We start from the raw sequence: 56,175 nt of genomic DNA, 5'->3' as shown, positions 1-56,175 counted from the left end.
CAACACGGCTTTCGCAGCGCTGTTTCACGTGAAACGAGGGCACCCTGTGGACAACGACTGTGGATAACCCACCGGGGATCGGGGCTGGTTGTCCACCGGATGTTCACCCCACGGCCGGGCCTTCCTACCTAACGAGCGACGGGCCGTTGGGCATCGGCCTCGCTCGTTTGGTTCCAGGACCAGGCTGCCCTGGTTCGGCGCTGACCAGATGCACGGCTTGGCTTCCCGAGGCCGCCCTCCAATCCCGCCCGGCCGCGCCTCGCCCCGGAGGCGGGTCTGCCCTAGCCGCGAACCCGGCCGACGGAGCTCCGCCCCAGATACGCCCTCAGCATCGGATTGCGTTGGCTCAGTCCCGCTCAATCCGCCGGGTCGCGATGGCGCCCACGTACCGTCCCGCCCGGCCGGTTGGCGACCCCCGTGTGACGGCGACGTGGGCTACCGGGGCAGGTCGCTGTGGGGTCGGCGGCGGCGTGCGGTACGAGGGGCGGCGCCCCTGGAGTCCGTCGACGGGTGCGCCGGCAGCCCTTCGTCGTCCGTTAACGCCCGTGGTCGGCCCACCCACGATCGGGACATCAGCCGCCTCCCGACTCGCCGCCGCCGCACTCCGATGGACCGGGATGGCGCGGCTGCTGCCGCCACCACGGCCGTGGTCCGATCCCGCCCGCCGAGGCGCTCCGGGAAAGGCACGCCGGGTGCCGCAGTGGGTGCGAACCCTGGGTGCGGACGGCCGGGGTCGACCAAGCGGTGCCGCCGACGGGCGATTCGGCCCGCGGTGGCCTACATCCTTGTCAGCGGGTTCACTCCCACCCAGCCTCAGCCGCGGCCGCCGGGCGGGTCCGGCGCTCCGGTCGGGCGCCGCGCGTGGTGTTCGCGCCCCCGGAGCGGGACTTCCCTGGCCCAGCGGTACCGGGTCGGCCACCGCCGGGGCGCGATGAATCCACGGGTGCTCGCCGGCCGCCTGTCCGCGCTGTCCAACTACTCGCGGGCGAGCGATGCGCCACCGTTGGCATTGCGGCCACGATCGCGGTCCGTGCAACGCCGCGTCCACGTAGGGCGGCGCAACGCCCCGTCCCCGTGAGGTGGCGCAACGCCGCGTCCGCGCGGGGTGCAATGCCGTCTCTGCGTGGGGCCGGGTTGGCGTGGGGTGGTGCAACGGCCGAGGGAGCCAGCCGACTATCGGCCGCCGACGGCCGACCGGCGGCGGCGTCCCACGCGCGGCAGGCGCTGTCGGCAGAACTTGGCACCGCCGCCGCCGTGGCCGGCCAAAGTCAGCCCCTGGCGGGCTCTGCCCGTGCCGATGCCGGCGGCCGTGCTTTGAAGCCGTCGGTTACTCCTCCCGGCGGCTCGCCTGTTTCACGTGAAACGATCGGCCGGCCCGCGGCCCTGTTCCTCGCTCGGGCCCCTGTAGCTCGATCGGCTCCTGCTCCTGGCTCGCCGCCTTGTTCCGCGTTAGGCCGCTCAGCGCCTTCGCCTGGCCGCGCCACCTCACTCGGCTCCCTATCGCCCCATGGCTCCCTCATCGCTCGAGGTCCTCTTGCCACCCGAGTTCCTCTCGCCGCGGGTCTTCCTCATTACTCGTGTTGTCTCCTCGCCTGCCCCCAACTCCCTCGGGCCCGCACCCTGCTCTGCGGGCCGAGCGCCGCGGTCAGGGCCGCAAGGCAGGGATTGGGCCGCAGAAGGCAGCGAAGCGGCACTGACGGCGAGCCGGCCCAGCCACATCAGAGCGCCGCCGCGTCACCGGAGGCGGGCAGGAAGGCAGCCCCCATCGTCTGGTGTGCTGGCGACGGCCGGAGTCCGGTCGGCGGACGATGTGCGGACGGACGGCCAGTATGCCGCCGAGCGCCACGGGCCGGACCTCACTGGGCGTTCTCCCACTGTTCGCGGGTGACATGGCGCGCGATCGCAAGGATGGGCGGCCTCGTTTCACGTGAAACCAGCGCCCACGGTCGGGCCCTGGCGGCGAGCAGCTGCGGGGATGAACGCGAAGCGCGCCCTACGTCCGACCGGCCCGGCCGCCACCTTGAACGTACGTAGACGGCCGGTTCCGAGCCAAAGCGCCCCGCGGCGATCCCAACAGCCAACCCCGGGACCACCGGCGCTGGCATCCACGCCAAGCGCCCCGACGGCGGACGGCGCCACCCTGGCCCGCACCCTCGACGAGTTGCACGAGGCGGTCGCACCGCCCCGACGGGCACATGGTCGCGCACCCCGCTACCAGGCCCGTGCCGATCCGCTCCGCCACCCCGTGGTTTCACGTAAAACCAAACAGCCTCGGCCCCCCGTGACCCTGGCAGTCCCCTCGCCGTCGCTTCAGGTGAAACGCCGACCGCAGGAACCAGCGGTTCAACGATGGACTCGAAGCGCCTGAGCGACCGAGGCTCCTCGGCGAGGAGGCATTGGAATCAGCGCCCGGAGATGCGCCCCCCATCCGCCACGGTTGGACCGCGGGGAGCAAATCCGGGGATCACCCGGATTGACTGCTTCGCGCGGGCCCGTGGCGACGACCCTCTTCCGTCGCCGTCCGAGCCCTCCCAGAGCCCCGGGAAACGACGGCAGGACAGCGGGGCAGTAGACGGTACCTCCACGCCGGAATTGGCGGCAGGCGGGCCGCAGAGCGGGTTCGTCCGCATTCCGGCGCCAGCCAACCGGGCGGCGGCAACCGAGGCGTCCCAGCAACAGCCGGTCCGTCTTCACGTCTCCCGCCACACGCTCGCCCGCCCGGCGCCGGGCGGTGTCGGTGGTCGCCGGACGGCGGGGGCGCGGCGCAGGCCGTCGGGGCGATCGGCGTCAACGGACCACTCTCCGACGACCCCGACGAGCACTCGCAGCCCACAGACAAGTCGGCCGCGCCGTCACAGGGACGACGCGGCCGAGAATCGACGAGCCGGTGCTCACTCGCCTGGCTGTTCCTCCTGGCCCACCCCGATGATCCCGACGATCCGCTCCAGGTCGTCGACCGTGGCGAACTCGATCGTGATCTTGCCCTTGTTGCGGCCGATGTCGACCTTCACCCGGGTGTCGAACCGGTCGGAGAGCCGGTCCGCGAGGTCCGTCAGCGCCGGCGCGTGCGGCTTCGGCCGGCGCTTCGCGGTCGACGTCTTCGCCGGCCCGTCGGCGAGCGCAAGGGCCACCATCTCCTCGGTGGCGCGTACGGAGATGCCCTCGGCGACGATCCGCTTGGCGAGCTGCTCCTGGGCCTCGGCGTCGTCCAGGCTGAGGAGCGCCCGGGCGTGGCCGGCCGAGAGCACCCCGGCGGCAACCCGGCGCTGCACCTGAGCGGGCAGGTTCATCAGCCGGATGGTGTTCGAGATCTGCGGCCGACTCCGGCCGATCCGGCGGGCCAGCTCCTCGTGGGTGGCCCCGAACTCCTCAAGGAGCTGCTGGTAGGCGGCCGCTTCCTCCAGCGGGTTCAGGTTGGCCCGGTGGATGTTCTCCAGCAGCGCGTCCCTGAGCATCGCATCGTCCTTGGTGTCCCGGACGATGGCGGGGATGCTCTCCCGGCCCACCGCCTGGGCCGCCCGCCAGCGCCGCTCGCCCATGACGAGCTCGTACTTCTCGCCGTCGAGCTCGCGTACGACGATCGGCTGGAGGAATCCCACCTCCTGGATCGAGGTCTTCAGCTCCTCCAGGGCGTCCTCGTCGAAGACCTGCCGGGGCTGCTTGGGGTTTGGCACGATGGCGTCGACCGGAATCTCGGCGAAGCGTGCTCCCGGCACCGGGCTCAGCTGCGGCTCGGACTCCTCGACCGCTGCCGCCGCCCCGAGGACGGCAGCGGCGGCGCCGGCCACGGCGGGGGGCGGTACCGGCGCAGCCGCCGTACTTTCGGGCTCGGCGACCGTCGGGCTGCTGCCCGGCACCGGCCCGGTGGGGATGAGGGCACCCAGCCCTCGGCCCAGACCGCCGCGAGGACGGTTCTTCATGCGACGCCTCCCAGCGACTTCTTCGCACTACGCATTCCGGCTCACCGGCTCCTTGACGCCTCGCTCGGCGATCTCCTGGGCGGCCTCGAAGTAGCTCGTGGCCCCGCGCGAACCGGGATCGTAGGTCATCACCGACTGCCCGTAGCTGGGGGCCTCGGAGACCCGGACGTTCCGGGGGATCACGGCCTGAAGCACCTTGTCCCCGAAGTGGTTCCGGACGTCCTGCTCCACCGCATCGGCCAGCCGGGTACGCCGGTCGTACATGGTGAGCAGGATGGTGGAGACCTCGAGCCGCGGGTTGAGGTGCTGGCGGACCAGGTTGATGTTGTTGATCAGCTGGTTGAGGCCCTCCAGCGCGTAGTACTCGCACTGGATCGGAATCAGCACCTCCTGCGCGGCGACCAGCGCGTTGACGGTCAGCAGGCCGAGCGAGGGCGGGCAGTCGATGAACACGTAGTCGAAGTGTCCCGGGTACGCGGCGATGGCGCGGGCCAGCCGGGACTCCCGGGCGACGACCGAGACCAGCTCGATCTCGGCGCCGGCCAGGTCGATGGTGGCCGGTACGCACCACAGGTTCGGGATGCCCTCGACCGGCTGGGCGACGTCCGCCAGGGGCACGCCCTCGATGAGGCAGTCGTACACGTCAGGGACGCCGGTGTGATGCGGGACGTTGAGCCCGGTGGAGGCGTTGCCCTGCGGGTCGAGGTCGACCACCAGGACCCGGTTGCCGTGCAGGGCGAGCGCCACCGCCAGGTTCACCGTGGTCGTGGTCTTCCCCACGCCGCCCTTCTGGTTGGCGACGCACATCACCCGGGTCCGTTCGGGCCGAGGCATGGTCACCTCGCCACTGGGATTCAGGATCTGCACGGCGCGCATAGCCTCCATAGCCAACGGTGGATCATCCTCTTCGCGCGTCGGGGTTTCACCTGAAACGTACGTGCTGTCGGCGACTTCGGCACCGTAGGCGGCGGCCGGTGGCGTGTCGGCCGCGACATCCGTTGCGCTCTGCGGAGTGAGCTGCTGCGGCACCGCCGAGACCGGCGGCTGCGGCTCGTAGCGCCCGGGAACGGCCGCGTTGCCGCGTACCGGGGTGGGACGCGAGCTGGGGGCGTTCCCGGGGCGCCCGGTCGGCTCGTGTGGATCCCGGGTCGGCGGCACGTTCGCCGGCACCGCCGAGGTGGGCCGGGTGCCCGCTTCGGCCGGTACGTCCCGGCGTGCCTCCGGGTCGACGTCCGGCGGACGCGTGGACGGGTTGTGGGACTCGCCACTCGCCGGCCAGCCCGGGTAGTCGGTTTCACGTGAAACGGGGTCGGCGGCAGAGGGTCGTCCTCCTGGCCCGGTCACCCGTGGATCTTCGTACCTGCCGTCGTCATGCACCTGTCATCCCTGCCCGCTCCGGATGGTCGGTCCGCACCCCGTCAATCAGGCCCCCGCGCTCGCGGCGCGGCCTACGGCCCGGCGGGAACGTCGGGTTCGGTGCCACCCGGCACCGCCGTTCCACATTATCGACGCGCGGCCAGCCTACGGCCGACGGGCGCAGCCGGTCCACGTCGGGTTCGGATCGGTCGGCCATCTCGCGTCGCGGCAACGGCAAAATCGGCGTCAGCGATCCCGGCCGCGCCCACCATGGCGGCGGCCGCCGCGCGACCGCTTGGGGCCCTTCTTGCGGACCGGGCCGACCACCCGCTCCCGCACCACCTCGATCACCGTGGCCGGCGGGTCGATCACGCCCACACCGCACCTGTGCAGCTCCGGCTCGCCACCGCCGAGCCGGGCCACCGCGTCGGCGTGCTCGGCGATCTCCTCGGCGGCGGAGGCCCCCTTGAGGGCCACCAGCCGGCCGCCCGGCACCGTGAGCGGCAGGCACCACGCGGCGAGCCGGTCCAGCGCGGCCACCGCCCGCGCAGTCACGATGTCCGCGCTGAGCGCGGCGACGTCCCGGGACCCGGCCGCCGCCTCCTCCGCCCGGCCCCGGAAGACCCGGACCGACGCGGTCAGGCCGAGCTGCTGCACCGCTTCGACCAGGAAGGCGGTCCGTCGGGCGAGTGGCTCGACAAGCGTGACGGTGAGGTCGGGGCGGGCGATCGCCAGAACCAGGCCGGGCAGTCCGGCGCCGGAGCCGACGTCGATCAGGCTCGCGCCCTCCGGAATCCGCTCCGCCATCGCCGCGCAGTTGAGCAGGTGCCGCTCCCAGAGCCGCGGCGTCTCGCGGGGGCCGATCAGGCCGCGCACCACGCCGTCCGTCGCGAGCAGTTCGGCGTACGCGGCAGCCAGGTCGAGTCGGTCGCCGAAGAGGGTCCGGGCGGCCGCCGCCAGCTCGGGCGGCAGCGTCGCCGTGCCCGGGGACGGCGTCCCCTCGCCGTTACCGCCCTTTGGAAGGGAAGGCGTCGCCGGCTCGGCGAACACCGGTTCGACGGCACCCACCGGCGCCGCCGGGACCGTTTCCTCTTCCGCCACCGGTTCGGTCGAGAAGGCCGGAGTGACCGCATCCGAGGAATCGACCGGAATCGAAAGCTCGTCCGCAGGTCCGCCACCGGAGAAGGTGGGGTCCGCGGCCGACGGCGCGCCGGTGAACGACGGTCGGGCCGGGGAGGCGGCATCGTCGTCGGAGAAGATCGGGTCGACCGTCGGGTCGGGCCGGACAGGCGACGGCCCGGGCGGCGTACCACCCGGGCCGGCCACGGCACCCGCCGTCGTCTCGTCGTGGGTCACCCCGTCAGTCCGCCGCCGGCCGGACAACAATGCGGCGGTTCGGCTCGACGCCCTCGGACTCGCTCTCCACGCCGCTCATCGCGTTCACCACGTCGTGCACACACTTGCGCTCGAACGCGGACATCGGCTCCAGGCGCACCGGCTCGCCGTACTCCTTGACCTTCTCCACCGCGTTCTTCGCGACGGCGGCGAGTTCCTTGCGCCGGGCGGCCCGGTAGCCGCCGACGTCGAGCAGCAGGCGGCTGGGCGAACCGGTCTGCCGGAACACCGCCAGCCGGGCCAGCTCCTGGAGCGCCTCCAGGGTGGCGCCGCGCTGACCGATCAGGTTCTGCAGGCGGCCGCCGACCACCTCGACCACCGGACGGCCGCCGGAGACCAGCTCGTCGATGTCGCCGTCGTAGTCGAGGATGTCGAGCAGACCCTCGACGTAGTCCGCCGCGATCTCGCTCTGCCGGAACAGGTCGCTCTCGGCCGGAGCCTTCTTCTCCGCGGTCGCCGACTCGGCCCCGGTCTCCTCGGCCTCCTCGGTGGGCACGGTCTCCTCGTCCAGGGACTGCTCGGCGCTGGGGATGCTGGTGTCGGTCACGGTCTCATCTCCGTACTCGCTCGGCCGGACCGTCGGGTCCGCTGGTCTCCCGGGGCGGCGCGGGGTTCGCCGATGCCCTCGGGCACGTCTGTACGGGCCAGTTTCGCCCGTGACCGCGCTCCGCGCGGCGGTTCCGGCCCGGCGCCGACCGTACGGTGGCAGCTCGGGGGCCGGCACGGGCCGCCACCGGGATCCCGGTGGCGGCCCGGAGGCTCAGCCCTGCCGCTTGGCGGGGCGGTTCTTCTTCGGGTTGACCGGCTTGGCGCCGGGCTTCGGGCCGGCCACCTTGGGCGCGGTCGCGGGGGCCTTCACCGCCGGCTGGGCCTTGCGGCCGAGCAGGCCACCGGTCTTGGCCGGCTGGGCCCCGGCCTTCGCGGCGGTGCCGGTCTTCGCGGTGGGCGGCGGGGGGAACTTCCGCAGCACCCACTGCTGCTGGCCGAGGGTGAAGAGGTTGTTGGTGACCCAGTAGATGATCACACCGATCGGGAAGATCGCGCCGGACACCAGCAGCGACACCGGGATGCCGTAGAGCATCAGCCGCTGGACCATCCGCTGCTGCGGGTCCTCCGCCCAGCCGGTCTTGAGGATCATCTGACGGCTGGTGAGGTACGTGGTGGCGATCATGATCAGCACCAGAACGCCGGCGATCAGCTTCACCGTGTGACCGTTCGCACCAAGGCTGGCCAGCTCGGCCGGGGTGGAGCCGAACTTGCCGGAGATCGGGGCGGTGAAGAGCTTGGCGTGTGAGGCGCTCTCGAACTGGTCGACCGTCCAGCCGTAGAGCGTCTTGGCCTGCTTGTTGGGGTCGAGGCGCCGCAGCACGTGGAAGAGGCCGAGGAAGACCGGAATCTGGAGGAACATCGGAAGGCAGCCCATCAGCGGGTTGGCCTTTTCCTTCCGGTAGAGCTCCATCATCTCCTTCTGGAGCGTCTCCCGGTCACCCTTGTGCTTCTCCTGGAGCTCCTTAACCCTGGGCTGGAGCGCCTGCATCGCCCGCTGCGACTTGATCTGCTTGACGAAGACCGGGAAGAGAATCACCCGGACCGTCACCACCAGGAAAACGATGGCGAGGATCCAGGGCCAGTTCGTCCCGATCACCGCCTCGGCCGGAACGATGGCGTCCCAGGCCGAGTGCCAGGTCAGCAGGATCCACGAAATGGCGTAGTAGACCCAGTCGAGGCTAAACACTCAGGCTCCAGTCACGTCGGCACGGCGGCGGTCGCCCGGCTCCGGCACCGGGTCGTGTCCACCAGGGTGGAAGGGGTGGCAGCGCGACAGCCGCCGGACCGTCAACCAGGCTCCCCGCAGTGCGCCGTGCCGGGAGACCGCCTCGACGGCGTAGGCACTGCACGACGGGTAGAACCGGCAGCGGGCCGGCAGTGCCGGACTTATCCACCGACGGTACGCGATGATGGGCGCCAGCAGCATGCGGGCACCGCTAGTCGTCGGCCGCGGCGCGGCGTTCCCGCCGCTCACCGGGCCCGCCGACCCCGGGGGGTACGCGCGGCGGCGACGGCGGCATCCAGGTCGACCCCCAGCCGGGCGTACGACACCTCGGCGGCCTGGGGCAGGGCGCGTACCACCAGCGTGGCACCGGCGGGCAGGTCCGCCAGGCGCTCGCGGACCAGGTGCCGCAGCCGGCGTCGGACCTTGTTGCGGACCACCGCGTTACCGACCGCCTTGGACACGACGAAGCCGGCGCGGCTCGGTGCGGTGGACTCCGCACCGCTGGCCCGCGCCGGCTCCGGCGAGGTTGTCGCGGTGGGTCCGGTCTGCTCGGGGAGGGTCAGGTGCACCACGACGGCACCACGGCCGACGCGTCGGCCACCCCGGACCGCTGCGGCGAAGTCGCTACTGCGCCGCAGTCGCTGCGCGGCGGCCAGCACCTCTGCCCACGTCCCCGGACCGGACCGGTCGGCCTCAGGCCGCCAGGCGGGCGCGGCCCTTGGCGCGACGGGTCGAGATGATGGCGCGGCCGGCACGGGTGCGCATGCGCAGCCGGAAGCCGTGGGTCTTCGCGCGCCGGCGGTTGTTCGGCTGGTAGGTGCGCTTGCTCACGTCAGGCTCTCCGTTGTCGAACGCCCCGCGCGGGGGATCGCCCGGGGTCGTGTGGTGGTCCAGGCCACCTTCCCGGTGACCTCCGATCGGTGCTGCCCGGCGACGCGGGACCTCGGCGATACCGTGAAGCGACCGCGGACAGCAAGCACCCATCACCCTAGCAGAGGGCGAGAGAGCAGCCGCTCCAGCCTACGCAGGGGGGCAATAACCGTCAAACATCACACACTCCCACCCCGGCAGCCCTGGGAGCGCGACCGAAGGGGCGGTTTTCGCGGATGTTGACAAGGCTGCCACGGTGTCGACGGTTGAACGCGCGGGGTCCCCGCTGTTAGCGTGCCCGATTGCGGTCAGCGTCGGGCTCCGGGTTGTCGCTGATCGGCAAGACCGGACAAGGTAGTGAATCGTTCGGCACGGTGAACCCGCTTCAGCGCCTCCCGGGAACCAGGGGGGCAGGTCCGACCCGCGTCCGGTGGGCGGCCACAATCGGTCGGTACACACAGGCTGTGGATAACTTGTGGATGACGACCGGTCAGCCGTCCGGGTGGGCGTGGCGTGCGCCCGCGCGTACGCGGTGGCGGGCCGGGACTGCCGATGGACAGCAGCGGTGGTCGGGAGCAGAGGCGAGGGGGTGGCACGACGGTGACCGGAGCGACCGACCTTGCCGCGGTGTGGACGGCGACGACCGAGGAGCTCGCCGACGAGATCATCTCCGCGCAGCAACGGGCGTACCTCCGGCTCACCCGGCTGCGGGCGATCGTCGAGGACACCGCCCTGCTCTCGGTACCGGACGCCTTCACCCGGGACGTGATCGAGTCGCGACTGCGCCCGGCGATCACCGAGGCCCTCAGCCGGCGGCTCGGCCGGCCCATCCAGGTGGCCGTCACCGTGCGGGTCGCCGAGGAGGCGGGCAGCCGCGCGGCCGGCACCGTCTACCGCACCGGTCCCGAATCGGCGGACCGCGACGCCCCGCTGGACCTGCTCGCCGGCCTCGAGCCCGGCCCGCCGGTCGAGGCGCCCGGCTTCCCCGAGCTCGGCTACCCGGGCCGGCCGGAAGCCCCGCCGTACGCCGATGAGCCGGCCGAGCCGCCGATCGAGGAGCCGGCGCCGCGGCAGCGCACGCCCGACGGCGGCCGACCGCACCTGATCCCGGCCAGCCGGGACGGTCAGGACACCCTGTTCAGCACGGCCTTCACCGAGCCGATGCGCGCCCCCGAGCGCCGCGGCTTCGACGAGCGGTCCCGAGTCGAGCCCCCGGCTCCCGGCGCCGGCGGGTACGAGCCCCGCTACCGGGAGCACCCCGGCCCAGGCGACACGCCGCTGCGCGGACTCCCCCGGGACGGCGCCACCGACAGCGGGCCGGGTCGGAGTGGACCGGACCACCGCCCCGGCGGCCAGGCCGACCGGCGGCTGCCCGGTGGCGGGGAGACCGGCGGCAACCGACTCAACCCGAAGTACATGTTCGAGACGTTCGTCATCGGCTCCTCGAACCGCTTCGCGCACGCGGCCTCCGTCGCGGTGGCCGAGTCGCCGGCGAAGGCGTACAACCCGCTTTTCATCTACGGCAGCTCCGGGCTGGGCAAGACCCACCTGCTGCACGCCATCGGGCACTACGCCACGACGCTGGGCAACGCCCGCTCGGTCCGGTACGTCTCGACCGAGGAGTTCACCAACGACTTCATCAACTCGCTGCGCGACGACAAGACCAGCGCGTTCCAGCGCCGCTACCGGGACGTGGACATCCTCCTGATTGACGACATCCAGTTCCTGGAGAACCGGGAGCGGACCCAGGAGGAGTTCTTCCACACCTTCAACACCCTGCACAACGCCAACAAGCAGATCGTGATCACCTCCGACCGGTCGCCGAAGCAGTTGGCGACGCTGGAGGACCGGCTGCGGACCCGGTTCGAGTGGGGGCTGCTCGCCGACATCCAGCCGCCGGATCTGGAGACCCGGATCGCGATCCTGCAGAAGAAGGCAGCGCAGGAACGCCTGTACGCGCCACCGGACGTGCTGGAGTTCATCGCCTCGCGGGTGTCGAACTCGATCCGGGAACTGGAGGGCGCGCTGATCCGGGTCACCGCGTTCGCCAGCCTCACCCGCTCGTCGGTGGAGCTGTCGCTCGCCGAGGAGGTGCTGCGGGACTTCATCCCGGACGGCGCCGGCCCGGAGATCACCGCCGACCAGATCATGGTCTCCACCGCCGACTACTTCGGGGTGAGCCTGGAGGACCTGCGCGGTCACTCCCGCTCCCGGGTGCTGGTCAACGCCCGCCAGGTGGCCATGTACCTGTGCCGCGAGCTGACCGACCTGTCGCTGCCACGGATCGGCCAGGCGTTCGGCGGCCGGGACCACACGACGGTCATGCACGCCGACCGGAAGATCCGCCAGCAGATGGCGGAGCGGCGCTCGCTCTACAACCAGATCGCCGAGCTGACCAACCGGATCAAGCAGACCACCTGACTTTCTCGCCCGCCGCTAGACGGTGTCGCAGGGCCCGGCCGGACTTCCGGCCGGGCCCTTTCGTGCCGTGGACGCCGAAAGCTTGACCCTCCACCCGGTCGAGGGCCCACGATCGACGTCGTGTTCGTCCACAGCGCTGCCCCGTTGTCCACACCCCCTGTTCCACAGACCGTGGAAAACCACGCTACGCCTCGACGCGGTTACCCACAGACTGTGGACAACTCCTGGGGACGACGCTGTGGACGCCTGGGGACGACGGGCGGGTTGTCCACGGCCGACGGTCGGCCTGTGGGCGGCCTGTTGAAGGTTCTGGGGATGACGTCGATCGACGCGGGCCGGCCCGTCCACAACGCTGGGGAGAAACCCCGTGGATTAGCGGTGGACAACCGGTGGACAACCGTGGACAACCTGGGGGCCGGCGCGGGCTGTGGACCAAAACACGGCTTGTACCCCTGGTTCTCCACAGCAAAACCACCGGTGGATAACCTGTCTGACCTGCGCGGACGCCGGTTCTCCACAGTTTGCACAGGTGCGATGAAGACGATGAGTTATCTCTTCTAAACAACAAAAACCAATCATCACCGTTGGACTTCCTGTGGATCGGGCCGGAGCGCTGCCGTCGGCAGTCGCCCCGGCACCTGGATCCACGGGGTCGGGCGCACAGCCGATGCCCGCGCGACTTAAGGTGCGAGGGGTACCCGCCGGTCGGGCGGGACGGGTGGCAGCGGTCGGCATGAGAGAGTTGTCGCTGACGTCGACGCGGAGGCATTGATGAAGTTCCGAGTGGAGCGCGACGCGCTCGCCGAGGCGGTCGCGTGGACCGCCAAGAGCCTGCCCAACCGACCCTCCGTACCGGTGCTGGCCGGAGTGATGCTCCGGGTCACCGACGGCAATCTCCAGGTCTCCGGGTTCGACTACGAGGTCTCCAGCCAGGTCACCGTCGAGGTGCAGGGTGACGCCGACGGCGCCGCGCTGGTCTCCGGCCGCCTGCTTGCCGAGATCACCAAGGCCTTGCCGGCCAAGCCGGTGGACATCGCCGCCGTCGGCGCCCACCTGGAGCTGGTCTGCGGCAGCGCCCGCTTCACCCTGCCGACCATGCCGGTCGAGGACTACCCGGCCCTGCCGGAGATGCCGGAGAGCGCCGGCACGGTCGACGCCGCCGCCTTCGCCGCTGCGGTGGCCCAGGTGGCGGTCGCCGCCGGCCGGGACGAGACGCTGCCGATGATGACCGGCGTACGCATCGAGCTCTCCGGTAGCACCCTGGCGATGCTCGCCACCGACCGCTACCGCCTCGCGCTGCGCGAGATGGAGTGGAACCCGGACGACCCCGAGGTGAGCTTCAACGCGCTGGTGCCCGCCCGGACCCTGAACGACACCGCGAAGGCCCTCGGCCCGCTCGGCGGCCAGGTGACCATGGCGCTGTCCCAGGGCGGCGCGGGCGAGGGCATGATCGGCTTCTCCGGTGGCACCCGCCGGACCACCAGCCGGCTGCTCGACGGGGCCAACTACCCGCCGGTCCGCTCGCTCTTCCCGGCCAGCCACAACGCCGAGGCCCGGGTGCCGGTCAGCACGCTGATCGAGGTGGTCAAGCGGGTCGCGCTGGTCGCCGAGCGGACCACGCCGGTGCTGCTGAGCTTCAGCGCCGACGGCCTGGTCGTGGAGGCCGGCGGCACCGAGGAGGCCCGGGCCAGCGAGGCCATGGAGGCCACCTTCACCGGCGACCCGCTCACCATCGGCTTCAACCCGCAGTACCTGATCGACGGCCTGGCCAACCTCGGCGCCCAGTACGCCCTGCTTTCGTTCGTCGACGCCTTCAAGCCTGCGGTCATCTCTCCCGCAGGTGAGGATGGCGAGGTCATCCCGGGGTATCGGTACCTCATCATGCCGATCCGCGTGTCCCGCTGATCGCGCCCCAGCAAGACAGACGTACGGAGGTAGGAGCAGATGCAGCTCGGCCTGGTAGGACTCGGCCGGATGGGCGGCAACATGCGGGAGCGGTTGCGGGCCGCCGGTCATGAGGTGGTCGGTTACGACCGCAGCGCGGAACTGAGCGACGTCGCGAGCCTCGCGGAGCTGGCCGAGAAGCTGGAGTCGCCCCGTGCGGTCTGGGTGATGGTCCCGGCCGGCGTCACCGACGCCACCATCGACGAGCTCGCCGGCGTCCTCGGCGAGGGCGACATCATTATCGACGGTGGCAACTCCCGGTTCAGCGACGACGCCCCACGCGCCGAGCGCCTCAACGAGCAGGGCATCGGCTACATCGACGTCGGCGTCTCGGGTGGCGTCTGGGGCCGGCAGAACGGCTACGCCCTCATGGTCGGCGGCGCCCAGGAGCACGTCGAGCGGCTGATGCCGATCTTCGAGGCGCTCAAGCCGGCGGGTGAGTTCGGCTTCGTGCACGCCGGCCCGGTCGGCGCCGGCCACTACGCCAAGATGGTGCACAACGGCATCGAGTACGGCCTGATGCACGCGTACGCCGAGGGCTACGAGCTGTTGGCCAAGTCGGAACTGGTGACCAACGTGCCGGGCGTCTTCAAGTCCTGGCGCGAGGGCACGGTGGTCCGCTCCTGGCTGCTCGACCTGCTCGACCGGGCGCTGGACGAGGACCCGGAGCTCGCCGAGCTGAGCGGCTACACCGAGGACACCGGCGAGGGCCGCTGGACGGTGGACGAGGCGGTCCGGCTGGCCGTGCCGCTGAACGTCATCGCCGCCTCCCTGTTCGCCCGGTTCGCGTCCCGCCAGGACGACTCGCCCGCCATGAAGGCCGTCGCCGCGCTGCGCCAGCAGTTCGGCGGGCACGCCGTCGTCCGTCGCGCCAGCTGACCGGTATCCACCGCCTGTGTACGTCCGCCGGCTCGAACTGGTCGACTTCCGCTCGTACGAGCGGGTCGGCGTCGACCTGGAGCCGGGCCCGAACGTGCTGATCGGGCCCAACGGGGTCGGCAAGACCAATTTGGTCGAGGCGCTCGGCTACGTGGCGACCCTGGACTCGCACCGGGTCGCCACGGACGCCCCGTTGGTCCGGATGGGCGCCGCGTCGGCGGTGATCCGCTGCGCCGTGGTGCACGAGGGTCGGGAGCTCCTGGTCGAGCTGGAGATCGTCCCCGGCAAGGCCAACCGGGCCCGGCTGGGCCGGTCCCCCGCCCGGCGCGCCCGCGACGTGCTGGGCGCGCTCCGGCTGGTGCTGTTCGCCCCGGAGGACCTGGAGCTGGTCCGCGGCGACCCGGCCGAGCGCCGCCGCTACCTCGACGACCTGCTGGTTACCCGGCAGCCCCGGTACGCCGGGGTGCGCGCCGACTACGAGCGGGTGGTCAAGCAGCGCAACGCTCTGCTGCGGACCGCGTACCTGGCCCGCAAGACGGGCGGGTCGCGGGGTGGGGACCTCTCCACCCTCGCCGTCTGGGACACCCACCTGGCCCACCACGGGGCCGAGCTGCTCGCCGCCCGGCTGGAGCTGGTCGCCGCGCTCGCCCCGCACGTGGCCAAGGCGTACGACGCGGTGGCCGCGGGCAAGGGCGCGGCGGGGATCGCCTACCGGCCGTCGGTGGAGCTGACCGAGCCGACCACCGACCGTACGGTGCTGGCGGACGCGCTGCGCGCCGCGCTGACCGAGAACCGGTCGGCGGAGATCGAACGCGGCACCACGCTGGTCGGCCCGCACCGCGACGACCTGGCGCTCACCCTCGGCCCGCTGCCGGCCAAGGGGTACGCCAGCCACGGCGAGTCCTGGTCCTACGCGCTGGCCCTGCGCCTCGCCGGGTACGACCTGCTGCGCGCCGACGGCATCGAGCCGATGCTGGTGCTGGACGATGTCTTCGCCGAGCTGGACGCCGGCCGCCGGGAGCGGCTGGCCGAGCTGGTCGGCGGTGCCAGCCAGCTTCTGGTGACCTGCGCGGTCGACGAGGACGTGCCGGCGGCCCTGCGCGGCACCCGGTACGCGGTGGGCGAGGGGACGGTGCGCCGTGTCGGATGAGGTCCAGCTCCCGCCGGCCCGGCTGGGGCCGGGACGCGGTGGGCGTACCCCCGAGGACGGCGGCGGTGCGGACGGCGCCGGTGGTGCCGACCCGAGCGCTGCGGGCGATCCGCCGGCCGGGGCTTCCGGGCCGGAGCTGGCCCGGGCGGTGCTGGACGCGGCGAAGGCCCGCCGGCAGGCGGCCGCCACCACCCGCCGGCGCAGCGCGGTACGCGGGGACGGCGAGCGGCGGCTGCGCGGTTACTCCGGTCCCGGACCGGATCCGCGCGACCCGCAGCCGCTCGGTGCGGTGCTGGACAAGCTCGTCAAGGCGCGCGGCTGGCAGCAGCCGGCGGCCGAGGCGACGGTCTTCGGCGCCTGGGAACGCGTGGTCGGGCCGGAGGTGGCGCAGCACAGCCGCCCGGTCAAGCTCGAGGACGGTGAGTTGACCGTGGAGGCCCGCTCCACGGCGTGGGCGACCCAGCTCCGGCTGCTCGCCGGCTCACTGCTTCAGCAGATCGCCCGCGAGGTCGGCCACAACGTGGTCCGCAAACTCCACATCCACGGCCCGGCCGCGCCGTCCTGGTCGCGCGGCCCGCGCCGGGTTCGCGGCCGCGGACCCCGCGACACGTACGGCTGACCGTCCGGCTTTGCCCGGCCGGGGTCGACGGCTACCTCGTCGAGGTGCCGGCTTCCGGGTGTGGCGACCCGCCGCCTCGCCGATCTGGTGTCGATCAAGCGAGGCGGGCCGGGCCCCCGGCGGGCAGCGGCAGGGGAACAGGTGCCGGTCAGGCGTCGGCGTAGACGGCGAAGCCGCGGTCGGCGCAGCGCCGGTAGAAGGCCGCGAGCACGCCCAGCTCGGCGCAGGTGAAGTTCCACTGCGGCGGGTCGCCGTTCTCGTCGCGCAGCCGGTCGAGCCGGCTGTCCAGCCAGCGCAGCTGCTGCTCGGCCAGGCGGCCGTCGCCCAGCAGCGACCGGAGCACCTCGCTCACCGACTCGAAGGTCACCGCCTCGCCGATCGGCCGGTGCCGGGCGACGAACTTCTCCACCCCGTCGGCGATCCAGGAGCAGCCGTCCGGGTCGATCACCGGGTCCTCGTCCTCGGCCGCGTTCTCCGTGGCGTAGAGCACATTTTCCAGGCCGAGGATCAGGTCGACCAGCTCGGTGTACGCGGTCGCGCGTACCGTGCCGGTCTTGGCGATCAACTCGGCGAGCGCCGCGGTGGGGGCGGAGATCCGTGGCAGGTCCACGATCTCGCCGAAGTCGACGAACTCGGCCGGCGCGACCGGGTCGTAGAAGCGGCCGGTCCGAGGCCAGTGCACCGCGACGTTGTCCAGCCCCATCTGGCGTCACCTCTTACCAAGCGCGTTGTCGGACCGATCGGGTCGATCGTCCCGGTTCCGTCCGCCAAAGATCAAGACCGCTGCGGCGGCGCCGCAAAGGTACGGCACGGCGGGGCCCGCCGCGACCCCCGGTCGGTTACGTGCCGGTACCGATGGGATGGCACCCTGGATCGGGGCTCAGCGACGCTTCAGCTCGACTGGCGGCCATGATCCGGCCTCCGGCGTTCCCGACCGAATGAAGGCCGGCCTGAAGCCCCGCCGCGACCGGAAGCCGTCGTTGGTGTGTAGGGGGAGTCGCGGACGGCGCGGTTCGGCCGGCTACGGAGTTCTCAGCCGCCGCGCAGGGGTGCCGAGTGGCGGTTTGGTCGTGCGCGCAGAGTAAGATTGACGGCGAGACGAAAAACCCGACACGGAGCGACGGACAGGGGCCCCAGGGCCCTTGATCATTGTCCCGGATCGGGTCGAGCCGATCGCGATCCGCGGGCGACCGCGGCGCCCGGCGTACGCGATCCGTGACCTGGAGATCCGGGGACCGGTACGTGCGCCGACGTCGCGTGCTGTCCGCCGAACCCGCGCCCCGCGCCCTGGCGTGGTCGGTGCGAGAAAGTGGCCGAGGGTGGCAGCGGAGGACAACAAGAAGTACGGCGCCGAGTCGATCACCGTTCTCGAGGGGCTGGAGGCGGTCCGGAAGCGGCCCGGTATGTACATCGGGTCCACCGGTGAACGCGGTCTGCACCACCTCGTGTGGGAGGTCGTCGACAACGCGGTGGACGAGGCGCTGGCCGGCTACTGCGACACCATCGACGTGGTGCTGCTGGCCGACGGCGGCGTACGGGTCACCGACAACGGGCGTGGCTTCCCGGTCGACCTCCACCCGAAGCTGAAGAAGCCGGGTGTCGAGGTCGCGCTGACCGTGCTGCACGCGGGCGGCAAGTTCGACGGCAAGGCGTACGCGGTCTCCGGTGGTCTGCACGGCGTCGGCGTGTCCGTGGTGAACGCCCTCTCCACGAAGATGGCGGTGGAGATCCACAAGGACGGCTTCGTCTGGCGGCAGCAGTACCACCACTCCAAGCCGACCCCGCTGGAGAAGGGTGAGCCGACCGACCGCACCGGCTCGGCGGTCTCCTTCTGGCCCGACCCGGACGTCTTCGAGACCGTCGACTTCGACTTCCAGACCATCTACCGGCGCCTGCAGGAGATGGCCTTCCTCACCCGTGGCCTCACCATCCACCTGCTCGACGAGCGGGTCGAGGAGACCGAGGAGGGCAAGCCGCGCGAGGTGACCTTCCGTTACGAGGGCGGTATCGCCGACTTCGTCCGGCACCTCAACGCGTCGAAGACCCCGATCCACAAGACGGTGGTCGAGTTCGGCGCCGAGGAGGAGGGCATGTCGGTCGAGATCGCCATGCAGTGGAACGAGTCGTACGGCGAGTCGGTCTACACCTTCGCCAACAACATCAACACGCACGAGGGCGGCACCCACGAGGAGGGCTTCCGGGCCGCGTTGACCAGCGTCGTCAACCGGTACGGCACGGACAAGAAGCTGCTCAAGGGCGACGAGAGGCTCTCCGGCGAGGACATCCGTGAGGGGCTGGCCGCGATCATCTCGGTCAAGCTGACGAACCCGCAGTTCGAGGGCCAGACCAAGACCAAGCTGGGCAACACCCCGGTGAAGAGCTTCGTGCAGCGGGTCTGCAACGAGTCGCTGGTCGACTGGTTCGACCGGAACCCGGCCGAGGCGAAGATCATCATCACCAAGGCGTCCCAGGCGGCCCGGGCCCGGATCGCCGCGCAGCAGGCGCGGAAGCTGGCCCGGCGCAAGTCGCTCCTGGAGTCCGGCTCGATGCCCGGCAAGCTGGCCGACTGCCAGTCCACCGACCCGCGCGAGTCCGAGGTCTTCATCGTCGAGGGTGACTCGGCGGGCGGCTCCGCCAAGCAGGGCCGCGACCCGCGTACCCAGGCGATCCTGCCGATCCGCGGCAAGATCCTCAACGTGGAGAAGGCCCGGATCGACCGGGTGCTGAAGAACAACGAGGTCCAGGCGCTGATCACCGCGCTGGGCACCGGCATCCACGACGACTTCGACATCGAGAAGCTGCGCTACCACAAGATCGTGCTGATGGCCGACGCGGACGTGGACGGCCAGCACATCCAGACGCTGCTGCTGACGCTGCTGTTCCGGTTCATGCGGCCGCTGGTCGAGCTGGGGCACGTCTACCTGGCCGCCCCGCCGCTCTACAAGATCAAGTGGAACAAGAAGGGCGACGACGCCCAGTACGCGTACTCGGACCGGGAGCGGGACGGGCTGATCGCGCTGCGCCAGCAGAAGAAGCCCAACGCCAAGCCGGACGACATCCAGCGGTTCAAGGGTCTCGGCGAGATGAACTACCCCGAGCTGTGGGAGACCACGATGAACCCGGCCACCCGTACCTTGCGCCAGGTGACGCTCGACGACGCCGCAACCGCCGACGAGCTGTTCAGCGTTCTGATGGGTGAGGACGTCGAGGCACGCCGTTCGTTCATCCAACGCAACGCCAAGGACGTGCGGTTCCTGGACATCTGACGGACCCCGCCGGGCCGGCCGGAGATCCACCGGCCGGCCCGGCGGTCCACAGAGTTATCCACAGTCTGGCCGGTTTCCACAGCCGTTATCCACAGCACGAACACGACTCTGAGTCTGATAAGGGTTAACAGTGACCGATACTCCCGAGTCCACCCCGAACGAGCCGGAGACCCCGGAGACACCGGCCGCGGTCGTCGCGCACGACCGGATCGAGCCGGTCGGCCTCGAGGTCGAAATGCAGCGCTCGTACCTCGACTACGCGATGAGCGTCATCGTCGGGCGGGCCCTGCCGGACGTCCGGGACGGGCTCAAGCCGGTTCACCGCAAGATCCTCTACGCCATGTTCGACTCCGGCTACCGGCCGGACCGCGGCTACGTGAAGTGCTCCCGAGTCGTCGGCGACGTGATGGGTCAATTCCACCCGCACGGCGACTCGGCCATCTACGACGCGCTGGTCCGGATGGCGCAGCCCTGGTCGCTGCGCTACCCGCTGGTCGACGGCAACGGCAACTTCGGCTCGCCCGGCAACGACCCGGCCGCGGCCATGCGGTACACCGAGTGCAAGCTCGACCCGCTGGCCATGGAGATGCTGCGGGACATCGACGAGGACACCGTCGACCTGCAGGACAACTACGACGGCCGGGCCAAGGAGCCCACGATCCTGCCGTCCCGCATTCCCAACCTGCTGATCAACGGCTCCGAGGGCATCGCGGTCGGCATGGCCACCAAGATCCCGCCGCACAACCTACGGGAGATCGGCGCGGCGGTGCAGTGGTGCCTCGAGCACCCGGAGGCCGACGAGCCCACCACGCTCGAGGCGCTGCTGGAGATCGTAAAGGGCCCGGACTTCCCGACCTACGGTCTGATCGTCGGCCAGGCCGGCATCCAGGACGCGTACCGGACCGGGCGCGGCTCGATCCGGATGCGGGCCGTGGTCGAGGTCGAGGAGGACAAGCGGGGCCGCCCGGCGCTGGTGGTCAGCGAGCTGCCGTACCAGGTCAACCCGGACAACCTCGCCGAGCGGATCGCCGAGCTGATCAAGGAGGGCAAGCTCGGCGGCATCGCCGACATCCGCGACGAGTCCTCCGGGCGTACCGGTATGCGGATCGTCCTGGTGCTCAAGCGCGACGCGGTCGCCAAGGTGGTGCTGAACAACCTCTACAAGCACACCCAGCTCCAGGAGACCTTCGGCGCCAACATGCTGGCGCTCGTCGACGGCGTGCCGCGCACGCTCAACCTGGCCCAGTTCATCCGCTACTACGTCGAGCACCAGATCGAGGTCATCCGCCGGCGGACCGCGTTCCGGTTGCGCAAGGCGGAGGAGCGGGCGCACATCCTGCGCGGTCTGGCCAAGGCTCTCGACGCGCTGGACGAGGTGATCGCCCTGATCCGGCGCTCGCCCACGGTCGAGGACGCCCGCCAGGGCCTGATCCAGCTGCTGGAGATCGACGAGGTCCAGGCGACCGCGATCCTGGACATGCAGCTGCGCCGGCTGGCCGCCCTGGAGCGGCAGCGGATCCTCGACGACCTGGCCAAGCTCGAGCTGGAGATCGCCGACCTCAAGGACATCCTGGCCAAGCCGGAGCGGCAGCGGAGGATCGTCTCCGAGGAGCTGGGCGAGATCGTCGCGAAGTGGGGCGACGACCGGCGTACCAAGATCGTGCCGTTCGACGGCGAGGTCTCGATGGAGGACCTCATCGCCCGCGAGGACGTGGTCGTCACCATCACTCGCACCGGGTACGCCAAGCGCACCAAGGTCGACCTGTACCGCTCGCAGCGGCGGGGCGGGAAGGGCGTCAGTGGCGCCACCCTCCGTCAGGACGACATCGTCAGCCACTTCTTCGTATGCTCTACGCACGACTGGATCCTGTTCTTCACCAACAAGGGTCGGGTCTACCGGGCCAAGGCCTACGAGCTTCCCGAAGCCAGTAGGGTGGCCAAGGGCCAGCACGTGGCCAACCTGCTCGCGTTCCAAGCGGACGAGCAGATCGCGCAGATCATCGAAATTCCGAACTACCAGGTGGCGCCCTACCTGGTACTGGCCACGAAGAACGGCCTGGTGAAGAAGACACGGCTCGAGGAGTTCGACTCCAACCGTTCCGGCGGCATCATCGCGATCAACCTGCGCGATGAGGACGAGCTGGTCGGTGCTGCCCTGGTGAGCCCGGAGGACGATCTCCTGCTGGTGTCCAAGAACGCCCAGGCCATCCGCTTCAACGCCACGGACGAGGCGCTGCGCCCGATGGGCCGCGCCACCTCCGGTGTCATCGGCATGCGGTTCAGCGAGGACGACGAACTGCTGGCCATGGAGGTCGTCCGCGAGGGTATGGACATGGACGTGCTGGTCGCGACGAACGGCGGATACGCGAAACGTACCCCGATCGAGGAATACCCGGTCCAGGGCCGGGGAGGTAAGGGCGTGCTGACTGCGAAGATCACCGAGCGACGCGGCGGTCTGGTCGGAGCGGCGGTGATCAGCCCGGACGACGAACTCTTCGCTATCACCAGCAACGGGGGCGTCATCCGGACTCCGGTGAAGCCTGTACGCCGTACGCGTGACCGGAACACAATGGGGGTCAAGCTGATGGACCTCCCGGACGGCGTGACTATCGTGGCAATTGCTCGCAATGCCGACGAGCCTGACGAACAGGACTAGTTGATGACGGAGACACAGGCGAAGTCGGGGAACACGGGGGCCTCGGCCAACCCGGTCGACGAGGAGGCCGCGCAGGGCGGTACACCAGCGTCGGGCCGGGCGGCCGTGGGCCGGGCCACGGTCCCCGCCGACGCGCCTGCCCCGAAGTTCACCCGGGCCCCCGGCATGGCACCGCCGCCGGACAAGCCCGCGGAGGACTCGGGGACGAGCGAGAAGGCCGAGAAGGCCCCGGTCGACGCCCCGACCTCCGCCGACGGCCCGGCCGGGCCGTCGGTCACCACGGCGAAGCCCGGCACCACCCAGGCGATCAAGACACCGGGTACGGGCCGGCCGTCGCCCGGGACTCCCGGCACCCCGCCGACGGTGGGCGCCGGTCTCGGCACCGCGCCCAAGCCGTCGCCGGACGGCGCCCGCTCCAGCGCCACCGGCCGCCCCGCCAACGGTGGCGGCCTGCCGCCGGGGATCAGCGGTGCGGCTGCCGTCGGGGCCGCTCGCGTGGGTGAGGCGGTACGCGCTGCGCGTACCTCGGTAAGCTCGGCCGCTTCGCGCGGACCGCGCCGGGCCCGGCTGAACCTCAAGCGGATCGACCCCTGGTCCGTGATGAAGTTCGCGTTCGCGGTCTCGGTGGTGCTCTTCATCGTGGTGGTCGTGGCCACCTCGGTGCTCTACCTGGCCCTGGACGCGATGGGCGTGTTCAAGAGCGTCAACGACAGCCTGACGGACCTGGTCAACGCAGGTGGCGGCTCGGGCGCCTCAGGCGGCTTCCAGATCACCGCCAAGGGCGTGATCCTGAGCTCCGCGCTGATCGGCCTGGTCAACGTCGTGCTCTTCACCGCGCTCGCCACGCTGGGCGCGTTCGTCTACAACGTCTGCGCCGACCTGGTCGGCGGGATCGAGCTGACGCTCGCCGAGCGGGACTGACTCCGACGACGCCGGGGCACCGCGTAAAGCGGTCGCCCCGGTGTCGCCTATCCGGGTAGGTTCTTCATTGGCGCGGCGCACCGGCCCCGATTTGGGGCCGGAGGCGGCGATGGGTTAACCTTGCTCGTCGCTACGCGGGGCTATAGCTCAGTCGGTTAGAGCGCAGAGCTGATAACTCTGAGGTCGCTGGTTCGATTCCAGCTAGCCCCACCGCACATCGTCCGACGATAGTCGAGCGCGAGGGGTCGGCCCATGTTCAAGAAGCTCCTGATCCTGGTCGGCGTGGTCGGGGTGGCCGCCGTGGTGGCCAAGAAGGTGAAGGCTGCGAACGACGAGCGCGCTCTGTGGCACGAGGCGACCACCGCGCCTGACCTGCGCTGAGCGTCCCTCCGACTGCCAGCACCGGGCGACTCCGCCCACCTCGGGGCCCTAGCTCAACTGGCAGAGCACTGCCTTTGCAAGGCAGGGGTTAGGGGTTCAAGTCCCCTGGGCTCCACCATTCACCCTCTTACCTTCGGTTTTCAACCGGCTTGATCGACTAGTACAACCTCAGTACAGATCAGGCTTCATCTTGGATTGAGAGCGCCGCCCGTACGGCGTTCCCGACGATGCCGCGCGGTCGGTTCCGCTTCGGCCACCAGTACACGTCTCCAGGGTGATCCACAACGTCTTGTGGCGGAGCATCCGTTGGACCTCCTGCGGCTCGGCGTGATTCGTGATCAGCGTCGTGGCGAAGAAGTGCCGAAGCGCGCCCGATCGAAGCTGATCAGGGTCATCTCAAGCGCAGGCTAAGACCGATGCGCGGCCTACGAACTGACCGGACCGCGCAAGTCGTGATTGCCGGCCACGCCTTCGTCCAGAACCTGCGGTCCGGTCGGCGTCCGGGCACTGCTTCAGCACGGGCGGGGTACCGTCCGGCAGCTCGACCGGCAGGCCCGGGCCCGCCGGGATCTGGTCGGTCCACCGAAGGCTCTCAGGGATCTCCATCCGGCCATCCTCGGGCCGCGTTCCATGATCGCGTACAACCGTTTCCGGCACGGTGGCGTCTGGAACAGTGAACCCCAGGGAGGTAGCCGGATGCCGGACGCATCGGACCAGGAATACGTCGAGTACGTCACGGCCCGCCTGCCGGCGCTGCGGCGGCTCGCGTACGGACTCTGCGGCGACCGCGACCTGGCCGACGACCTGGTGCAGGAGACCGCCACGCGGCTCTACCTGCGCTGGGCGCGGATCGCTGAGGTTGAGCAGATTGACGCGTACGTCCGTACGGTGCTGGTCCGGCACTTCCTGGACACCAGGCGGCGCGGCTGGTGGCGGGTGCACCTGTTCGGCGGGCCACCCGACGTGCAGTCCACCGAGGACCGGAGCGTCGAGGAGCAGACCGTGCTGCGCGACGCCCTGGCCAAGGTGCCGCCCCGCCAGCGAGCGGTGCTGGTGCTGCGTTTCCTGCACGACCTGCCGGTGGAGGAGGTGGCCCAGACGCTGGGCTGCTCGCCCGGCACGGTGAAGAGCCAGACCTCGCACGGCCTGGCGGCGATGCGACGGCTGCTCGGGGACCGCGAGCTGGCCGGCCGGACCGGAAAGGAGCGGTGGGCATGAGGACCGATGACGAACACGTCGCCGACCGGCTGCGGTGGCTGGACGACGAGCCGGCCGGCCCGTCCCGGATCGACCTGCCGGGGGCGATTCGGGAGGCCCGCCGGCGGCGGCGCAACCGCCGGGTGGCGGCGGCCGGGGCGGCCGCGCTGGGTGTGCTGGCGATGGCCGCGCTGCCGGCGGCGCTGGGCGAGGACAGGGCGGCGCCTGCGCCGGCCGCGAGCCCCAGCCCGTCGATGCCGTTGCCGGAACCGCGGCCGACCGGCCCGTGGCAGGGGGTGTGCACGGCCACACTGCTGCCCGTGCCGGGCGATCCACGGGCCGCGGTCACCGGCGGTGACCCGGACGGCCGGTGGCTGGTGGGCCGTCGGGCCCCGCAGGGGCAGGGCCGCATGGATTTCGGCCTGCTGATCTGGGAGGGGGACCGGGTCCGGGAGGTCGAGCTGCCGGGCTCGATGCAGGAGTTGACGGATGTGAACCGGGCAGGCCTGGCTGTGGGTTCGTCGCTAGGGGCCGGCAACAAATGGCGGGCGTGGGTGGTGCGTGACGGTGAGGTCATCGATCTGCCCGTGGTGACGTCCGGGGGCGCGACGGCCGTCAACGACGCCGGCCGGATCGTCGGCTACCGCAATCTGGTTCCCGGGAAGCCCTGGATCCAACGGCCCGTGGTCTGGGACTCATACCGGAGCCGGCCGGTCGACCTGCCACTGCCCGGCCCGCAGTGGGAGGGCACGGCCATCGGCATCGACGAAGACGGCACCGTCCTGGCCGCGATGTCCGACGGGCACCCGGACAAGCCCACGCGCGCGGTTGTGTGGCGTCCGGGCGCCGCCCGGCCGGAGGTGCTGCCGTTGCCGCAGGTGCCCGGCGGGAAGGCCGACCGGTTCCTGCCCCTGTCGTTGGCCGGTGGCTGGGTGACCGGCACCGCCGAACGCGACACCAAGGTGGTTCCCCGGAACGGCATAACCAGGTACCCGGTGCGGATCGACCTGCGGACCGGGCAGGTGGACGTACTGAAGGGCACCATCTGGTCCGGGACCGGCAACGGTCGGGGCTGGATGGCCGGTTGGGTCTCCGATGACGTCCCCGGCGTGATCACCGACACGAGGTCAGTGAAACTGCCCGTGCCGGACGGCTGGCGCGGCGAGCGGCAGGGCAGGGTGACCAGTTTCAGCGACGACGGCCGGGTGCTCGGCGGGAAGCTCGAGTCCGACGACCAGGTCCGCCCGGTGCGCTGGACCTGCCGGTGACCGGTCCGGGGGCGGTCCCGCACCGCCCCCGGACCGGAGCCGGTCAGCGGGCGGCGTCGGCGAGGACCTCGGCCAGCGCGTGCGACGCCTGACGGACGATCCCCGGGTTGGTGTCCCAGTAGTACGGCAACGCATTCACCGCCTGGAGCAGGGCCCAGCCGCGGCCGCGCAGCCAGGAGGTGTCGTCCACGTCCAGTTCGGCGCGGAACCGTTCCCGGCTGCGACCGGCGAAGACGTTCCAGGCCGGTTGCAGGTCGCAGGCCGGATCGCCGACGTTGAGCCCGCCGAAGTCGATGACGGCGGAGAGGCGGCCGGCCACGACCAGCAGGTTGCCGGGCAGCAGGTCCCCGTGCACCCACACGCCTGGCCCGTCCCACGCCGGGGCGTCCAGTGACTCCTGCCAGGCGCGCAGCGTCGCGGCGCCGTCGACGCGGTCGCCGAGCTGCGCCACCGACCGGCGTACGCCGTCGTCGAACTCGGCCAGGTCGCTGCCCCGGCCGCCGGGCTTCCGGGGGTACGCGCCGGTGGTGTCGATTCCCCGCAGCGCGGTGATGAACGCGGCGAGGTCGACCGCCGCCTGGTCCAGGTCGGCGAGGGTGCCGTTGGCGTTCTCGCCGGGCAGCCACTCGTACACCGACCAGTCGAACGGGTAGCCCTCGGCGGGGCGTCCGCGCACGAGTGGCACCGGCAGGGCGAGCGGGAGCTGCGGGGCCAGCCGGGGCAGCCACTCGGCCTCCCGCGCCGCCTGCTCGATAGCCCAGCCGATCCGGGGCAGCCGGACCACCAGATCCGCGTCGAGCCGGTAGATGTCGTGGTCCGTCCCGTACGAGGGGACTAGCCGGATCGGCAGGTCGGCCCAGTGTGGGAACTGCCCGGCGAGCAGGCGACGGACGAGGGCGACGTCGGTCTCCACCTCGTCGGCGTGCATCTTCACCCGGGCCATGGCGAACATCCTGGGTGGTTCCGCCGAGCCGGGACAACCCGATTTCGGGGCCGACGGCAACAGCCCGGTCGACCCGGCGCGACCCGCCTCCGGCGGCAGGCTAGCGTCGGGGCGTGAGCACCGGATCCCCGCGCGTCCTGCCGGCCGACAGCGGCATCGCCGAGGCCGCCGCCGTCCTGCGTGCCGGTGGGCTGGTCGCCTTTCCCACCGAGACGGTCTACGGGCTGGGTGCGAACGCGCTCGACGCTCGGGCGGCCGCCCGAATCTTCGAGGCGAAGGCCCGGCCCAGCTTCGACCCGCTGATCAGCCACCTGGCCGACGCCGCCGACCTGGCCGGCCTGGTCGGTGCGGTGCCACCGGCGGTCGCCGCGCTGGTCGAGCGCTTCTGGCCCGGCCCGCTCACGCTGATCGTGGACCGGCCGGCGGCGATCCCGTCGATCGTCACCTCCGGCCTGGACACCATGGCGGTCCGGGTGCCGGACGAGCCGTCCGCCCGCGCGCTGATCGCTGCCGCCGGGGTGCCGGTGGCCGCGCCCAGCGCCAACCGGTTCGGGCAGCTCAGCCCGACCCGGGCCGAGCACGTGGTGGCCGGGTTGGGCGACGCGGTGGACGTGGTGCTGGACGGCGGGCCCACCCGGTGCGGGATCGAGTCGACGATCGTGGACGCCCGCGGCGAGCGCCCGGTGGTGCTCCGGCTGGGTGCGCTGCCGGTCGAGGCGCTGGTCGAGGCGGTCGGGCCGGTCGAGGTACGGCCGGGCAGTTCGGGGCGGCCGGTGGCACCCGGGACGCTGGCCGCGCACTACGCCCCGCGTACCCCGTTGCGGTTGGGGGCGGCGGAGTCGGCGCCGGGGGACGGCGGCCGGCGGGGTTTCCTGGCCTTCCGGGAACGCCCGACGGCCGTCGGGTGGGCGGCGGTGGAGGTGCTGTCGCCCGAGGGTGACCTGACCGCGGCGGCCGCGCGGCTCTTCGACGCCCTGCACCGGCTCGACGCGGCCGGGGTGACCGAGATCGTCGCCGAGCCGGTCCCCGAGGTCGGCGTGGGGCGGGCGATCAACGACCGGTTGCGGCGCGCCGCCGCCACCTGGCACTGACCGTCACAGGTCCAGCTCGCCGACCACCTGGTCGCCGCTCGTCTCACCGGTCAACCGGAAGCCGAGCTGCCGGTAGAAGCGCTCCGGTCCGTGGTCGCCCGGCACCCAGGTGACGGTCAGCCTGGTGCAGCCGCGGTGGCGGAGTTCCTCCGCCAGCGCCTGAACGGCGAACCGCCCGTACCCCTTGCCCTGCTCATCGGCGGCGATGTTGAGCCGCCAGAGCCCCGAGCGGACGTCGGTCGGATCGTCGTCGGGGCGCCACGGCACGTCGAGGAAGCCCATCATGAAGCCCACCGGACGGTCGCCGTCGACGATCAGCCGTGGCCAGGCGACCGCCGGCTGGGCGTACGCCTCGGCGAGCGATCGGGCGACCGGCGCGACCAGGCCTTCCTGGTCGGGCCGGATCGCGATGGCGCAGGCGGCCAGGACGTTGTCCGGCGTGATCTTCTCGAGGCGGGGCGAGGACATGCCGGCACTCTAGTGACCGTCGGCGACGACGGTCGATGGCATTACCGGGCATGGCTGCCGGCCGCCGGGGTAGAGGAACGGGGAACAACCCCCCGAAAGTGAGGTGTGATCCCGATGCCGACCGCACGCGACATCATGACCAGCGACGTGAGCTGTGTCCGGGAACAGGACGATCTTGGGACGGCCGCCCGGCGGATGGCCGAGCTGGGGGTCGGTTCGCTGCCGATCTGCGGCGACGACAACCGCCTCAAGGGCATGCTGACCGACCGGGACATCGTGGTGAAGGTGCTCGCCGAGGGCCGCGACCCGGCCAGCGTGACCGCGGGCGAACTGGCCCAGGGCGAGGCGGTGACCATCGGCGCCGACGACGACGCGGCGGAGATCCTGCGGACCATGGGCAAGCACCAGGTGCGCCGGCTGCCGGTGATCGACGGGCGGGAACTCGTCGGCATCGTTGCCGTCGCCGACGTGGCCCGGTCACTGCCGGAGCGCCCGGTGGGCGACCTCATCGAGGACATCTCCGAGCACAGCTGAACCCGGATCGCGGCCTCTCCGGTCCCCGGTCCGGGGTGGGCGCCGGCGGTTTCCGCGATAGCAGGGGCCCGTGACAACGCGAGGCGTTGAGGGCTCCCTTCCCTTCACCGCTGCGGGAGGCGGTCGACCAGCCGGGTGAGCGCGCCGTTGGCGAAGGTCGCGCCGAGCGCGGAGCCGGCGGCGATCGTCCAGCTCACCGGGCCGAGCGGGGTGCAGCCGAAGAACTGGCTGACCCCGGGCGTCTGCACCACCGCGACCAGGACGCCGATGGACGCGGCGGTGGACGCCAGCACGGTGGGGCTGGTGCCGCCGGCCAGCACGGTCTGGCCGAGCTGCGTGCCCACGAGCGAGGCCAGCGCGACCGTGCCGGCCGTGCGTTGGGTGCCGGTCCACCGGGCCAGGCTCCAGCCGGCGGTCGCGCCCAGCGTGGTGGCGCTCGCCCGCAGCCCGATCTCCCGGGTCATCGTCGCGCCGAGTGAGGTGTCCGGCCCTTCCCGCAGCAGGTGGTCGGCACCGTGGGCGGCCGGCGGGCGGACCGCGATGGCCAGCGCGGGCGCCAGGTCGGTGAGCAGGTTGACCAGCAGCAGTTGTCGTCCGGTCAGCGCGGACCGGCCGGTGGCGGCGGCGGTCAGCACGCTGAACGCGATCTCGCCGAGGTTGCCGCCGACCAGGATGCTCAGCGCGTGGCGGACCGACGACCACATCGCCCGCCCCTCCACCAGGGTGGAGATGATCGTTTCCAGCCGGTCGTCGGTGACCACCAGGTCGGCGGCGGCGCGAGCCGCCGGGGTGCCGCGCTGGCCCAGCGCGATGCCCACGTCGGCCAGCCGGATCGCCGGAGCGTCGTTGGCGCCGTCCCCGGTCATCGCCACGGTTCGGCCGCGGCGCTGAAGTGCCTGGATGATCCGGACCTTGTGTGCCGGGGTGCAGCGGGCCACCACGTCGGTCGCCATGAGCCGCTCGGCCAGCGCCTCGTCGTCGAGCCAGTCCAGGTCGGTCGCGGTGACCACTCGCTGACCGCCGTCGGCGGGGCTGATGGTCGCGGCGATCGCCTCGGCGGTCGCCGGGTGGTCGCCGGTGATCATGATGGTGTGCACGCCGGCCTGCCGGATCCGCCGGACCGCGGGCTTCGCGCTCTCCCGCACCCCGTCGGCGAGCGCCAGGAAGCCGACGAAGACCAACCCCTCGACCTGCTCGTCGGTCACCGACTCGCTGCCCACCGGGCACTCGGCGACGGCGAGGATGCGGTTTCCGGCTGCGGCCCGCTCGGCGAGCATCGCGTGCAGCGCGTTCCGGCCCGCCTCGTCCAGCGGCTGGTCACCCCCGGCGGTCCGCCGCGCCGCGCAGCGCGGCACCACCGACTCGGGTGCCCCCTTGACGCTGAGCAGCAGGCCGTCCGGGGTCCGGCCGATGGTGGCGTGGTAGCCGCGGGACGGCTCGAACGGCAACCCACCCACGGCCGTCCAGTCCGCCGCGCCGGTCTGCTCGACCACGTCGGCGGTGTTCGCGCCCCGGCGTACCGCCTGGTCGGTCTGCTGGGGCAGCTCGTCCGGGTCGGCCGCCGCCGGAGTGGCCCGCAGCGCCGTAGCCAGGGTCAGTCGCAGCGGCTCGTCCAGCCGGTCCGGTGGCGCGTACCGGTCGCCGGCACCGTCGCCCACCCCGGCGAGCAGCAGCTTCCCCTCGGTGAGGGTGCCGGTCTTGTCGAAGCAGAGCACGTCCACCCGGCCCAGCGCCTCGATGGTCCGTGGGTTGCGGACCAGCGCGCCGTGCTCGGCCAGCCGCCGGGCTGCTGCCAGCTGCGCGGCGCTGACCAGGAATGGCAGTCCCTCCGGCACCGAGGCGACGGCCAGGTTCGCGGCGGTCGCCGCCGTCTCCGCCAGGGGTACGCCCCGGAGCAGTCCCGCCCCGGCCACCGCGATCGCCGAGCCGGCCGCCAGCGGTACGGCGGCACTGGTCAGCTTCCCGAGCCGCGCCTCCACCCCGCTGGGCGGCGGGGCCTCCCGGGCCAGGGCGAGACTGCGCCCGGCCTCGGTCTCCTCGCCGGTCGCCACCACCACGGCGGTGCCCCGGCCGGCCGCGACGGTGGTGCCTTCGTACAGCATGGAGCGCCGCTCGGCGACGGCCGCCGCCACCACCGGTTCGGCGGTCTTGCTCACCGGCAGCGACTCGCCGGTCAGGGACGACTCGTCGGCTTCCAGCCCGTCCGAGCTGAGCACCCGGCAGTCCGCCGGGACCGCGTCGCCGGGACCGATGGCGACCACGTCCCCCGCCACCAGCTCCTCCGCCGGCACCACCTGCTCGACGCCGTCGCGGAGCACCCGCGCGGTCACCGCGGTGCGGGACAGCAGCTCGGCCAGGGACCGCTCGGTGTTGCGCTGGTGCACCGCGCCGATCAGCGCCGAGCCGCCGACCACCCCGCCGACCAGGGCTGCGTCGACCAGCGAGCCGAACGCGGCGGAGAGCACCGCCCCGGCGGCGAGCACCGGGGTGAGCGGGTTCGCCAGCTCGTCCACGAACGCCTTCAGCAGACCGGCCGGGCCCGCATGGTCCCCGGCGACGGCCCGCCGCCGGCGGCCCGCCTCCGCGCTGGCCAACCCGTCCGGGCGGGTGCCCAGCTGGTCGAGGACGGTCTCCACCGGCATCAGGTGCCAGGCGGTCAGCGCGGGCACCGGCGTGCGGGTCCGGTCCGGCAGCCGGCGGGCCCGCCACACGCCGTGCCCGAAGGCGAGCGCGCCGGCGGCGTTCACCGCGGCGAGGGTCCGGCCGGGCAGCAGCATCGGGTCGGCGGTGAGCGCGCCCAGCGCCCCGAGTCCGCTGCCGGCCATCGAGATCCGGATGTTTTGCCCGGTCATCCGGCGGGCCACCCCGGCCGCGTCGATCAACAGCGCGGGGATTCGCAGGTCGTCGCCGACCAGCAGGTGGGCGCCCCAGGGCGGGAGAGCCTCCGGGGCGGAGACGCCGATGGAGCAGTCGGCAGCACTGAGCGCGGCGCGGTCACCGGAGATGAGCATGACCACCGCACCGTCTCGTTGGAGGGCGCGTACCGAGTCGACGAGTTGGTCGCTGCCGGGCACCACGGCGTCGGCGAAGCCGTACCGCTCGTCGTCGTCGGCGGCCACCACGAGGCGCAGGCCCGCCTGGCGGGCCGCGGTGGGCAGGGCGTCGACCCCGGGCGCGGGTTCCGGATCCACTCGGAGCACGGCGGCGAGCGTGTCGCCGTCCGCGAGGCCGAGCAGCAGCCCGGCATGCTCGGTGAGCCGGCGCCGGTCCGGGGTGTCCCCGGGGTCGCGGGCGTCGATCCGGTCCAGCGGCCCGAGCCGCCAGCCGTCGGCCTCCTGGACGGCGTCCGGGGCCTCCGGGTCGAAGAGGGCGAACGCCCGGGCGGCCACCTGCCCGGTGTCGGCCCCCGCCAGCGGCGCCAGGTCGGCGAGCACGCCCCGGTCCGAGCCGAGGATCGCGCTGTCCAGTATCACCGTGTCGATGCCGTCCAGCTTGCGCAGCACGCTGCGATCCATGGCGATCACGCCGCGCCGGGCCAGCATCCGGCCGAGCTGGGCCGCGTACCCCTCGCGTCCGTTGTTCGGCGCCTTGGGCAGCGCGGACAGGGCCAGCGAGGCGGCCCGCTTCGGGCCCACCACGGGCACCGCCGCCGCGCCGGCCGCCGCGCCCGCGGCGAGTACCCGCTTGACGTACCGTTCGGCCGGGCCGTCGGGGACCGGACGGGGGCGCTCGCCCTTGGGCACCCGGGCCACCGCCCGCTCCGGGTCGCCGGTCAGCCTCGGTTCGGCCTTGGTCCAGGCGGAGAGCTGGGCCCGCGCCTCGCCCCACTGCACCACCCGCTGCGCGCCGTCCAGCACTATCCCGGCCCAGCCGCCGGTGAGGCCCTGCACCACCGCCTCGGCGAGCGGGAACAGCACGTCGGCGCGGGGGTCGGCGCGCAGCCCCCGGTCGGCCAGGGCGTGCAGTTTCGGGTGCAGGTCGATCGCGGCGAGGAAGCCGGCCACCTCGCCGGGGACCGGGGTGAACGGCAGGATCCGGGTGGCCGCGGAGATGGTCAGGCCGAGCGCGTCCGAGACCAGCCCGCCCAAGGTCCGGGGCGTACGTGGGCCCTCCTCGGCCGGGTGTGGCGGGGGGATCTCCGGGTCCGGCTCGTACGGGCAGACCCGCTCGGTACGCGCCACCGTGGCGATCAGGTCGCGCAGCCTCGGCTTCGGCTCCTCGACCGCCACCACCACCCGGCCGGAGGGCGCGTTGACCCGGGCCCAGGCCACCCCGGGCATCCGCTCCAGCGCCTCCTCGACCTGCCGGGCCAGCTTGTTCGCGCCGTCCTGGCACACGCCGTGCACCTCGATGTGGTGCCGGCCGTCCCGGGTCCAGACCCGACGCTTGCTCAGTCCGGCCAGCCGGGCCAGCCGGGCGGCTCCCTGGCCCACCTTGCCCGCCGCCTCGGCGACGCCGTGCGGCACGGCGGCTCCGCCGGCCCGGGCCACTCCCGGCACCGCTTGCGGCAGGGCCGACCCGACCGTCCGGGCTGCGTCCGGCACGGCACCGACGACGGTACGGGCGACCCGCGCGACGGCGTCCGGCGCGAGCAGGAGGCCGGCGTACCGGCCCAGCGAGGTCATCGAGGCGTACGGCCGAGCCGCCGGCCGCGCTCCCCGGTGCTCCCGCCGCCGCGCCAGCCGTACGCCATCTCGCCTCCCGTACCCCTCGTCCCCGGCGGCCCCGACTTCCCGGCGTCGCGTCCGTTATGCCCCCTGAGCGAGGGAAGTTTCCCGGCTGCGTGGGGCATGGACCGGGTCGCCGGTGGAATGCCTGGTCGGACATCGATGTGGTCGTCGGATCCGGGGAGGCGGAATGAGCGCAGTGACGCGACATCTCGGCGGAGCGTGCGAGATGGTCAGGAAGTACAACCGGCGGGTGGAGATCCCGGTGCTGGGCGAGGTGGCGGTGCCGCCGCCCGACAAGCTCGCCTACTACGCGGGGCTGGGCGTGCTCGCCGCGCTCCAGGTGATCGAGTGGCCGATCGCGCTGGTCATCACCGCCGGGCACCTGCTCGCCGACCAGCACCTGTCCGGGGTGGCGAAGGGTGTCGGCGAGGCGCTGGAGTCGGCCTGACGAGACCGGTGTCACCGTTGACCTCAATCCGGGTTGAGGTCGCAGGCTTGATCCCATGTCGATCGCACGTACGCCGGGCTGCCGGTGACCGCCACCGCCGCGCCGGCGGCCCCACCCGCGCACCTCTACTCCCCGCGGTTGCGGGCGATGACCGTGGGCAGCGTCGCCCTGGTGTCGCTGCTGGCGTTCGAGGCCCTGGCGGTCGGCACCGCGATGCCCACCGTCGCCCGCAGCCTCGACGGGCTCACCCTGTACGCGCTGGCCTTCGGCGGCCCGTTCGCCTCCGGGGTGGTGGCGATGGTGGTCTCGGGGATCTGGTGCGACGCGCGTGGACCGCGCGCCCCGATGTGGCACGGGGTGGCCTGGTTCGTGGCGGGGCTGATCGTCGCGGGGGCCGCCCCGACCATGGGGTTGCTCGTCGTCGGCCGGGTGGTGCAGGGCTTCGGCTCGGGTCTGCTGTCGGTGGCGCTCTACGTGATCGTCGGGCAGGCGTACCCGGAGGAACTGCGGCGGCGGGTCTTCGCCGCGTTCGCCGCGGCCTGGGTCGTGCCGTCGCTGGTCGGCCCGGCGCTGGCCGGCCTGATCGTCGAGCACCTGGGCTGGCGCTGGGTCTTCCTCGCGGTGCCGGCCGTCGCGGTGCCGGCGGTGCTGTTGATCCAGCCCGGGCTGCGGGCGCTCGGCGCTGGGGTCCCGGTCCGGCCGCCGGCCGGGGCCCTGGCCCGGATCGGCTGGGCGTGCGGGGCGGGGGCGAGCGCCGCGCTGCTGCATCACGGGGGGCAGCAGCGCGGCGTGCTCGGCGGGGCGCTGGTGGCGGTGGCGCTGGGCGGTCTGCTGGTCTGCGCCCCGCGCCTGCTGCCGGCCGGCTTCCTGCGCGCCGGGCGGGGCCTGCCGACGGTGATCGGCTTGCGTGGGCTCGCCTCGGCGGCGTTCGCCGGCGCGGAGGTGGTCATTCCGCTGATGCTGTCCCGGGAACGCGGCTTCTCACCGACCGCGGCGGGCCTGGTGCTGACCGTCGGCGCGCTCTCCTGGTCGGTGGGCTCGTGGCTGCAGGGCCGGATCGCCGCACCGCGCTCGGCCGCCACCCTGCCCCGGACCGGGCTGGGCTGCGTCGCCCTCGGTACGGCCACCGTCGCGTCGGCCGTCCTGCCAGGGGTGCCGGTGGCGGTGGCGGTGCTCGGCTGGGCCGTCGCCGGACTCGGCATGGGCCTGCTCTACCCGTCCCTGTCGGTGCTCACCCTGGAGCTCTCCGCCCCCGGCGAGCAGGGGCGCAACAGTTCCGCCCTGCAACTGGGCGACTCACTCGCCGCGGCCACCGTGCTGGCGCTGACCGGCGCGGTGCTGGCCGCGGGCCCGGCCCCCGGTCCGGCGAGCTACGCCGCCACCCTGGCCGTGGCGGCCGGCTGCGGGCTGCTCGGCGTGCTGATCGCCGCCCGGGTGGTGGTACGTCCGGCGGCCTGACCGTCCGGCGCACCGAGGGCCAGCCGCAGCCGGCGAGCCGGCGGAGGTGCGCGCTCGGCCGTCACGAACCGCGCAGCCGTCCCGTCCGTTGAGCGGGACGCGGGCGCCGTCGGCCTGCGCGAGGGTGTGCCGGGAGAGGAGCGGGCGATGCGAGTGCTGGTCACCGGGGCGAGCGGGCGGCTCGGGCGGGCGGTGCTGCCGCGCCTGCGGGGCGACGGGTTCGCCGTGCGGGCGGTGAGCCGGCATCCGCGCGAGGACTCCACCGTGGAGTGGGTGGCGGCCGATCTCGCCACCGGCGAGGGGCTGTCGGCGGCGGTTGCCGGTGTGGGGGCGGTGCTGCACCTGGCGTCCTCGCCGGCCCGGCGTACGCACGAGGTCGACGTGCTCGGCACCCGGCGGCTGGTGGAGACGGCCGATCAGGCCGGCGTGGGGCATCTCGTGTTCGTCTCGATCGTGGGCATCGACCGGGTGCCGTTCGGCTACTACCGGCACAAGCTCGCCGCCGAGCAGGTGGTGACGGCCGGCCCGGTGCCGTGGAGCATCCTGCGGGCGACCCAGTTCCCGGAGTTCCTGGAGGAACTGCTGCGCACTGCCGGCCGGCTCGGGCCGGTGATCGGGGACCCGGCGGTGCTGGCCCAACCGGTCGACCCGGCCGACGTGGCGGCCCGGCTCGCCGGGATGCTGGCCGCCGGCCCGTCGTACACGGTCGAGGAGTACGGCGGCCCGCAGGTGCTTCGCTTCGACGAGGCGGTCCGCGCGTGGCGGGCGGCCCGCCGCTCCCACCGCCCGCTGCTGCGGGTACGGATCCCGGGGCGGCTGGGCTGGGCCCTGCGCTCCGGCGGGCTCACCACCACCGCCACCCCGACCGGCACCCGGACCTGGGCCGATCACCTCGGTGACACGTATGGGGGAACCGGTCGAAGATGAAACCTTCGGCCGCTCACGTTCGCCTTACCGTGGCCGCATGCTGGTCTTCGTCACCACGGTGATCCTGTACGTGTTCGGTTTCGTCTTCCTCTACGGCGTGGTCCGGCTGGGTGTCCGGCACGGCATGGAGGACGTCGAGGCACATCGCCCCGAGGTGCTGCAGCGGGCGCATCTCGCTTCCGCCCAGGACCGCGACTTCGCCCGCGAGAACGCCTTCCTCTCCAACAACTGACGCTGGTCCCGGGCCGCCCGGCACCGGCGCGGCGGACCGGTCTCCCGACCGGCGGGCGTCTCCCGACAGGCGGGCAGGGCGGCAGGTCAGTGAGCGGAACCCCGTCACGGGTGCGAGGATCGCACCCGTGATGGGGACGCTGAAGACAGAGCCGGCCCAGACCCGGCTGGACCTGCTGGCACCGCCGGTCGCCGCCGCAGTCGAGCGGTGGCCGGGTGAGGCGCCGGTGGACGTCGACGATGTGCTGGTCGCCCCGATCGACGCGGAGTTGGCCGACACGGCCGCGTTCTGCGCCGCGTACGAGGTGGGGCTCGAGGAGTCGGCGAACTGCGTGGTGGTTGCCGGCAAGCGGGGTGGCGAGACCCGGTACGCGGCCTGCGTGGTGCTGGCCACCACCCGGGCCGACGTGAACGGCGTGGTCCGCCGGATGCTCGACGTCCGCAAGGCGAGCTTCGCGCCGATGGCCGACGCGGTCGAGTTGACCGGGATGGAGTACGGCGGGATCACCCCGATCGGCCTGCCGGAGGAGTGGCCCATCCTGGTCGACTCGCGGGTGGTCGCGATGCCGCACGTGATCATCGGATCTGGCGTACGGCACAGCAAGATCGCGCTGCCCGGGCCGGCACTCGGCGTACTGCCCGGGGCGACGGTGGTGCAGGACCTGGCCAGGCCGGCCTAGGGAGCCGACATCATCGATCTTGTTTCACGTGGAACAAGGTCGATGGAGGTCATTCGCCTGACTCGCGTTGCTCGACCTCGCGCAGGGCGGCGAGCAGGGTCTCCGGCTCCTGGGCGCCGGTGACGGCGTACTTCCCGGCCAGCACGAAGGTCGGCACGCTGGAGACCCCGAGCTGGCGCGCCTCGGTCAGGTCGGTGGCCACCTCGCGCCGGCCCAGGTTCGACTCCAGGTACTCCCGGGTCTCGGTCTCGTCCAGGCCCACCCCGGCGGCGACCTTGACTAGCGCGTCGGTCGAGCCCACGTCTACCCCGTCGGTGAAGTGCGCCTGGTAGAGGGCCTCGACCAGCTCGGCGGCGCGGCCCCGCTCGGTGGCGAACCGGATCAGCCGGTGCGCCTCGAAGGTGTTGGCGTGCACCGCGCGGTCGAAGTGCACGTCGAGCCCCACGCCGGCGGCGACCTGGGTTACGTGGGTGAACATCCCCTCGGCCCGCTCCCGGCCGCCGAACTTCGCGGCCAGTGCCTCGACCAGCGGCTTCGGCTCGGTTACCGGCGTCGGGTCGAGCTGGAACGGCCGGAACCGGACGGTCACCTTACGGTCGTACGACGCCAGCGCCTGCTCCAGCCGGCGCTTGCCGATCCAGCACCACGGGCACACGACGTCGGCGTAGATCTCGATCTCCATGCCCGGGAACAACCCGTCGATCAGGAATTCTGTTCCCGGACCTGGCGCTTGAGCCGGGCCAGGATCGCCGTGCCGCCGCGTACCCGCAGTGGGCTGATCGCCTGGGCCAGCCCCATCCGCTGGTAGAGGTCGTCCGGCACGGCCAGCACCTCGTCGGCGGTCGCCCCGGCCAGCCCCTCGGCCAGGATGCCGGCGAACGCGCGGGTGGTCGGTGCCTCGGGCGGGCAGTCGAACCAGGTGATCACCGTGTCGTCCGGCTGGACCTGGGCCCGCAGGAAGAACGGCGTCTGGCACTCGGGCACCTGCTCCATGCCCTCCCGGTCCATGCCCTCCGGCAGCGGCGGGATGACGTCGGCGTACTCAAGGAGCATCTCCAGCACCACGTCGCGGGGCGCGGCGGCGAACTCGTCGACGATCTCGGCCAGCTTGCTCGGCATCTCGGGCATTCCGCCAGGCTACCGCCGGCCGCACGCCGGCCGGGTCGCCGCGGTCCGGAGGGGTGGGAGGGGCCTCTCCACTACCGGAGGCGTCAAGAAGGGGCCCCTCCTCTCACATGTTCGGGGCGGCCTCGCTGATGTCGCTGAGGGCGGAGTTCGGGTCGAGCTGCATGGCCAGGTCGCCGAGGCTGACGATGCCGACCAGCTTCCGGTCCCTGTCGCAGACCAGCACCCGCCGGATGTTGCGCTCCCGCATCAGGGCGGCCGCCTCGCTCGCCGTGGCGTGCTGCTCGATCATCACCACCTCGCGGGTGATGACCGACCCGATGGTGGTGGTCGCCGGGTCGGCCCGCTCGGCGACCGCCCGGACCACGATGTCGCGGTCGGTCAGCATGCCGGCGAGGGTCGCTCCGTCGGTGACGACCACATCACCGATGTCCGACTCCTTCATCACCCTGGCCGCCTCGTCCAGCCTGGTCTCGGCCGGCAGGTAGACCACCTGCTTGGTCATCACGTCGCTGACCCGATACATGAGAGCCTCCGAAACACTCGATCCGGGAGCGGTACCCGGTAGCGCGTCCGCTACACCCGGTCGCGGCGCGTCCCGGGCACCTCGTCGAGCAGGCGCTCGACCAGGCCGTCCACCGGCAGCTCCATCCGCTCGCCGGAGGACCGGTCGCGCAGCTCGACGTACCCGTCGGCGAGCCGGCAGCCGACCACCACGGCGCGCGGGATGCCGACCAGCTCGGCGTCGGTGAACTTGACCCCGGCCGAGACGTGCGTGCGGTCGTCGACCAGCACGCGCAGGCCGGCGGCGGAGAGCCGCTCGCCGAGGGCCAGCGCCGCGTCGAGCTGCGGCCCCTTCCCCGCCGCCACCAGGTGTACGTCGCACGGCGCGATCGCCGCCGGCCAGACCAGCCCCCGCTCGTCGTGGTGCTGCTCGGCGACCGCCGCGACCGCCCGCGAGACACCGATGCCGTAGCAGCCCATGGTGGGCCGAACCGGCTTGCCCTCCGGGCCGAGCACGTCGACGGCGAAGGCGTCGGTGTAGCGGCGGCCGAGCTGGAAGATGTGCCCCACCTCGATGCCTCGCCGCATGGTCAGCTCGCCGGTCACGCAGGCCGGGCATGGGTCACCGGGCCGCACCTCGGCGGCCTCGATCGTGCCGTCCGGGACGAAGTCCCGCCCGCACACCACGTCCACCGCGTGCCGGCCCGGCTCGTTCGCCCCGGTCAGCCAGGCGGTGCCGGCGACCACCCGGGGATCGACCAGGTAGCGGACGCTGTGCTTGGCGAGGATCTGCGGCCCGAGGTAGCCGCGGACCAACTCGGGATGGTCCGCCCAGTCCTCGAAGACCGCCACCGTGGCCGGGGCGAGCACCGCCGCCACCCGCTTGAGGTCCACCTCGCGGTCCCCGGGCAGCCCGATTACCAGCAACTCCGCCTGCTCGGCGCCCGGCCGGCGGACGGTCAGCACCACGTTCTTCAACGTGTCGGCGGCGGTCCAGTCCGTCCGACCGCCGAGGGCCCGGGTGTTGGCCAGCTCGACCAGGGCGGCGATGGTCGGCGTCTCCGGGGTGTCGTGCACCTCCAGCACCGGGTGCGCATCGGGATCACCGGCGACCGGCGCGCGGGTCACCACCGCCTCCGTGTTGGCCGCGTAGTCGCAGGCGGTGCAGCCGACGAAGGCGTCCTCCCCGACCGGGGTGGCGGCCAGGAACTCCTCCGACGCCGAGCCGCCCATCGCCCCCGACATCGCGTGCACGACCGTGAAGTCCAGCCCGAGCCGGTTGAAGATTTTCTCGTAGGCCGCCCGATGCCGCTCGTAGGCTTTCTGGAGCCCGGCTTCATCCAGGTCGAACGAGTACGCGTCCTTCATCAGGAACTCGCGCCCGCGCAGCAGCCCCGCCCGGGGCCGGGCCTCGTCCCGGAACTTCGTCTGGATCTGGAACAGCGTCACCGGGAAATCGCGGTACGAGGTGAAGAGGTCCTTCACCAGCAGCGCGGCCATCTCCTCGTGGGTCGGGGCGAGCAGGTGCTCGGCGCCCTTCCGGTCGGCGAGGGTGAAGATGTCGTCGCCGTACTCCGTCCACCGTCCGCTGGTCCGGTAGGGCTCGGCCGGCAGCAGCGCCGGGAAGTGCACCTCCTGGTCGCCGATCGCCGCCATCTCCGCCCGGACGATCTCGGTCACCCGGTCCAGCACCAGCTTGCCCAGCGGCAGCCAGGTGTACCCGCCCGGGGCGGCGCGGCGGACGTAGCCTGCGCGGAGCAGGAGGCGGTGGCTCGGCACCTCGGCGTCGGCCGGGTCCTCGCGCAGGGTCCGGAGCAGCAAGGTCGACATGCGCAGCAGCATTGCCGCAGCGTACGGCGGGCGAAGGTGGTCGGGCGATCCTATTCGGCGGCCTGCCGCCCTGAGCCCGCTTGATCGACGCGCTCGATGGCGTTCCACCGAGGATCCGGGGCATCCGCACGGGATCGGCCGGGATCTAGGAAAGCTGCAGGGTCAGGTCGGCGTTGGCGACGTCGATCAGGCCAGGGTAACTGTCGGCGGCGGCTCGTGCCGCCGACGGATCCGTGCCGGGCCACAGGTGGGTCAGGATCAGCCGCCCGACGCCGGCCTCCGCCGCCTGCCGGCCCACTTGGCGGGCGCTCGACAGGCAACCCACCGAGTCTTCCGGCACCTGATCCACGTGGGTGGCCTCGGCCAACAGCAGGTCAGCGCCGCGCGCCAACTCCACCACGTCGGCGCTCGGGCCGGTGTCACCGGTGTACGTGAGCGTCCGGCCGTCGGCGGTCAGCCGTACGCCGGCGTTGGGCACCCAGTGCGGCAGCAGGCGGGTCTCGGCGCGGAACGGGCCGATGTCCAGGCCGCTGCCGGCGGTGAACTCGTGCAGCACGTAGGCGGCGTCCAGCATCCCGGGGCGGTCGAGCGCCAGCACCGCGTCGAGCGCGCCCGGCAGCGCGTACACCGGTAGTGGCGGCGGCGGATCGTCGCGCAGCGTGCGGGCCCGGAGCAGCGGGTTCAGGTCGGCGCACCTGGCCCGCCTCCGGCCACGCACCACACCCGCCCAGCACCGTGAGCCGCATGTTGACGGACGCTACCGGCCGATTTGCCACGGAGCCAGGCAATTCACGGCGTCACTCGGGTGGGCACCGAGCCGCGGCACCGTCTGCGTCGTCAAGTTCGTAGGCGGAGTGGAAAAGTCGTCGTCGGATCAGGAGCGCTTGACGTGTTCGACGAAGGCGCGCCAGGTCCGAGGGTCGAAGGCGAGGACCGGGCCGGTCGGGTCCTTGCTGTCGCGCACGCCGACGACGCCGGGCACGTTGTCGGCCACCTCGACGCACTCACCGTTGCCGCTGCGGCTGGACTTGCGCCAGGTAGCGCCGATCAGCTCCATGACGTCATCACTTCCTTCATCAGCTCGATCGACTGCCGGCGAGGCAGCGCCTCACTGCGGACGCTCTCCCATCTCCCGACCACGATAGCCACGTCCTCGTCCTTGTCGACCGTCGTGCCGCCGAGCTGGTTTTCCAGGTGCGCGACCCATCCGCCGTCGTCACCCCGCGCCAGGGTGAAGGGGCCGGCGAGTCCCACGTGCGTGCTGACGTCCGCCGGGATGAGGTGCACGCTGATGTGCGGCCGCTCGGTGCACTGGATCAGGTGGGCGATCTGCTGCGTCATCAGCCCCCGGAAGCTCTCGTCGGCTCGGCGGAGCACGGCCTCCTCGATCACCGCCACGAGCTTGGGCGGCTGTGGCCGGCTGAGCACGGCCTGCCGATCGAGGCGGACAGCCACCCGCCGCTCCACCTCGTCGTCGCTCAGCATGTCGTCGGCCCGGATCACCACGCGTGCGTAGTTCTCCGTTTGCAGCAGACCGGGAATGAGTGTCGGGTGGTAACACCAGAGCTGCTGGGCATCGCGCTCGGCGTCGAGCCACGGCCGTAGCCAGCTCGGTTGCCCGTCCCGTTCGGCCATTTTGAGCAGCGCCAGCAACAGGCCGCCGGTGTCCAGCACCTCGTCGGCGCGCTTGAGGAAGAACCGGTCGAGCGGCCGTTGCCCCAGCTCGACGGCGGACACCTGCGAACCCGAGAAGTGCACGAGCTTCCCGAACTCCTCCTGGCTCAGCTCGGCCTTCAACCGCAGCCGCCGGAGTTGTGCCCGGATCAGCTCTGCGGTCGGTGCACTCTCCACGCGTCCTCCACGATTTCCCGGCGACCTCTGCGGCGCTTCCGTCCATTCGCGACAGCCGACCTGATCCTGCCCGGACCGGCCTCGACGGCTTCCGAGCGTAGTGCCGTCCTCAGCAGACTGTCACGCAGCGAGCCGTCTCCCGTCCGGCCCGCTGCGGGGCCGCCCTTGGATCCCCCGATACCGGGCGGCCCCGCCCCCGTACCGAAAAGAGGAGGTCGGAATGCCCAACCCGCTCCGCTGGTTCCGGTGCCGAGACACCGTGCCCCCGCCGGCGCTGCCCCGCCGGGCGAGAGGCGCCAACCTGCCGGACTGGATGCGCGAGTCGACCCGGGTCATCCCGACCATGCGGCCGGGCAGCCCCGGCCGGCTGACCCGGGCCCAGGAGTGGCGGGCCAACGGCGGTCGCTGGTGACCGGCGACTGGCGGGACCGCATGCTTCCGGTGCCGCGCCTCGGGCCGTACCCCGATCGACCTCGCGCCTACCCGCCCGGCCATCCGCCGCACCTGCCGATCCGCCCACTGTGGCTGTGCCGGGCTTGCGGCCAGCCGTGGCCGTGCGCGCAGGCCCGCCTGCTGCTTCGGGCCGAGTACGACAGCCACCCCGTCGACCTGGCCATCTACCTCTCCGGGCTCTATCACGAGGCCACCCACGACCTGTTCCGGCTCAACCCGCAGGACGGGCCGACCCCACGCGAACTGTTCGAACGGTTCGTCGCCTGGGGCCCGTACCGCAGACCGTTGGTCGAGCCACCCCGGTCGCCAAACTCTTAGGCGCGGGGCCGTCCGCACCCACCGGCTCTCAGTTCACGCGAGGCCCACTCGAGTGCGCCGGCGGGTGCGCTGGGTGAGATCGAGGGTGACGGGCAGGTCCGGCCTGCCGAGGGCGTAGCGGACGCGGGGCAGCACGAGGGCTTCGAGCCGCTCGCGCAGCGCGGCGATGTCGGCGTCGGGATCGGCCGTGACGGTCAGCGCCAGGCGGGGCGTGTACGGGCTCCCCGACAGCCTGGTGTCGACCTCGTCCACGCCCGGGCAGTCCTCGACCTCCGCTCTGACGGCGTCGGCGAGCGCCCCGGCGTCGAGGACGGTCCGTCCGCTGTCGCCATTGGTGCTGATGTTGATGCGCCGCTGGCCGGGTTCGGTGGTGACGACGGCGGCCAGCCAGCGCAGGCCGAGCAACGCGACAATCGCGGCTGCCACGCCCGCCACCGGCCAGAACCAGCCGCCGTGGACACCGACGAAGCGCGTGGCCGGGTTGTCGAGCAGGTGCCGCCGACTGAAGCCCCGGCCGTACACGTCGGCACCGGCGAGGAGGATCGCGACACCGGCGGCGAGCAGCACCAACGCGAGCAGGGTGAGCACGATCCGGTTGAGGCGGTCGGCGCGAATCACCGCAGCTCCTCCTTGCTGATCCGCACGGACAGGGCCGGTGCCGGGTCCAGACGCAGCGCGTCGAGGCGGTGCTGGGCGGCCGAGGCCACCGCGCCGTTCAGGTAGTCCCCGGTAGGTGCCGCCCCGTCGAGCACCTCGGCGCGAACGCGTACGAGGTGCCGGTCGACTGTGACGTGGGCGTCGTGGACACCCTCCACCTCGATGGCCGCGTCCCGGAGCGTCCGGGCCAGGCCGCGCCGGGTGATGGCGGCGTCGGTGGCGGGATCGATGGGCTGCAGGCGCAGCCGGTGGGGCCGGCGGGGTTTGAGCTGCGCGGCGAGCAGCAGCAGCCCGATGACGACGAGGCCCACAGCAACCAGCCGTACGATCCCGCTGCCCCAAGTGGTGCCGGACGCCCAGCGGTAGAGGCCGGGCCAGTTCAGCACGATCGCCTTCGCCCCGACCGCGTAGGCGACGATCTCGATCAACACGAGGACGGCGCCGAGGGTCAGCGCCAGGCTCAACAGGAACGCGAGCAGACGGTTGGTGATTCTCACCGGGGGCCCCGATTCAGTGCACCCGGCTGGCGGGGGTCCGGTCGGTGACCAGGTCGGTGACGGTGATCCCCACTTCCTGGACCCGCAGCCCGGTGAGGTCCGACACGCGGGTCCGGACGCGGTCGCGGACCCGGGCGGTGACCTCCGGGATGGATGCCGGCCAGCGGACGCTGATGGACAACTCGATGCGGGTCACCGATCCCTCGATGGCCGCGGACGCCGTCGCGGCAGCGCCCTGGTCGGCACGGCGGATTCCGAAGCGACCCGCGCCGGGCAGGGACCGCCCGAGCACGCGCGGCCGCGCGCTGCCGGCCTCGGCGACCTCCCGTGCCGCCTGCGCGGCGATCTTCTCCACCACCCGGTCGTGGATGTGCAGCCGGCCCAGACCACCGTGTGCCGGTGCCGACCCGCCGGCCGGGGCCTCGGTCACCGCGGTCACCGGCTGGTCCGCCGGCCCTGGACGTACGGGCCGAGGTCAACCTCGCCGGCGAAGAACTTCGACACCCCGTAGCCGATCGCCGCGAACAGCGCGACGATCAGCATCTGACCGAAGCTGCCGAATGCCAGGGCGAAACCCAACGCCAGGCCGACGACGGACCCTGTCAACTTGGTCATGCGGTCGTCTCCTCCCATCATGCTGTATCGACTGTGAAGCGATGAGCGCCGCTGATCGCACTGGCGCGACAGGCGGGCAGGCGGATCCTCACCGGTGCGTACAGGTCACGGACCGACGAGGTTCGTGCCCCCACCGCGGCCCCCGTCCGCCCCGGCCGGCGGCGGGTCCTCCAGATCTGCGACAACCACGTCGACCCGACGACCGGCCGCCAGCGGTGCCACCGCCGCCCGGACCTGGCCGGCCAGCGTTCCGGCGGTGACCCCCCACCGGCTCCGGACCTGGACCACCACGGCGTCGGCGTCGACGGCCACCCCCTCGACCCGACGACCGGGCAGGTAGGTGGCCCGGCCCCCCACCCAACCCGCGGTAAGGCCCACCACATCCGGACAGGCGCAGGCCGCGGCCGCCACGGCATCCACGTCGACGCCGTCGACCACCGCGTCACGCCGGCTAGGCGTGGCGGTCATGACACCCGCGGCTGCTGCTGTTGACCCTGCCGTTGGCCATCGGCCTCGGGCAGGTGCACGTCGTCGACGCTGATGTTGACCTCGACGACGTTCAGGCCGGTCATCCGCTCGACGGCCGTCTTCACGTTGCGCTGGATGTTCCGGCCCAGATCGGCGATGCTGACCCCGTACTCGACGATGACGTCGAGGTCGACCGCCGCCTCGGTCTCGCCGACCTCGACGCCGACCCCCTGGGACACGTTCGGCCCGCTGCTGCCCGGAATGCGCTCCCGGATGGCCGTGAACGCGCGGGTGCCGGCGTTGCCCATGGCATGGACGCCGGCCACCTCCCGGCACGCCATCCCGGCGACCTTCTGTACCACGTTTTCGGCAATCATGATCTTGCCGTCCTCGTTGGTGAGCTTGTTCTGGCGGGCTGGCTGGTTGCCACCCGTGCGTCCAGCCTGCTCGGTCCTGGTTTCCTGACTCATGGGGCGTGCACTCCTCCGGCTGCTCGTCGTCCGGCCGCATTCAGGCGCTTTCTAAGAGTGGGAGCCCGGCGGAAATTTGTTGGCCTTTCACCCGGCACCTCCACCTTTCGGGGCAACGTCGTCTACCGATCACGTCGGACATCCGGCCACCACGCCCAAGATTCCTTCAAACACGACGGCAACCCTGCTTGTTCAAAGTGGCGTCTGGGGAGGCGTCACGATGGTGCAACACCTCACCCCAAGGATCGGCTTGTGTGGACCCTCTCCTGAGTGAGTTCGACTCGTTCGTGCGAACCCGCACCCCCGCACTACTGCGGTCGGCGTACCTGCTGACCGGGGACCAGCACCTGGCGGAAGACCTCGTCCAGTCCGCCCTGGCCCGCACCCACCGCTCGTGGAGCCGACTGCATGACAGCGGCAACGCCGAGGCGTACACCCGCAAGACCATGTACCACCTGCAGGTGTCCTGGTGGCGGCGGCGCCGGGTGGCCGAGTCGATGCCGGGCGACCTGCCCGAGCCGCGCGGAGGCGACTCGGCCCCCGACCACGCCCACCAGGCCACCCTCCGGCTCACCCTCCGGGCCGCGCTGGCGAAGCTCTCCGCCAAGCAGCGGGCCGTGCTGGTCCTGCGGTTCTTCGAGGACCGCACCGAGGCCGAGGCCGCCGACCTGCTCGGCGTCAGCGTCGGCACCGTCAAGAGCCAGACCTCGAAAGCCCTGGCCAAGTTGCGCACCGTCGCCCCGGAACTCGCCGAGCTGTACGTCCTGGAAGGGAGCGCCCGATGAACTACGACCGTCTCCGGCTCGACCTGGCCGGCCTGGCCGAGGAGGTCACCCCGGTCGACCTGCGGGACCGGGCCCTGCGTACCTCGCGCCGGCTCGGCCTCCAGCGAGCCATCGCCACCTCGGCCGCCGCGCTGGTGATGATCGCCGCCGCGACGGGCACCGCCCTGGCGATCCGCCCCGGCGGGCAGGATCCCGCTCCACAGCCCGCCGGCCCGTCGACCACCGTCAGCCCGCCCCCGGTCGAGGTCACCGCCACCCCGGACCCTTCGACAAGCACCGAGCCGACGAACTCGCCGGCTAAGCCGTCGTCCGTCCTCGCCGGCACCCGGTACTACCTGGAGACCACGTCCAACAAGTACCGGATCCACGCCGTCCGGGGCAGCTCGGAGCAGGTGGTCCACCAGCTTCCGTTCGTCACCTACGGCTGCGAGGCCAACACTCTCACCATCTCGCCGGACGGCAAGCGGGTGGCCTGGGTGCAGGACAGCACCGACGGCGGCAACAGTGGTGTGCTCCTGGCCGGCACGCTCGGAAAGCCAGGCGCGGTGAGACTGCTGGACGAGGTCAATTGCCTCGGCCCCCGCCCGCTGGTCTGGCAGGGCAGCGACCTGCTGATGGTGGGCAGGAAGAACGGCCAGTCGGTGCTGTTCGACGTGGCGGCCAACAAGCGGGTCAACGGTGACCCGGGCCAGGAGACCGACCGGTGCTGGTCGGCTGACGGCAGGTGGCTGGCGGCGGTGGCTGAGGGCCAGCCGTATGTGACGGACGGGACGCAGGGGCGCCAGTACACCTACACGCCGCCGAAGGACGAGGCCGCGCACTGGGGCGGCTGGCAGGCCCGGAGCGTCTCCATGGACGGCCGATACCTCTCCGTCGGCTGGATCGGCACCGACCCGTCCCGCCGCGACGACAGTTTTGCGGTGGTCGACACCACTACCAGCAAGGTCGTCGACCTGCCGGGTAGCGGAGACATCAGCAGCATCATGTTCACCGTCGACGACAAGGTGATTGTCAAGCGGGCGACCGGCATCAGCGTGCTGGACGGCAGCTTCGCACCTCTCGGCACGGTCGCCGAGTCCACCTCTGTGCGGAACATGAAGCTGCTGGCGTACACGCCCTGAGCCGTCGACCACGGTCCGTCAACAGGCCCTCAGCACCTGGTGCTGAAGGCCTGTTTCGTGGCTGGACCGCGTCTCAAACATGGCCAGAAAATTTCCTCATCGAGACGGCAACCCTCCCTTGAGAACTGGACGTCTGGGAGTGCATCAACCCGTTGCGCCATTGAACCTGAGGACTGGAAACGTGAACGTTTTCGCCGCCGCCGCTCGTCCGCGTAGCCTCCGCCACGTCGTGGCCCTTGCAGCCGCCGTGATCACGACGGTGGGCCTGAGCGCCTGCGGCGGAGCAGAGACCGCCCCGGCCGCCGCCCCGCCGGCCACCGTCACCACCGCGGCTCCGGTCGCCACCGCGGCCCCGGTCAGCGACCCCGCCTCGGCCACCGTTCTCGCCGGCACCCGCTACTACCTGGGCATGACCGACCAGGAGGCGGTGATCCACGCCGTCCGGGGTGACGTCGACCAGGTGACCGCCCGGATTTCCCTCGGCAAGGGGTCGTGCGTCCGCAACACGATCACCATCTCGCCGTACGGTGAGCGGCTGGCCTGGGTGGAGGGCGGTGCCAACGAGGACGCCGGCACTCTGGTGACGTCGATGATCGACGGATCCCGGAGGCGGACGGTCGAGCGGGCGGCGCCCTTCCGCGGGACGGCCAACTGCCTCGGCAGCAATCCGCTGGTGTGGAACACCAACGACCTGCTGATGGTGCAGGACGGCCGCCGGTCGGTGCTGATCGACGTGGCGGACAACAAGCCGGCCGACGGTGACGCGGGCAACGAAACCCTCAAGTGGTGGTCCGCCGACGGGCGGAATTGGGCAGCGGTCTCCGAGGGCAAGCCATACGCCACCGGCGGGAGCAAGGCGAGTTTCTACCACTACACGCCGCCGAAGGCCGAAGCCGCGCACTACGACGGCTGGCGGGTGCGGAGCGTGTCGATGGACGGCCGGTACGTCGCGGTCGGCTGGATGAACACCGACGTGTCCCGTAACGACGGCAGTTTCGCGGTGGTCGACACCACCACCGGCAAGGCGGCCAAGCTGCCGGTCAACGGCGAGGTCAAGAGCATCCAGTTCGCGGCGGACGGCAAGGTGCTGGTGCGGCAGGCGAGCCGGATCGTGGTGCTGGACCCCGGATTCCGGCAGATCGGCGAGGTGGCGGAGCCCCAGGAGGTGCAGCAGCTGACGCTGCTGGCCTACGCGCCCTGAGCATGCCTGACCGCCGAGCGGGCCGCCCCCACCAGGGCGGCCCGCTCGGCATTCAACGCAGCTCGGCCTTGAGGTAGGCGGCCCACGCCTGCTCGAACTCCTCGGACGACGCGCCGAGGACGTCCTGGGTCACCGCGTCAATTGCCGTGCCGCGATAGTGCTCGGCCACGAGCTGGAACATCTTCTGCTCCCCGTAGCGCTCGACCAGGAAGCCGATGGCCGAGTGGCCCAACCAGTAGTGGTACTCGACCCGGCCCTTCAGGTCCCATGCCGGGCCACTCGGCAGCGAGGACGGGTAGCCGGTCTGGCGGATCACCGCCCGGGAGTTGGCCGTGCGCTCGCTGGTCAACCAGGGCTTCCGGCCGTGGCCCAGGTATTCCGCGAACCCTCGACCACCCACTTCTCCCGCTCGCCCACGAGCGAGGATCCCGGGGCGCGGCCGGTGAGCTTGCCGACCAGGGCATGCCCGATCTCGTGCCGGAACAGGTTCAGCTGCCGTTCGCGGGTGCCCTTCGTGAAGTGATACTCGTCGCGGACGTCGATCACCACCCGGGTGGCCCCGACGACGGGGTCGTTCTCGTCACCGTCGAGCACCCCCTCCGGCGGCACCGGGATCGCGATCCCGGACTCGGTGGGGGTCTCCTTCGTGGTCCGGTAGAGGGAACCCAACTCGGACAGCCCCTTGACCAGGGAGATGACGAAGCCCGGTGGCGTCTCGCCGGTCACCCCGCCGGCCCGCCAGGCGGCCAGGTCGTCCGCCGCGGCCTGCTCGGCGATCGGGGCGTACCGTTGCGCCTCCGCTCGCAGCGTCGCGTCGACGATCAGCAGCGTGTGCGGCGTCCGCTCGACGTGGATGTCCCGCCACTTGTCCCACGGTGCCGGGTAGTGGGTGACCGCGTCCCGTCGGCGCTCCTCCGGAACACCCCCGGCCCGGGTGACCTTCAGCGGCGCGTCCTGGCCGGCCTGGGCGATCGTCCACTGGTACCACTCCTCGACCGGGCCGACGTCGAAGCCGTCGAACCGGTGCACGAACGCCACCGTCACATCGACCTCGTGGCCGCCGCCCACCGGCCGGAACTCGCCCTTGTGGCGGTACGCGAAGCGGACGTCGGCCAGCGGCAGCTTGCTGAGGTTGCGGTAGAGGCTGGTCTGCGCCGCGACCAGGTCCTTGTCGGCCTGGTCGAACGGCGCGACGAACGCCTTCTCGTCCCGGCCGGTGAGCGCCCTGGTGTGCTCGGCCAGCAGGGACTCGATCTTCGTCTGCCGGATCGGGTTCGTGTCGTCGAACTAGGTGGACGGGCTGTCGTTCCGGAGGTATGACGCCAACCCGACCACCCCCACCCCGGCGCACAGGGCCAGGGCCAGCACCCCCGCGCCGAGCCCGATCCACAGGCCGCGCCGGGACCGCCGGGCCGGTGGTGCCGGCGGCGGAGCGTACCCGCTCGGTGGCGGGTAGGGCGGCTGCCCGTACGGCCCGGGTGCGCCGGGTGGTGCCGGATGGCCGGGCGGCCCGGCGGGCGGTGCGGCGTACGGTCCGGGGCGTCCCGGCGGGGGAACGGCTGACGGTCCCTCGGTCATGGCGTGTGTCCTCGCTCGTGTCCGACGCGTCGGGTCCCCATTCACTCAAGGGCCGTCCCGACTGGGGTCGCGCGCCATTATTTCCGCCCGAGCGCGCGGTTCTCTGCCCCGTTCCGGCCACCGGCGGCGTGGGCAGCGCCACGTCCGTACCTGGCAGGCGCCCCTGCCGGTCGGCTGCGGTGCCAGAATGGCCGACGCCGATGGAAATGCGATGGCCGGGGGGACAACAGGTGCGCTGGCGCAGCTTCGTGGCGGTGGGTGACAGCTTCACCGAGGGCATGGATGACGCGTATCCGGACGGGACGTACCGGGGCTGGGCGGACCTGGTCGCCACCCGGCTCGCCGCCGAGGCCGGCCCGGCCTTCGGGTACGCCAACCTGGGCATCCGGGGCCGCCTGTTCCCGAACATCGTCGCCGAGCAGGTGCCGGCCGCGCTGGCCATGCAGCCCGACCTGATCAGCTTCGCGGCCGGCGGCAACGACGTGCTGCGCCGGTCCTTCGACGCGGAGTCCTTCGTCCCCCGCTTCGACGCCGTGATCGGCGAGCTGCGGGGCAGCGGCGCCGACGTGGTCCTGTTCCGGTTCGCCGACGTGATGGCCCGGCTCCCCGGGCAGCGGCTCGTGGCGCCCCGAGTGGCCCTGCTCAATCGGGTGGTCGGCGAGGTCGCCGAGCGGCACGGCGCCATCCTGGTCGACCTGTATGCCGACGACACCTACCTGAACCCGATGCTGTGGAGCACCGACCGGCTGCACCTGTCGGCGGCCGGGCACCGGCGGGTCGCCGGGCAGGTGCTCACCGCCCTCGGGGTGGGCTGCGACGAGAAGTGGCTGCTGGTGCCACCGCACCCCGCGCCGACCCCGTGGCTCGCCGCCCGCGCCGCCGACCTGCGTTGGGCCGGCCAGCATCTGGCGCCGTGGATCAAGCGCCGGTTGACCGGCCGCTCCTCCGGCGACTTCGTCTCCGCCAAGCGGCCCGTGCTCGGGCCGATCACCGACTGACCGGTGCGGACGATCCACGCCGCGCCGCTGCTGCGGCTGACCCTGGACGACGAGCCCCGGCCGGATCACGCGGTCCTGGTGTCCGGCGACCGGGTCGAGGCGGTCGCGCCGCTGGCCGAGATGACGGAGGCGTACCCCGGGGTGCGGGTGCGGCGGTGGGCCGGGACCCTCGGGCCGGTGCTGGTGCACGAGGGGCCGCTGCCGCCCGCCCCCACCCCGCGCGAGCGGGTGCACGCCCTGTTCCGCCGCGGCGCCGCCGCGGTGCTCGCCGCGCACGTGGTCGAGCCGGGCCTGCGGGCCGCCGCCGCCCGCAACGACGTCGCGGTGCTCGACGCCGTCCGGCCGCCGGCGCTGGCCCCCGGCGGTCGGGCCGATCTCGCCGTGTTCGCCGGCAGCGGCTCCTGCCTGGCCACAGTGGTTGCCGGGCGCCTCGTGCATCGCCGCGCCTGACCATCGGTGCGCGCTGTCGTGCGACCCGCCACATCCGTCGTACCCGATGCGCGATGGCCGGTCCTGCCCGGACGATCGGGCGTACCTTGGGGCTCATGCCTGTGCCGAGCGATCCGAATCCCCGCTTCCAGTCGTACGCCGACCCGCAGCGCCTGGTCACCACCGAATGGCTGGCCGAGCACCTGGGCGACGAGGGCCTCGTGGTGGTCGAGTCTGACGAGGACGTGCTCCTCTACGACACCGGCCACCTCCCGGGCGCTGTCAAGGTCGACTGGCACACCGAGCTGAACGACCAGGTGACCCGGGATTACCTGGACGCGAAGAGCTTCGCCGAGCTGTGCGCCGCCAAGGGCATCGGTCGGAACGACACGGTGATCTTCTACGGCGACAACTTCAACTGGTGGGCCGCGTACGCCCTCTGGGTGTTCTCCCTCTTCGGCCACCCGGACGTCCGGCTGCTCGACGGCGGTCGGCAGAAGTGGATCGCCGAGGGGCGGGAGCTGACCCGGGAGAAGGTCTCCCGGCCGCGCGCCGACTATCCGGTGCCGGAGCGGAACGACGCGCCGATCCGGGCGTACCGGGAGCAGGTGATGGCGCACATCGCCGCCGGCCGGCCGCTGGTCGACGTCCGCTCGCCGGGTGAGTACACCGGCGAGATGCTGCACATGCCGGACTACCCGCAGGAGGGCGCGCTGCGCGGCGGGCACATCCCCGGCGCGGTGAACAAGCCGTGGAAGTCCGCCGCGAACGACGACGGCACCTTCAAGTCCGCCGAGGAACTGCGCGTCATCTACGCCGACCAGCTCGGGCTGAGCCCGGCCGACGACGTGGTCGCGTACTGCCGGATCGGTGAGCGGTCCAGCCACACCTGGTTCGTGCTGCACCACCTGCTCGGGTACCCGCAGGTCCGCAACTACGACGGGTCCTGGACCGAGTGGGGCAACCTGGTCCGCGCCCCTGTCGTCAAGGGCGATCAGCCCGGCGGCCTCACCGGCTGACCGCCCGTCCGCCCCCAGGGATGACGCTTCCGGGCGGCAATCCGGCGTTGCCCCGCCGTGCCCGCGCGCGGCGGGGCAGGCTGCTAAGGAGCCGTCGGATCGCCGAGGAGGGGGCGTGGGGCGCCTGGACAAGCGGTTCGTCGCGCTGCTCGTGCTGGCCGCCGTGCCGCCGGCCGTCGAGGGTGTCATCCTCGACGCCTCGGGGTTCCGCGCCGCCGACGGGCTGGCGCCGCAGGTCACCGCGGTCTGGCCGTACGACACGTACCACGACCTGCGATGGCTGTTCGTCTACCACGACTCGTGGCTGACCTTCGCCGTCGGACTCGCCGGGCTCATCGTGTTCCGGGCATCGCTCACCACCGGGCTGGTCGCGCTGGCCTGGCCCCGGCAGGTGCCCTGGCCGGGCCTGGGTTGGCTGGTACGGCGGAACCTCGTGCTCACCGTGGTGATCACCGTGGTGGTCTCGCCGTGGGCGGCCCTGTCGATCGCCGCCTCGGTGGTCGCGCTCTCCTGGCTGTTGTTCGCCTCGCTGCTGCCGCTGTTCCTGCTCGCGCCGTTCCTGCAACGGGCCGCCGTGCGCGGCGCCTGGTGGCGTGGGCTGCCCTCGGTCGAGTTGGTCGGCTGGTCCCTGCTCAACTTCGTGGTGCTCACCGTGAGTGGGGCGCTGGTCTGGGCGGCGCCGACCGGGTGGTCGGCACCGGTGGCGGCGGTCGCCGGGGTGATCAACGGGCTGCTCTGGCAGCGCACGGTGCGGGCCGCCCTGCTGCCGCGCCGCCCGGTGAAGTGGGCGCGGGTGCCGGTGGCGCCGCTGGCCGTGCTGCTCGTCTTCGCCGTGCCGGTGGTGGTGCAGCCCGTGTTGCAGCTCGTGCCCGGGACGTCGCCAAAGGGCCGCGCCATGGTGCTCGACCGGTCCCTGCCGGCCGGCGTCCGGCACGCGGTGATCTTCCTCGACGGCCACGGCAGCACGTCCGGTGGGCAGCCGGCCGCCGACCCGAACGTGCAGCAGTTCTCCTATCGGGGCCTGGACCCGCAGGGCCGGCCGCTGCCGTACTCCGCCCGGGACACCTACCGGTCGATCGAGTCGAGCGTGGGGCTGCTCGCCACCCAGGTGGACCTGCTGCACCGGCGGACCGGACGGCCGGTGGCGCTGGTGGGGCAGAGCGAGGGGGCGCTGGTGGCCCGGACCTACCTGGCCGTCCGGCCGCACCCGGCCGTGGACATGCTGGCCATGTTCAGCCCGTTGATCAACGCCGGTCGCTCCTACTACCCGCCCGCTGGGGCGTCAAGCGGCTGGGGCGTCGCCGCCGGGTGGGAGCTGCGGTTCGTCTTCGGCGTCCTCGACTCGTTCGCCCACACGGGCAGCGGGCCGGAGGAGCCGTTCATCCGGTCGGTGCTGGACAACGCCCCCTTCTACCGCAACGGCCTGATGTGCCCGGTGCCCGGCGTACGCATCGTGGCGTTCCTGCCGACCACCACGGCGATCGAGGCGCCTCCCGGCCAGTACAGCCGCGTTCCGGTCTTCCAGATGCCGGCCCTGCACGGTGGCCTGCTGGCCACGCCGGTCGTCCAGGCGCGCCTGGTCCACTTCCTCGAGGGCGAGCCGGTCAGCCGGCCGCAGCGCGGCTACAGCGAGCTCCAGAACGCCGCCGCTGCCTGGCACGCTCCGCCGCTGCCGCTCTCGCTCAACCCGGTCTGGCGGGCCAAGCACGTGCCCGACCCGGCCTTCAGCGAGGAAATCTGCCAGCCGAGTTGACCGGTTCGCTCGGCGTCTGCCGCCGGCATCGCCGGAGCAGCACGAGGGCCGCCACCGCCAGCCCGATCACCATCAGCGCCCAGATCGGCCGGAAGGGCAGCAGGAGCACGTGCAGGGCGATGCCCACCACCGCCACCACCGCGGCGAACCGGATCGACCAGCGGCGGCCGGAGAAGAGCAGCACCCCGCCCAGCACCATGAGCACCCCGGTTACCAGGTGCGCCCACAGCCAGCCGGTCAGGTCGAGGTGGTAGAGCCCTTCCTTGGTGATCACCACGTACGGGTCGTCGTTCAGGTCGGTGACCCCGGAGACGGCGTCGGCGAGGCCGCCCCCGGCGAGCAGCACGCCGGCCAGCATCCGCTGCCGGTCCCGCGTACGGGCATCGTCGGGTTGCGTCACCCCGTCCTCCTGTCGCTGTCCGGTTCAGCCTAAGGAAACGGCACCGGCTCCGTCCGGCGCTCGGCGCGCGAAACTCCCTCCCGCAGCGTCCGCCATGCACCGGCGGTGACCAGGGCGAACACTCCTGCCGCCGCCCAGCCGACCGGAGCCACCCCATAGACCTGGCCGGCGAACCCGGCGACGGCCGCGCCGACCGGCGCGCTGATCAGACCGACGGTCCGCTGCGCCGCGCCGACCCGACCGAGCAGCCCGGCCGGCACGTGCCGCTGTCCGTACGCCGACCATAGGCTGTTCCAGACGGTGGTGCCGGCGGCGAAGCAGGCCAGGGCCAGGCCGCCGGGCACCGGGTGCCGGGCGACCGCGAACCCGGCCAGGGCCAGGGTCTGCGCCAGCAGCACCCCGCGCAGCGCGGGCAGGGTGCCGAACCGGGCCGCCAGCCGGCCGGCGCCGAGCGCCCCGACCAGGCCACCGACCACCGCCCCCGCCGCGAACAGCCCGTACGCCGCCGGCGGCACTCGCAGCACGGTCAGCGCGTATAGCACCAGCACCGCCGTGACTCCGCTGATCGCGAGGTTCGACCCCGCCGTCGCCACGGTCACCCGCCACAGCACCGGGTCCCGCCGCAGCCAGCGCATC

At 72.3% G+C, this 56,175-nt stretch carries 58 protein-coding genes and 2 tRNA genes (1 of these 60 only partly in view); 30 read left to right on the top strand and 30 right to left on the bottom strand.

From position 1 onward, the window contains the following. Positions 1–2,891: 2,891 nt before the first annotated feature. From A6A27_RS24395 to rpmH, 8 genes are all read right to left on the bottom strand, one after another. Positions 2,892–3,920: a ParB/RepB/Spo0J family partition protein gene (locus A6A27_RS24395; RefSeq protein ID WP_073836969.1), complete on the bottom strand. Its 1,029-nt coding sequence runs from the start codon at positions 3,918–3,920 to the stop codon at positions 2,892–2,894. Positions 3,921–3,947: 27 nt separating this feature from the next. Further along, positions 3,948–5,297: an AAA family ATPase gene (locus A6A27_RS46865; protein WP_073836968.1), complete on the bottom strand. Its 1,350-nt coding sequence runs from the start codon at positions 5,295–5,297 to the stop codon at positions 3,948–3,950. A 225-nt stretch (positions 5,298–5,522) separates the two neighbouring features. Further along, positions 5,523–6,248: a 16S rRNA (guanine(527)-N(7))-methyltransferase RsmG gene (gene rsmG, locus A6A27_RS45120; protein ID WP_241825437.1), complete on the bottom strand. Its 726-nt coding sequence runs from the start codon at positions 6,246–6,248 to the stop codon at positions 5,523–5,525. A 388-nt stretch (positions 6,249–6,636) separates the two neighbouring features. Next, entirely contained in the window at positions 6,637–7,218 is a 582-nt protein-coding gene (locus A6A27_RS24380) for a Jag family protein (protein WP_073836966.1), read from the bottom strand. Between the two features lie 213 nt (positions 7,219–7,431). Next, positions 7,432–8,406 carry a membrane protein insertase YidC gene (yidC, locus tag A6A27_RS24375; RefSeq protein WP_073836965.1) on the bottom strand — a complete coding sequence of 325 codons (975 nt, stop codon included), beginning with the start codon at positions 8,404–8,406 and terminating at the stop codon, positions 7,432–7,434. Next, positions 8,407–8,646 (bottom strand): membrane protein insertion efficiency factor YidD, encoded by a 240-nt coding sequence (yidD, locus tag A6A27_RS24370; protein WP_091567651.1) that lies wholly within the window; start codon positions 8,644–8,646, stop codon positions 8,407–8,409. A 44-nt stretch (positions 8,647–8,690) separates the two neighbouring features. Next, the gene (rnpA, locus tag A6A27_RS24365) at positions 8,691–9,104 is read right to left on the bottom strand and encodes a ribonuclease P protein component (RefSeq protein WP_073836963.1); all 414 of its coding nucleotides are present in this window, start codon (positions 9,102–9,104) and stop codon (positions 8,691–8,693) included. A gap of 34 nt (positions 9,105–9,138) precedes the next feature. Next, on the bottom strand, positions 9,139–9,276 hold the full coding sequence (gene rpmH, locus A6A27_RS24360) for a 50S ribosomal protein L34 (protein WP_073836962.1): 138 nt from the start codon (positions 9,274–9,276) through the stop codon (positions 9,139–9,141). Positions 9,277–9,915: 639 nt separating this feature from the next. Here rpmH and dnaA point away from each other — a divergent pair. The 5 genes from dnaA (at position 9,916) to A6A27_RS24335 (ending at position 16,328) form a co-directional block, all read left to right on the top strand. Continuing rightward, positions 9,916–11,736 carry a chromosomal replication initiator protein DnaA gene (dnaA, locus tag A6A27_RS24355; protein WP_073836961.1) on the top strand — a complete coding sequence of 607 codons (1,821 nt, stop codon included), beginning with the start codon at positions 9,916–9,918 and terminating at the stop codon, positions 11,734–11,736. 771 nt (positions 11,737–12,507) lie between these two features. Continuing rightward, positions 12,508–13,641, top strand: a complete 1,134-nt coding sequence (gene dnaN, locus A6A27_RS24350; RefSeq protein ID WP_073836960.1) for a DNA polymerase III subunit beta — start codon at positions 12,508–12,510, stop codon at positions 13,639–13,641. A gap of 39 nt (positions 13,642–13,680) precedes the next feature. Beyond that, complete coding sequence (gene gnd, locus A6A27_RS24345) at positions 13,681–14,559, top strand: phosphogluconate dehydrogenase (NAD(+)-dependent, decarboxylating) (protein WP_073836959.1); 879 nt, start codon at positions 13,681–13,683, stop codon at positions 14,557–14,559. 16 nt (positions 14,560–14,575) lie between these two features. After that, positions 14,576–15,709 (top strand): DNA replication/repair protein RecF, encoded by a 1,134-nt coding sequence (recF, locus tag A6A27_RS24340; protein ID WP_073836958.1) that lies wholly within the window; start codon positions 14,576–14,578, stop codon positions 15,707–15,709. 22 nt (positions 15,710–15,731) lie between these two features. After that, positions 15,732–16,328, top strand: coding sequence for a DUF721 domain-containing protein (locus A6A27_RS24335; protein ID WP_073837122.1), 597 nt, complete (start codon positions 15,732–15,734; stop codon positions 16,326–16,328). 148 nt (positions 16,329–16,476) lie between these two features. On the opposite strand, the gene A6A27_RS24330 is transcribed toward A6A27_RS24335, so the two are convergent. Continuing rightward, the gene (locus A6A27_RS24330; RefSeq protein ID WP_073836957.1) at positions 16,477–17,031 is read right to left on the bottom strand and encodes a hypothetical protein; all 555 of its coding nucleotides are present in this window, start codon (positions 17,029–17,031) and stop codon (positions 16,477–16,479) included. Between the two features lie 616 nt (positions 17,032–17,647). Here A6A27_RS24330 and gyrB point away from each other — a divergent pair. The 9 genes from gyrB to A6A27_RS43350 all read left to right on the top strand — a co-directional run bounded on the left by gyrB (position 17,648) and on the right by A6A27_RS43350 (position 26,017). Further along, the gene (gene gyrB, locus A6A27_RS24325; protein ID WP_073836956.1) at positions 17,648–19,594 is read left to right on the top strand and encodes a DNA topoisomerase (ATP-hydrolyzing) subunit B; all 1,947 of its coding nucleotides are present in this window, start codon (positions 17,648–17,650) and stop codon (positions 19,592–19,594) included. A gap of 130 nt (positions 19,595–19,724) precedes the next feature. Further along, a complete protein-coding gene (gene gyrA, locus A6A27_RS24320; protein WP_073836955.1) occupies positions 19,725–22,250 on the top strand; it encodes a DNA gyrase subunit A in 2,526 nt (841 codons plus the stop codon). Positions 22,251–22,253: 3 nt separating this feature from the next. Further along, the gene (locus A6A27_RS24315) at positions 22,254–23,171 is read left to right on the top strand and encodes a DUF3566 domain-containing protein (protein WP_073836954.1); all 918 of its coding nucleotides are present in this window, start codon (positions 22,254–22,256) and stop codon (positions 23,169–23,171) included. Positions 23,172–23,307: 136 nt separating this feature from the next. Continuing rightward, positions 23,308–23,381 (top strand) — tRNA-Ile (locus A6A27_RS24310). A gap of 42 nt (positions 23,382–23,423) precedes the next feature. Then, complete coding sequence (locus A6A27_RS46175) at positions 23,424–23,552, top strand: DLW-39 family protein (protein ID WP_241825427.1); 129 nt, start codon at positions 23,424–23,426, stop codon at positions 23,550–23,552. Between the two features lie 42 nt (positions 23,553–23,594). Beyond that, positions 23,595–23,670 (top strand) — tRNA-Ala (locus A6A27_RS24305). 298 nt (positions 23,671–23,968) lie between these two features. Further along, the gene (locus A6A27_RS47580) at positions 23,969–24,229 is read left to right on the top strand and encodes a hypothetical protein (RefSeq protein ID WP_443189998.1); all 261 of its coding nucleotides are present in this window, start codon (positions 23,969–23,971) and stop codon (positions 24,227–24,229) included. A 19-nt stretch (positions 24,230–24,248) separates the two neighbouring features. Further along, entirely contained in the window at positions 24,249–24,770 is a 522-nt protein-coding gene (locus A6A27_RS24290) for a SigE family RNA polymerase sigma factor (protein WP_073836953.1), read from the top strand. Next, a complete protein-coding gene (locus A6A27_RS43350) occupies positions 24,767–26,017 on the top strand; it encodes a hypothetical protein (RefSeq protein ID WP_073836952.1) in 1,251 nt (416 codons plus the stop codon). The genes A6A27_RS24290 and A6A27_RS43350 overlap by 4 nt, the downstream gene beginning before the upstream one ends. Before the next feature lie 43 nt (positions 26,018–26,060). On the opposite strand, the gene A6A27_RS24280 is transcribed toward A6A27_RS43350, so the two are convergent. Continuing rightward, a complete protein-coding gene (locus A6A27_RS24280; protein WP_073836951.1) occupies positions 26,061–26,960 on the bottom strand; it encodes an aminoglycoside phosphotransferase family protein in 900 nt (299 codons plus the stop codon). Positions 26,961–27,097: 137 nt separating this feature from the next. Here A6A27_RS24280 and A6A27_RS24275 point away from each other — a divergent pair, with 137 nt between their 5' ends. Further along, a complete protein-coding gene (locus tag A6A27_RS24275) occupies positions 27,098–28,051 on the top strand; it encodes an L-threonylcarbamoyladenylate synthase (protein ID WP_073837121.1) in 954 nt (317 codons plus the stop codon). A 3-nt stretch (positions 28,052–28,054) separates the two neighbouring features. Here A6A27_RS24275 and A6A27_RS24270 read toward each other — a convergent pair whose 3' ends face one another. Continuing rightward, positions 28,055–28,519, bottom strand: a complete 465-nt coding sequence (locus tag A6A27_RS24270; protein WP_073836950.1) for a GNAT family N-acetyltransferase — start codon at positions 28,517–28,519, stop codon at positions 28,055–28,057. A 114-nt stretch (positions 28,520–28,633) separates the two neighbouring features. Between A6A27_RS24270 and A6A27_RS24265 the strand changes: the two genes are divergently transcribed. Next, positions 28,634–29,053 (top strand): CBS domain-containing protein, encoded by a 420-nt coding sequence (locus tag A6A27_RS24265; RefSeq protein WP_073837120.1) that lies wholly within the window; start codon positions 28,634–28,636, stop codon positions 29,051–29,053. Positions 29,054–29,157: 104 nt separating this feature from the next. Here the strand turns inward: A6A27_RS24265 and A6A27_RS24260 are convergent, their stop codons facing one another. Further along, the gene (locus A6A27_RS24260) at positions 29,158–33,678 is read right to left on the bottom strand and encodes an HAD-IC family P-type ATPase (RefSeq protein ID WP_073836949.1); all 4,521 of its coding nucleotides are present in this window, start codon (positions 33,676–33,678) and stop codon (positions 29,158–29,160) included. 232 nt (positions 33,679–33,910) lie between these two features. On the opposite strand from A6A27_RS24260, the gene A6A27_RS24255 reads away from it, so the two are divergent. From A6A27_RS24255 to A6A27_RS24235, 5 genes are all read left to right on the top strand, one after another. After that, positions 33,911–34,171 (top strand): hypothetical protein, encoded by a 261-nt coding sequence (locus tag A6A27_RS24255; RefSeq protein WP_073836948.1) that lies wholly within the window; start codon positions 33,911–33,913, stop codon positions 34,169–34,171. 84 nt (positions 34,172–34,255) lie between these two features. Further along, on the top strand, positions 34,256–35,629 hold the full coding sequence (locus A6A27_RS24250; RefSeq protein WP_073836947.1) for an MFS transporter: 1,374 nt from the start codon (positions 34,256–34,258) through the stop codon (positions 35,627–35,629). A gap of 147 nt (positions 35,630–35,776) precedes the next feature. After that, positions 35,777–36,556, top strand: a complete 780-nt coding sequence (locus tag A6A27_RS24245) for an SDR family oxidoreductase (RefSeq protein WP_073836946.1) — start codon at positions 35,777–35,779, stop codon at positions 36,554–36,556. Positions 36,557–36,593: 37 nt separating this feature from the next. After that, complete coding sequence (locus tag A6A27_RS46165) at positions 36,594–36,788, top strand: hypothetical protein (RefSeq protein WP_073836945.1); 195 nt, start codon at positions 36,594–36,596, stop codon at positions 36,786–36,788. A 130-nt stretch (positions 36,789–36,918) separates the two neighbouring features. Further along, positions 36,919–37,467 (top strand): YbaK/EbsC family protein, encoded by a 549-nt coding sequence (locus A6A27_RS24235; RefSeq protein ID WP_073836944.1) that lies wholly within the window; start codon positions 36,919–36,921, stop codon positions 37,465–37,467. Between the two features lie 49 nt (positions 37,468–37,516). Here A6A27_RS24235 and A6A27_RS24230 read toward each other — a convergent pair whose 3' ends face one another. The 7 genes from A6A27_RS24230 to A6A27_RS24200 all read right to left on the bottom strand — a co-directional run bounded on the left by A6A27_RS24230 (position 37,517) and on the right by A6A27_RS24200 (position 42,777). Further along, a complete protein-coding gene (locus A6A27_RS24230; protein ID WP_073836943.1) occupies positions 37,517–38,149 on the bottom strand; it encodes a DsbA family oxidoreductase in 633 nt (210 codons plus the stop codon). A 20-nt stretch (positions 38,150–38,169) separates the two neighbouring features. Then, positions 38,170–38,595: a SufE family protein gene (locus A6A27_RS24225; protein WP_073836942.1), complete on the bottom strand. Its 426-nt coding sequence runs from the start codon at positions 38,593–38,595 to the stop codon at positions 38,170–38,172. A 103-nt stretch (positions 38,596–38,698) separates the two neighbouring features. After that, complete coding sequence (locus A6A27_RS24220) at positions 38,699–39,118, bottom strand: CBS domain-containing protein (protein ID WP_073836941.1); 420 nt, start codon at positions 39,116–39,118, stop codon at positions 38,699–38,701. A 50-nt stretch (positions 39,119–39,168) separates the two neighbouring features. Further along, positions 39,169–40,938, bottom strand: coding sequence for a proline--tRNA ligase (locus tag A6A27_RS24215; RefSeq protein ID WP_073836940.1), 1,770 nt, complete (start codon positions 40,936–40,938; stop codon positions 39,169–39,171). A gap of 133 nt (positions 40,939–41,071) precedes the next feature. Beyond that, positions 41,072–41,644, bottom strand: a complete 573-nt coding sequence (locus A6A27_RS24210; RefSeq protein WP_241825426.1) for an MBL fold metallo-hydrolase — start codon at positions 41,642–41,644, stop codon at positions 41,072–41,074. A gap of 156 nt (positions 41,645–41,800) precedes the next feature. After that, positions 41,801–41,983, bottom strand: coding sequence for a DUF397 domain-containing protein (locus A6A27_RS24205; protein ID WP_073836939.1), 183 nt, complete (start codon positions 41,981–41,983; stop codon positions 41,801–41,803). Then, positions 41,974–42,777, bottom strand: coding sequence for a helix-turn-helix domain-containing protein (locus tag A6A27_RS24200; RefSeq protein ID WP_073836938.1), 804 nt, complete (start codon positions 42,775–42,777; stop codon positions 41,974–41,976). The genes A6A27_RS24205 and A6A27_RS24200 overlap by 10 nt, the downstream gene beginning before the upstream one ends. A 220-nt stretch (positions 42,778–42,997) precedes the next feature. On the opposite strand from A6A27_RS24200, the gene A6A27_RS24195 reads away from it, so the two are divergent. Both A6A27_RS24195 and A6A27_RS24190 read left to right on the top strand, forming a co-directional pair. Further along, entirely contained in the window at positions 42,998–43,189 is a 192-nt protein-coding gene (locus A6A27_RS24195) for a hypothetical protein (protein WP_083672817.1), read from the top strand. A gap of 20 nt (positions 43,190–43,209) precedes the next feature. Further along, positions 43,210–43,548, top strand: coding sequence for a hypothetical protein (locus tag A6A27_RS24190; RefSeq protein ID WP_073837118.1), 339 nt, complete (start codon positions 43,210–43,212; stop codon positions 43,546–43,548). A gap of 33 nt (positions 43,549–43,581) precedes the next feature. Here A6A27_RS24190 and amaP read toward each other — a convergent pair whose 3' ends face one another. From amaP to A6A27_RS24160, 6 genes are all read right to left on the bottom strand, one after another. Beyond that, the gene (amaP, locus tag A6A27_RS44395; RefSeq protein WP_083672816.1) at positions 43,582–44,166 is read right to left on the bottom strand and encodes an alkaline shock response membrane anchor protein AmaP; all 585 of its coding nucleotides are present in this window, start codon (positions 44,164–44,166) and stop codon (positions 43,582–43,584) included. After that, positions 44,163–44,702 carry a DUF6286 domain-containing protein gene (locus tag A6A27_RS44390; RefSeq protein WP_073836937.1) on the bottom strand — a complete coding sequence of 180 codons (540 nt, stop codon included), beginning with the start codon at positions 44,700–44,702 and terminating at the stop codon, positions 44,163–44,165. The genes amaP and A6A27_RS44390 overlap by 4 nt, the downstream gene beginning before the upstream one ends. Positions 44,703–44,715: 13 nt before the next feature. Next, positions 44,716–45,141: an Asp23/Gls24 family envelope stress response protein gene (locus tag A6A27_RS24175; protein ID WP_083672815.1), complete on the bottom strand. Its 426-nt coding sequence runs from the start codon at positions 45,139–45,141 to the stop codon at positions 44,716–44,718. Continuing rightward, entirely contained in the window at positions 45,138–45,317 is a 180-nt protein-coding gene (locus tag A6A27_RS24170) for a DUF2273 domain-containing protein (RefSeq protein WP_073836936.1), read from the bottom strand. The genes A6A27_RS24175 and A6A27_RS24170 overlap by 4 nt, the downstream gene beginning before the upstream one ends. A gap of 105 nt (positions 45,318–45,422) precedes the next feature. Continuing rightward, positions 45,423–45,785: a hypothetical protein gene (locus A6A27_RS24165; protein ID WP_073836935.1), complete on the bottom strand. Its 363-nt coding sequence runs from the start codon at positions 45,783–45,785 to the stop codon at positions 45,423–45,425. Continuing rightward, positions 45,782–46,255, bottom strand: a complete 474-nt coding sequence (locus A6A27_RS24160) for an Asp23/Gls24 family envelope stress response protein (RefSeq protein WP_073836934.1) — start codon at positions 46,253–46,255, stop codon at positions 45,782–45,784. The genes A6A27_RS24165 and A6A27_RS24160 overlap by 4 nt, the downstream gene beginning before the upstream one ends. A gap of 254 nt (positions 46,256–46,509) precedes the next feature. Between A6A27_RS24160 and A6A27_RS24155 the strand changes: the two genes are divergently transcribed. From A6A27_RS24155 to A6A27_RS44385, 3 genes are all read left to right on the top strand, one after another. After that, a complete protein-coding gene (locus tag A6A27_RS24155) occupies positions 46,510–47,040 on the top strand; it encodes a SigE family RNA polymerase sigma factor (RefSeq protein ID WP_073836933.1) in 531 nt (176 codons plus the stop codon). Further along, positions 47,037–48,161, top strand: a complete 1,125-nt coding sequence (locus A6A27_RS24150) for a hypothetical protein (RefSeq protein ID WP_073836932.1) — start codon at positions 47,037–47,039, stop codon at positions 48,159–48,161. The genes A6A27_RS24155 and A6A27_RS24150 overlap by 4 nt, the downstream gene beginning before the upstream one ends. A gap of 229 nt (positions 48,162–48,390) precedes the next feature. Then, a complete protein-coding gene (locus A6A27_RS44385) occupies positions 48,391–49,362 on the top strand; it encodes a hypothetical protein (protein WP_198940426.1) in 972 nt (323 codons plus the stop codon). Positions 49,363–49,414: 52 nt separating this feature from the next. On the opposite strand, the gene A6A27_RS42305 is transcribed toward A6A27_RS44385, so the two are convergent. The 3 genes from A6A27_RS42305 to A6A27_RS42295 form a co-directional block, all read right to left on the bottom strand. Further along, positions 49,415–49,711, bottom strand: a complete 297-nt coding sequence (locus A6A27_RS42305) for a hypothetical protein (protein WP_083672811.1) — start codon at positions 49,709–49,711, stop codon at positions 49,415–49,417. Further along, a complete protein-coding gene (locus A6A27_RS42300) occupies positions 49,708–50,400 on the bottom strand; it encodes a hypothetical protein (protein WP_143194136.1) in 693 nt (230 codons plus the stop codon). The genes A6A27_RS42305 and A6A27_RS42300 overlap by 4 nt, the downstream gene beginning before the upstream one ends. Before the next feature lie 249 nt (positions 50,401–50,649). Beyond that, entirely contained in the window at positions 50,650–50,940 is a 291-nt protein-coding gene (locus A6A27_RS42295) for a hypothetical protein (RefSeq protein WP_083672809.1), read from the bottom strand. A 230-nt stretch (positions 50,941–51,170) separates the two neighbouring features. On the opposite strand from A6A27_RS42295, the gene A6A27_RS24135 reads away from it, so the two are divergent. From A6A27_RS24135 to A6A27_RS24120, 4 genes are all read left to right on the top strand, one after another. Continuing rightward, on the top strand, positions 51,171–51,938 hold the full coding sequence (locus A6A27_RS24135) for an SGNH/GDSL hydrolase family protein (protein ID WP_073836931.1): 768 nt from the start codon (positions 51,171–51,173) through the stop codon (positions 51,936–51,938). A gap of 3 nt (positions 51,939–51,941) precedes the next feature. Continuing rightward, positions 51,942–52,388, top strand: coding sequence for an imidazolonepropionase-like domain-containing protein (locus tag A6A27_RS24130; RefSeq protein ID WP_073836930.1), 447 nt, complete (start codon positions 51,942–51,944; stop codon positions 52,386–52,388). A 95-nt stretch (positions 52,389–52,483) separates the two neighbouring features. Beyond that, entirely contained in the window at positions 52,484–53,386 is a 903-nt protein-coding gene (locus A6A27_RS24125; protein ID WP_073836929.1) for a sulfurtransferase, read from the top strand. 115 nt (positions 53,387–53,501) lie between these two features. Then, the gene (locus A6A27_RS24120) at positions 53,502–55,139 is read left to right on the top strand and encodes a hypothetical protein (RefSeq protein ID WP_073836928.1); all 1,638 of its coding nucleotides are present in this window, start codon (positions 53,502–53,504) and stop codon (positions 55,137–55,139) included. Here the strand turns inward: A6A27_RS24120 and A6A27_RS24115 are convergent. After that, positions 55,111–55,539: a DUF7144 family membrane protein gene (locus A6A27_RS24115; protein WP_073836927.1), complete on the bottom strand. Its 429-nt coding sequence runs from the start codon at positions 55,537–55,539 to the stop codon at positions 55,111–55,113. The genes A6A27_RS24120 and A6A27_RS24115 overlap by 29 nt on opposite strands. Before the next feature lie 29 nt (positions 55,540–55,568). Continuing rightward, positions 55,569–56,175, bottom strand: the 3' end of a protein-coding gene (locus A6A27_RS24110; protein WP_073837114.1) for an MFS transporter. It continues 641 nt past the right edge of the window; the window shows 607 of its 1,248 coding nt (coding positions 642–1,248); its start codon lies beyond the right edge, outside the window; the stop codon is at positions 55,569–55,571.

The sequence above is a fragment of the Micromonospora sp. CB01531 genome (genome assembly GCF_001905095.1).
In the GTDB taxonomy this organism is placed as follows: domain Bacteria; phylum Actinomycetota; class Actinomycetes; order Mycobacteriales; family Micromonosporaceae; genus Micromonospora.
The sequence above is the reverse complement of the archived record's forward strand: the minus strand, read 5'-3'. Positions and strand labels throughout refer to the sequence as shown.

Excerpts from the sequence above, each read along its gene's own strand:
- A6A27_RS24230 (WP_073836943.1), bottom strand. The coding sequence starts at position 38,149 with ATGGAGATCGAGATCTACGCCGACGTCGTGTGCCCGTGGTGCTGGATC.
- A6A27_RS46165 (WP_073836945.1), top strand. The coding sequence starts at position 36,594 with ATGCTGGTCTTCGTCACCACGGTGATCCTGTACGTGTTCGGTTTCGTC.
- A6A27_RS24190 (WP_073837118.1), top strand. The coding sequence starts at position 43,210 with ATGCTTCCGGTGCCGCGCCTCGGGCCGTACCCCGATCGACCTCGCGCC.
- A6A27_RS24160 (WP_073836934.1), bottom strand. The coding sequence starts at position 46,255 with ATGAGTCAGGAAACCAGGACCGAGCAGGCTGGACGCACGGGTGGCAAC.
- A6A27_RS24170 (WP_073836936.1), bottom strand. The coding sequence starts at position 45,317 with ATGACCAAGTTGACAGGGTCCGTCGTCGGCCTGGCGTTGGGTTTCGCC.
- A6A27_RS24125 (WP_073836929.1), top strand. The coding sequence starts at position 52,484 with ATGCCTGTGCCGAGCGATCCGAATCCCCGCTTCCAGTCGTACGCCGAC.
- A6A27_RS24270 (WP_073836950.1), bottom strand. The coding sequence starts at position 28,519 with ATGTCCTCGCCCCGCCTCGAGAAGATCACGCCGGACAACGTCCTGGCC.
- A6A27_RS24395 (WP_073836969.1), bottom strand. The coding sequence starts at position 3,920 with ATGAAGAACCGTCCTCGCGGCGGTCTGGGCCGAGGGCTGGGTGCCCTC.
- A6A27_RS24290 (WP_073836953.1), top strand. The coding sequence starts at position 24,249 with ATGCCGGACGCATCGGACCAGGAATACGTCGAGTACGTCACGGCCCGC.
- A6A27_RS24195 (WP_083672817.1), top strand. The coding sequence starts at position 42,998 with ATGCCCAACCCGCTCCGCTGGTTCCGGTGCCGAGACACCGTGCCCCCG.
- A6A27_RS24220 (WP_073836941.1), bottom strand. The coding sequence starts at position 39,118 with ATGTATCGGGTCAGCGACGTGATGACCAAGCAGGTGGTCTACCTGCCG.
- yidD (WP_091567651.1), bottom strand. The coding sequence starts at position 8,646 with ATGCTGCTGGCGCCCATCATCGCGTACCGTCGGTGGATAAGTCCGGCA.
- A6A27_RS24260 (WP_073836949.1), bottom strand. The coding sequence starts at position 33,678 with ATGACCTCGCTGGGCCGGTACGCCGGCCTCCTGCTCGCGCCGGACGCC.
- A6A27_RS24315 (WP_073836954.1), top strand. The coding sequence starts at position 22,254 with ATGACGGAGACACAGGCGAAGTCGGGGAACACGGGGGCCTCGGCCAAC.
- A6A27_RS24205 (WP_073836939.1), bottom strand. The coding sequence starts at position 41,983 with ATGGAGCTGATCGGCGCTACCTGGCGCAAGTCCAGCCGCAGCGGCAAC.
- A6A27_RS24255 (WP_073836948.1), top strand. The coding sequence starts at position 33,911 with ATGAGCGCAGTGACGCGACATCTCGGCGGAGCGTGCGAGATGGTCAGG.
- A6A27_RS24215 (WP_073836940.1), bottom strand. The coding sequence starts at position 40,938 with ATGCTGCTGCGCATGTCGACCTTGCTGCTCCGGACCCTGCGCGAGGAC.
- A6A27_RS24225 (WP_073836942.1), bottom strand. The coding sequence starts at position 38,595 with ATGCCCGAGATGCCGAGCAAGCTGGCCGAGATCGTCGACGAGTTCGCC.
- A6A27_RS24265 (WP_073837120.1), top strand. The coding sequence starts at position 28,634 with ATGCCGACCGCACGCGACATCATGACCAGCGACGTGAGCTGTGTCCGG.
- A6A27_RS24330 (WP_073836957.1), bottom strand. The coding sequence starts at position 17,031 with ATGGGGCTGGACAACGTCGCGGTGCACTGGCCTCGGACCGGCCGCTTC.
- dnaN (WP_073836960.1), top strand. The coding sequence starts at position 12,508 with ATGAAGTTCCGAGTGGAGCGCGACGCGCTCGCCGAGGCGGTCGCGTGG.
- A6A27_RS24150 (WP_073836932.1), top strand. The coding sequence starts at position 47,037 with ATGAACTACGACCGTCTCCGGCTCGACCTGGCCGGCCTGGCCGAGGAG.
- A6A27_RS43350 (WP_073836952.1), top strand. The coding sequence starts at position 24,767 with ATGAGGACCGATGACGAACACGTCGCCGACCGGCTGCGGTGGCTGGAC.
- A6A27_RS24245 (WP_073836946.1), top strand. The coding sequence starts at position 35,777 with ATGCGAGTGCTGGTCACCGGGGCGAGCGGGCGGCTCGGGCGGGCGGTG.
- A6A27_RS24280 (WP_073836951.1), bottom strand. The coding sequence starts at position 26,960 with ATGGCCCGGGTGAAGATGCACGCCGACGAGGTGGAGACCGACGTCGCC.
- A6A27_RS24165 (WP_073836935.1), bottom strand. The coding sequence starts at position 45,785 with ATGACCGCCACGCCTAGCCGGCGTGACGCGGTGGTCGACGGCGTCGAC.
- A6A27_RS47580 (WP_443189998.1), top strand. The coding sequence starts at position 23,969 with ATGCGCGGCCTACGAACTGACCGGACCGCGCAAGTCGTGATTGCCGGC.
- gnd (WP_073836959.1), top strand. The coding sequence starts at position 13,681 with ATGCAGCTCGGCCTGGTAGGACTCGGCCGGATGGGCGGCAACATGCGG.
- A6A27_RS24235 (WP_073836944.1), top strand. The coding sequence starts at position 36,919 with ATGGGGACGCTGAAGACAGAGCCGGCCCAGACCCGGCTGGACCTGCTG.
- A6A27_RS46175 (WP_241825427.1), top strand. The coding sequence starts at position 23,424 with ATGTTCAAGAAGCTCCTGATCCTGGTCGGCGTGGTCGGGGTGGCCGCC.
- A6A27_RS42295 (WP_083672809.1), bottom strand. The coding sequence starts at position 50,940 with ATGACCGAGGGACCGTCAGCCGTTCCCCCGCCGGGACGCCCCGGACCG.